The 47,097-nt window shown below is 71.3% G+C and carries 38 protein-coding genes; 21 read left to right on the top strand and 17 right to left on the bottom strand.

Features of this window, described 5'->3' with window-relative positions:
• The 7 genes from BG452_RS31890 to BG452_RS31860 form a co-directional block, all read left to right on the top strand.
• The coding region (locus tag BG452_RS31890; protein ID WP_223243016.1) for a hypothetical protein at window positions 1–2,218 on the top strand (2,218 nt) is incomplete at its 5' end.
• A gap of 128 nt (window positions 2,219–2,346) precedes the next feature.
• Window positions 2,347–2,772 carry a hypothetical protein gene (locus BG452_RS31885; RefSeq protein WP_188307836.1) on the top strand — a complete coding sequence of 142 codons (426 nt, stop codon included), beginning with the start codon at window positions 2,347–2,349 and terminating at the stop codon, window positions 2,770–2,772.
• On the top strand, window positions 2,769–3,593 hold the full coding sequence (locus BG452_RS31880; RefSeq protein WP_188307835.1) for a nucleotide exchange factor GrpE: 825 nt from the start codon (window positions 2,769–2,771) through the stop codon (window positions 3,591–3,593). Before BG452_RS31885 ends, BG452_RS31880 begins: the two co-directional genes overlap by 4 nt.
• Window positions 3,594–3,624: 31 nt before the next feature.
• Window positions 3,625–6,201 carry an Hsp70 family protein gene (locus BG452_RS31875; protein WP_188307834.1) on the top strand — a complete coding sequence of 859 codons (2,577 nt, stop codon included), beginning with the start codon at window positions 3,625–3,627 and terminating at the stop codon, window positions 6,199–6,201.
• Window positions 6,198–6,527, top strand: coding sequence for a hypothetical protein (locus tag BG452_RS31870; protein WP_188307833.1), 330 nt, complete (start codon window positions 6,198–6,200; stop codon window positions 6,525–6,527). The genes BG452_RS31875 and BG452_RS31870 overlap by 4 nt, the downstream gene beginning before the upstream one ends.
• Before the next feature lie 92 nt (window positions 6,528–6,619).
• On the top strand, window positions 6,620–6,859 hold the full coding sequence (locus BG452_RS31865) for a chaplin (RefSeq protein WP_188307832.1): 240 nt from the start codon (window positions 6,620–6,622) through the stop codon (window positions 6,857–6,859).
• 138 nt (window positions 6,860–6,997) lie between these two features.
• Entirely contained in the window at window positions 6,998–8,629 is a 1,632-nt protein-coding gene (locus BG452_RS31860) for an AMP-binding protein (protein WP_188307831.1), read from the top strand.
• Window positions 8,630–8,760: 131 nt separating this feature from the next.
• Here the strand turns inward: BG452_RS31860 and BG452_RS31855 are convergent, their stop codons facing one another.
• The gene (locus BG452_RS31855; protein WP_188307830.1) at window positions 8,761–10,743 is read right to left on the bottom strand and encodes an elongation factor G; all 1,983 of its coding nucleotides are present in this window, start codon (window positions 10,741–10,743) and stop codon (window positions 8,761–8,763) included.
• Between the two features lie 385 nt (window positions 10,744–11,128).
• Here BG452_RS31855 and BG452_RS31850 point away from each other — a divergent pair, with 385 nt between their 5' ends.
• Complete coding sequence (locus tag BG452_RS31850) at window positions 11,129–11,539, top strand: AMP-binding protein (RefSeq protein ID WP_188307829.1); 411 nt, start codon at window positions 11,129–11,131, stop codon at window positions 11,537–11,539.
• A gap of 118 nt (window positions 11,540–11,657) precedes the next feature.
• On the opposite strand, the gene BG452_RS31845 is transcribed toward BG452_RS31850, so the two are convergent.
• The 6 genes from BG452_RS31845 to BG452_RS31820 all read right to left on the bottom strand — a co-directional run bounded on the left by BG452_RS31845 (window position 11,658) and on the right by BG452_RS31820 (window position 19,462).
• The gene (locus tag BG452_RS31845) at window positions 11,658–13,367 is read right to left on the bottom strand and encodes a carbamoyltransferase N-terminal domain-containing protein (RefSeq protein ID WP_188307828.1); all 1,710 of its coding nucleotides are present in this window, start codon (window positions 13,365–13,367) and stop codon (window positions 11,658–11,660) included.
• Window positions 13,368–13,968: 601 nt separating this feature from the next.
• Window positions 13,969–15,225, bottom strand: a complete 1,257-nt coding sequence (locus BG452_RS31840; protein ID WP_188307827.1) for a hypothetical protein — start codon at window positions 15,223–15,225, stop codon at window positions 13,969–13,971.
• Window positions 15,222–16,466, bottom strand: coding sequence for an MFS transporter (locus tag BG452_RS31835; protein WP_188307826.1), 1,245 nt, complete (start codon window positions 16,464–16,466; stop codon window positions 15,222–15,224). The genes BG452_RS31840 and BG452_RS31835 overlap by 4 nt, the downstream gene beginning before the upstream one ends.
• A complete protein-coding gene (locus BG452_RS31830) occupies window positions 16,463–17,074 on the bottom strand; it encodes a YqcI/YcgG family protein (RefSeq protein WP_188307825.1) in 612 nt (203 codons plus the stop codon). Before BG452_RS31830 ends, BG452_RS31835 begins: the two co-directional genes overlap by 4 nt.
• A 67-nt stretch (window positions 17,075–17,141) precedes the next feature.
• The gene (locus tag BG452_RS31825; RefSeq protein WP_188307824.1) at window positions 17,142–18,386 is read right to left on the bottom strand and encodes an acetyl-CoA carboxylase biotin carboxylase subunit family protein; all 1,245 of its coding nucleotides are present in this window, start codon (window positions 18,384–18,386) and stop codon (window positions 17,142–17,144) included.
• On the bottom strand, window positions 18,383–19,462 hold the full coding sequence (locus BG452_RS31820) for an ATP-grasp domain-containing protein (RefSeq protein ID WP_223243014.1): 1,080 nt from the start codon (window positions 19,460–19,462) through the stop codon (window positions 18,383–18,385). The genes BG452_RS31825 and BG452_RS31820 overlap by 4 nt, the downstream gene beginning before the upstream one ends.
• Before the next feature lie 572 nt (window positions 19,463–20,034).
• On the opposite strand from BG452_RS31820, the gene BG452_RS31815 reads away from it, so the two are divergent.
• The 9 genes from BG452_RS31815 (at window position 20,035) to BG452_RS31775 (ending at window position 31,520) form a co-directional block, all read left to right on the top strand.
• Window positions 20,035–21,381, top strand: coding sequence for a phosphotransferase (locus BG452_RS31815; RefSeq protein ID WP_188307822.1), 1,347 nt, complete (start codon window positions 20,035–20,037; stop codon window positions 21,379–21,381).
• A gap of 42 nt (window positions 21,382–21,423) precedes the next feature.
• Window positions 21,424–21,903, top strand: coding sequence for an NUDIX domain-containing protein (locus BG452_RS31810; protein ID WP_223243013.1), 480 nt, complete (start codon window positions 21,424–21,426; stop codon window positions 21,901–21,903).
• Between the two features lie 56 nt (window positions 21,904–21,959).
• A complete protein-coding gene (locus BG452_RS31805; protein ID WP_188307820.1) occupies window positions 21,960–23,003 on the top strand; it encodes an alcohol dehydrogenase catalytic domain-containing protein in 1,044 nt (347 codons plus the stop codon).
• Between the two features lie 104 nt (window positions 23,004–23,107).
• On the top strand, window positions 23,108–24,826 hold the full coding sequence (locus BG452_RS31800; RefSeq protein WP_188307819.1) for a carbamoyltransferase: 1,719 nt from the start codon (window positions 23,108–23,110) through the stop codon (window positions 24,824–24,826).
• 143 nt (window positions 24,827–24,969) lie between these two features.
• Window positions 24,970–26,166: an aminotransferase class I/II-fold pyridoxal phosphate-dependent enzyme gene (locus BG452_RS31795; protein ID WP_188307818.1), complete on the top strand. Its 1,197-nt coding sequence runs from the start codon at window positions 24,970–24,972 to the stop codon at window positions 26,164–26,166.
• Window positions 26,167–26,198: 32 nt separating this feature from the next.
• Window positions 26,199–27,032 (top strand): hypothetical protein, encoded by an 834-nt coding sequence (locus tag BG452_RS31790; protein WP_188307817.1) that lies wholly within the window; start codon window positions 26,199–26,201, stop codon window positions 27,030–27,032.
• A gap of 88 nt (window positions 27,033–27,120) precedes the next feature.
• Window positions 27,121–28,164: an inosamine-phosphate amidinotransferase 1 gene (locus tag BG452_RS31785; RefSeq protein ID WP_188307816.1), complete on the top strand. Its 1,044-nt coding sequence runs from the start codon at window positions 27,121–27,123 to the stop codon at window positions 28,162–28,164.
• The gene (locus BG452_RS31780) at window positions 28,161–29,819 is read left to right on the top strand and encodes a thiamine pyrophosphate-binding protein (RefSeq protein ID WP_188307815.1); all 1,659 of its coding nucleotides are present in this window, start codon (window positions 28,161–28,163) and stop codon (window positions 29,817–29,819) included. Before BG452_RS31785 ends, BG452_RS31780 begins: the two co-directional genes overlap by 4 nt.
• A 108-nt stretch (window positions 29,820–29,927) precedes the next feature.
• Entirely contained in the window at window positions 29,928–31,520 is a 1,593-nt protein-coding gene (locus tag BG452_RS31775) for a purine-cytosine permease family protein (RefSeq protein WP_188307814.1), read from the top strand.
• A gap of 71 nt (window positions 31,521–31,591) precedes the next feature.
• Here the strand turns inward: BG452_RS31775 and BG452_RS31770 are convergent, their stop codons facing one another.
• The 4 genes from BG452_RS31770 to BG452_RS31755 all read right to left on the bottom strand — a co-directional run bounded on the left by BG452_RS31770 (window position 31,592) and on the right by BG452_RS31755 (window position 35,208).
• Window positions 31,592–32,374: a metallophosphoesterase gene (locus tag BG452_RS31770; protein ID WP_223243012.1), complete on the bottom strand. Its 783-nt coding sequence runs from the start codon at window positions 32,372–32,374 to the stop codon at window positions 31,592–31,594.
• Between the two features lie 408 nt (window positions 32,375–32,782).
• Complete coding sequence (locus BG452_RS31765) at window positions 32,783–33,184, bottom strand: YccF domain-containing protein (RefSeq protein WP_188307812.1); 402 nt, start codon at window positions 33,182–33,184, stop codon at window positions 32,783–32,785.
• Between the two features lie 160 nt (window positions 33,185–33,344).
• Window positions 33,345–33,953 (bottom strand): hypothetical protein, encoded by a 609-nt coding sequence (locus BG452_RS31760; protein ID WP_188307811.1) that lies wholly within the window; start codon window positions 33,951–33,953, stop codon window positions 33,345–33,347.
• Window positions 33,954–34,053: 100 nt separating this feature from the next.
• A complete protein-coding gene (locus BG452_RS31755; RefSeq protein WP_317621321.1) occupies window positions 34,054–35,208 on the bottom strand; it encodes a YncE family protein in 1,155 nt (384 codons plus the stop codon).
• 133 nt (window positions 35,209–35,341) lie between these two features.
• On the opposite strand from BG452_RS31755, the gene BG452_RS31750 reads away from it, so the two are divergent.
• Entirely contained in the window at window positions 35,342–36,229 is an 888-nt protein-coding gene (locus BG452_RS31750; RefSeq protein WP_188307810.1) for a LysR family transcriptional regulator, read from the top strand.
• A 66-nt stretch (window positions 36,230–36,295) separates the two neighbouring features.
• Here the strand turns inward: BG452_RS31750 and BG452_RS31745 are convergent, their stop codons facing one another.
• The 5 genes from BG452_RS31745 to BG452_RS31725 all read right to left on the bottom strand — a co-directional run bounded on the left by BG452_RS31745 (window position 36,296) and on the right by BG452_RS31725 (window position 41,190).
• On the bottom strand, window positions 36,296–37,978 hold the full coding sequence (locus tag BG452_RS31745; protein WP_188307809.1) for an alpha/beta hydrolase: 1,683 nt from the start codon (window positions 37,976–37,978) through the stop codon (window positions 36,296–36,298).
• Between the two features lie 3 nt (window positions 37,979–37,981).
• Window positions 37,982–38,389, bottom strand: coding sequence for a hypothetical protein (locus BG452_RS31740; protein WP_188307808.1), 408 nt, complete (start codon window positions 38,387–38,389; stop codon window positions 37,982–37,984).
• A 156-nt stretch (window positions 38,390–38,545) separates the two neighbouring features.
• Window positions 38,546–39,073, bottom strand: a complete 528-nt coding sequence (locus tag BG452_RS31735) for a hypothetical protein (RefSeq protein WP_188307807.1) — start codon at window positions 39,071–39,073, stop codon at window positions 38,546–38,548.
• The gene (locus BG452_RS31730) at window positions 39,070–40,782 is read right to left on the bottom strand and encodes an alpha/beta hydrolase (RefSeq protein WP_188307806.1); all 1,713 of its coding nucleotides are present in this window, start codon (window positions 40,780–40,782) and stop codon (window positions 39,070–39,072) included. The genes BG452_RS31735 and BG452_RS31730 overlap by 4 nt, the downstream gene beginning before the upstream one ends.
• A 3-nt stretch (window positions 40,783–40,785) precedes the next feature.
• The gene (locus BG452_RS31725; protein WP_188307805.1) at window positions 40,786–41,190 is read right to left on the bottom strand and encodes a hypothetical protein; all 405 of its coding nucleotides are present in this window, start codon (window positions 41,188–41,190) and stop codon (window positions 40,786–40,788) included.
• 363 nt (window positions 41,191–41,553) lie between these two features.
• Between BG452_RS31725 and BG452_RS31720 the strand changes: the two genes are divergently transcribed.
• The 3 genes from BG452_RS31720 (at window position 41,554) to BG452_RS31710 (ending at window position 45,984) form a co-directional block, all read left to right on the top strand.
• Window positions 41,554–42,000: a DUF6153 family protein gene (locus BG452_RS31720; RefSeq protein ID WP_188307804.1), complete on the top strand. Its 447-nt coding sequence runs from the start codon at window positions 41,554–41,556 to the stop codon at window positions 41,998–42,000.
• A gap of 110 nt (window positions 42,001–42,110) precedes the next feature.
• Window positions 42,111–43,757, top strand: coding sequence for a multicopper oxidase family protein (locus tag BG452_RS31715; protein WP_188307803.1), 1,647 nt, complete (start codon window positions 42,111–42,113; stop codon window positions 43,755–43,757).
• Window positions 43,758–44,049: 292 nt separating this feature from the next.
• A complete protein-coding gene (locus BG452_RS31710; protein ID WP_223243011.1) occupies window positions 44,050–45,984 on the top strand; it encodes an APC family permease in 1,935 nt (644 codons plus the stop codon).
• A gap of 86 nt (window positions 45,985–46,070) precedes the next feature.
• Here the strand turns inward: BG452_RS31710 and BG452_RS47850 are convergent, their stop codons facing one another.
• On the bottom strand, window positions 46,071–46,724 hold the full coding sequence (locus BG452_RS47850; protein ID WP_188307801.1) for a transglycosylase family protein: 654 nt from the start codon (window positions 46,722–46,724) through the stop codon (window positions 46,071–46,073).
• Between the last annotated feature and the right edge of the window lie 373 nt (window positions 46,725–47,097).

Below are 47,097 nucleotides of genomic sequence, written 5' to 3'. Positions count from 1 at the left end.
CCTGCACGCCCCCGCCGAGGCCGGCTCGCCGCGCTGCATACGCTGCGCCGGCCCCGCACTGCGCGCCGTCCTGGACTGCGCCCGCCGGGCCGGTACCCCCGAACAGGCCGAACCCGTCCTGGCGGCCTGGGCCGACGCACTCGGCGACGACGACGCCGCACCCGTACGGCTCGACCTCGCCCTGCTGCGCGCCGAACTCGGCCGCCTCGACGAGGCCTTGGCCGACCTGCCGGAGGACGCCGGCACCGTCCGGTCCGCCGTCCTGGTCCGCCGGGCCGGCGCCGCCCTCGCCGCCGATCAGCCCGGACGGGCGGCCGGCGACCTGCGCCAGGCCCTGGCCCTCGCCCCCGGCCACCCCCAGGCGGCCGCCGCGCTGGTGCTGCTCGGCGAGCACGAGGCCCACCAGCACACCGTCGAGGGCCGTCACGGCGAGGCCTACCGGGGCTACCGCGAGCTGCTGCTCAAGGACCCGGCCCACCCCCGGCTGCTGCACGCCGTCGGCCTGGCCGGCTACCGCTTCGCCTCCGCCTCTGCCTCCGCCTCCAGCGAGAGCGAGACGGCCGGCGGACCGGACGGCCCCGACGGTCCCGACGAGCAGGTCTGGGCCTGGACGCTCGGCTGCCTGGTCGCCGCCCTGCACGGCGAGGAGCTGTGGGCCGAGACCGCCCGGATCACCGGCCGCGAGGCCGACCCCCAGCGCACGGCCGCCGCCCGCGCCGCGGTCATCGACAGCCTGCGCGACGACCTGCGCGCCGTCGACCGCGCCGCCGGGCGCACCGGCGACGAGACCACCGCCTGGACGCTGCGCCTGGGCATGGAGGCCCAGGCCGCGGACGCCTTCGCCCAGGAGGACGTCCGGATCACCCTGCCCGGCCGCCCCGCGCGCCGCCTGGTGGTCGGCCCCACCCTGGACGGGCTGCTGCGCGCCGCGCCCGAGACCGCCGGCTGGGGCGAGGCCTACCAGCAGGCCGTCGGGGCCTGGCGGCGGGCCGCGGGCCCCGGCACGCCCGCGCTGGGCCGGGCCCTCAGCCTGTTCGGCGCGCTCGGGCCGCAGCAGTACCTGCACCTCCAGGGCCGGCAGGCGGCCGCCGTCGCTGCGCTGGACGCGGTCGCCGAGGGCGCGCGCGGCGCGGCCTGGCATTCGCTGCTCGGCGCGTCCCTGGTCAGCCAGGCCCGCGAGCACCACCGCAACCAGGACTGGCGCGAGGCGCTGGACTGCCTCGCCCGGGCCGGTGCCGTCCCCGGCGTGGTGCTGCCCGCCGACGTGGCCCGGATCGCCGCCGAGTCCGGTGTCCGGGCCGCCCGCGCCCTGCTGAAGAGCACCGTGGACGACCAGCAGGGCGCGGCCGAACTGCTGGAGAAGGCCTTCGAGTTGGCCCCGGACGACCCGGAGGTGCGGGGCGACCTCGGCGCGACCTACGCCCAGTGGGCCCGCAAGATCAACAACGAGGAGAAGGACTACCCGCGCGCCCTCGCGCTGCTGGCCAAGAGCCAGGAACTCGCCCCCGGCGACCCGACCGCCCGGCACTTCCTGCGGGCCGCCCTCGGCAACCGGGCCGGCCAGCTCAGCCGCGTCGACGCCTCCGAAGCGGAGCTGCTGGAAGCCGTCGAGATGTGGCAGCAGCTGATCGACCTCGACGACGACCCGGAGAACCGGCGGGGCCTGGCCTTCGTGCTGCGCCAGCTCGCCCGCTCGGCCGCCTTCGCCGACGACAGCAACACCGCCATCCGGCGGATGGCCTCGGCCCTGGACATCGACCCGGACTGGGAGGGCGACTACACCCGGGCCGGCACCGAGGCGACCCGCCGGATCTCGGTGATGCTCGCCAACCACGTCATCGACCACATGCAGGACGAACCGTTCCTCGCCCAGGCCGCCATGCTCCAGAAGGCCAAGTCCTACGACAACTCGCCCGACATCCGCCGGCTGATGGTCAGCGTCTGGCGCGGCGAGGCGATCGGCCTCTTCGAACGCCGCCGGTACCTGGAGGCGACCGGGCTGCTGAAGGAGGCGCTGGAGCTGGCCGCCTCGCCGGAGGACAAGGCCAAGATCCACAACGAACTCGGCATCGTCCTCAGCTCCCTCGCCGTCGCCCAGGCCAACGACGGCCGCTACTACGAAGCCCAGGGGGCGATCGCCATGGCCCTCCAGCACAACCCCGACGACCGCGAACTGCGCGCCCTGGCGACACGCATCAACAACCTCAACCGCCGCTGACCGGCAACCACCGGGCGGCCGTCGTCGTCGTAGCACGTGCGCGCGCCCGGCCGTCGTCCCGTCCCGATTCCGGTCCGTGAGCCGGTAGTTCCGATCCGCTTGAGCCGTGAGGAGAGAGACCGCCCGCCATGCCACTGCACGAACCGTCGCCGTACGAGGTCCTGGGCATCCCGCTCACGGCCGGGGTGCGCGAGATCAACCTCTCGGTCGGGAAGGCGCTGAAGGCGGGCCGCTACAGCCGCCAGCAGATCCAGGACGCCGCCGCCCTGCTGCGCAACCCGGACCGACGCCTGGAGGTCGACCTCCAACAGCCGCTGCCGCCCGAGCCGGTCGACCAGGCCGCCGGGCTGCTCGCCCCCGCGCTCGCCGAACCGCTGCTGGTGATCGAGCGCCCCGGCCTGCCGCCGGCCCCCGACCTGTTGGCCCTCCACCGGGCCGAGGCCGCCGCCGACTTCGCCGAACCCGCACCCGGCGGTGCCGACCCCGAACCGCCCGTCCCCACCCGCTACGCGGCCGACCTGTCCGTGCTGCCGCAGATCGAGGTCCCGGAATGACCGACGCACCGACCGCATCCCCGCTCACCGGCCACCAGCGGCTGGAGGTCCCGTCGGGCGTCGAGTCCGTCGACCTGGAGGCCAAGTTCACCCAACTGCTCTTCCGGGCATCACTGTTGGGCAACAAGCTGACAGAGCAGAAGCAGCAGGCCCGGGCCGCGCAGCGCGAACTGCTGGGCGTCCTGGTCGACGTGGACGACGCACTCGCCGCCCTCGGTCTGGACCGCGAGCTGGTCGCCCACGGTCGCGGCGCCGGGCTGGAGGCCACCCGGCGGCGGCTGCTCGGCCGGCTCGCCAAGGCCGGGGTGCGGCCGATGCGGCTGGACGGGCTGGCGGCGGACCCGGCGCTGACCGAGATCGTCGGCACCGAGGTACGGCCGGGGGTGGCTCCGGAGACGGTGCTGCAGACGGTGGTGACCGGGTTCTTCTGGGAGCAGGAGGTGCTGCGCCGGGCCCAGGTGGTGGTCGCCGCACCGGAGTCGGCGCTGCCGCCGGTCGAGGACCCGCGGCTCGGGGTGTACGGGTACGCGGAGCCCGCTGAAGCGGAGCCGCTCGCGGCGTCGGTCGGGGGGCCGGCCGCGGCGCCGGTCGAGGAGCCGGTCGAGGAGCCGGTCGGGGGGCCGGCACAGGCCGAGGAAGCCGAGGAAGCCGAGAAGCCCGAGGACCCCGCGGGGCCCGGGGAACCGGGGCACCCGGAGGCCCCCGCGACCGAGGCCGTCGCCGGCGAGGCCCCGGCCAGGCCGGTCCCGCCCCGGGCCCGTCGAGCGGCCAAGACGGCGGCGGCGGGCCGGCCGGCCAAGCGGGCCAAGCGCAAGAAGTAGCCAGGACCACGAGGGGCAAGAGGGGAACGACATGTACCGCACACTCGGCATCGACCTGGGCACCACCAACTCCGTGGTGGCCCACCTGCGCCGGGGCGCGCCGGAGATCATCTTCAACCGGCAGAACCAGGAGGCCACGCCCTCCGTGGTCGGCAGCGGCCGCAAGGGCGAGCTGCTGGTCGGCTCGACCGCGCGCAGCCGGATCGCCATCGACGGCGCCAACGTGATCCGCTCGGTCAAGCGCTTCATGGGCCGCAAGTTCAAGGACCCGCAGGTGCAGGCGGCACTCAAGGACATCGACTACAAGGTCACCGCGGGCACCGACGGCGACGTCAACGTCTGGTTCAACGGTCGCTCCTACACCCCGATCGAGATCTCCGCGATCATCCTGCACCGGCTCAAGGAGGACGCCGAGCAGCGCATCGGCGAGCCCTTCCACCGGGCCGTCATCACCGTCCCCGCGTACTTCGGCGAGCGGCAGGTCGCGGCCACCCAGGAGGCGGGCCGGATGGCCGGCCTGCACGTGCTGCGGATCATCAACGAGCCGACCGCCGCCTCGCTCGCGTACGGGCTCACCACCGAGGCCGGCGACGAGGGCCGCACCGTGCTGGTGTACGACCTCGGCGGCGGCACCTTCGACATCTCCATCCTGCTGCTGGTGCCCGGTTCGGTCTCGGTGCTCGGCATCGAGGGCGACAACCTGCTGGGCGGCGACGACTTCGACCGCGCGATCACCAGCGCCCTGCTGGAGGACATCCGCGAGGAGTACGGCTCCGACTACCAGCCCGACCTGCGGGACCGCCCGAAGATCGCCTCCACCGCCGAGACGGTCAAGATCGAGCTCTCCAATCAGCAGGCCTCCGAGGTCATCCTCCCCGGCCTGGGTGCCGGACAGCTGGTGCTGGAGACGGAGTTCGACCGGGCCCGCTTCGAGGAGCTGATCGAGGCCCAGATCGAGCGGACCATCGAGCTGACCCACAAGGCCATCATGCAGGCCAACCTGACCGTCGGGGACATCGACGAGGTGGTGCTGGTCGGCGGCTCGACCGCGATCCCGCTGGTGGAGCGGCGGCTCGGCGAGGTGTTCGGCACCCGCCGGATCAAGCGCGGTGTCAACCCGATGCAGTGCGTGGCGCTCGGCGCGGCCGTGCAGTCCGCCCTGGTCGGCGAGGTGGAGTGCCCCGAGTGCCGGGCCCCCGGGGACCTCTCGGCCTCCAACTGCGCCAACTGCGCGACCTCCCTGCTCGGCGGCGACCGGGTGTCCTGCCCGACCTGCCACGTCCCGGTGGACGCGGCGGCCGCCGACTGCACCAAGTGCGGCCAGTCCCTGGCCGGTTCAGGCGCCGGCGGGACGGGGACGACCATCCCCAGGCAGTCCCAGGCCACCACCGCGCTGCGCGGCGACAACTGCCCGCAGTGCGGCACCCCGGCCGCCCCCGGCGTCACCGCCTGCGAGTTGTGCGGCGAGGCGCTCAACTCCGCCGCCCCGGGCAACACCAGGGTGGCCTCCACCGCCGCCGAGGACGTCGGCCTGCGCTGCGCCTCCTGCTCGGTCGTCAACCCGCCCGGCAGTGAAGTCTGCGCCGGCTGCGGGGAGTTGATGCAGGTCACCAACCCCTTCGACATCACCCCGAAGAACCTCGGGATCGAGCTCAACGACGGCCGGCTGGCCGTCATCATCCCCAAGAACACCAGCTACCCGACCAGTTCACCGGTCAGCCGGGAGTTCGTGGTCTCCGGCAGCGGCCGCCAGCGGCTGGAGATCGCGGTCTACGAGGGCGAGCACGAGATCGCCCAGCAGAACGAGCTGATCGGCCACCTCACCCTGCGGCTGCCGGAGGGCCTCGGCGGCCGGACCGGCGTGGAGGTCGCCTTCGGCCTGGACCGGGACCGCACCATCACGCTGTCGGTCCGGATCCAGGGCGGCGGCGAGAAGACCGTCAAGCTGGAGCGGGTCACCCTCGACCCCGAGCTGAAGGTGCAGGTCGAGGAGCAGCAGCGGCAGATCGAGACCTTCACCGACCGCTGGGGCGGCGAGCTGACCGAGGCCGAGATGCGCGAGGCCCAGCGGCTGATGGACGCCCTGGACGACCTGGCGGCCGGCCAGACCCGCGGCCAGTCGGTGGACGAGGCGCTGGAGCGGGCGCAGCGCCAGCTCAAGGCCCAGCGCTGGGTGCGCGGCTCGGAGGCGTACCTGAGCCTGTTCATCCACTACTGCGAGAAGCACCTGGACCCGAGCGACCTCGACCGGCTGCGCTCGGTGGCCGCCGAGCTGCGGCTGCGCCGGGAGGCGGCCGACTGGGAGGGCGCGATGCGCGCGGCCCAGAAGGCGGACGAGCTGTGCGACGCGCTCGGCCACACCTTCCGGATGCTCACCATGTGCAACGTGTACGTCAGCCAGAACATGATCTCGCCGGCCCTGGCCCAGCGGATCATGGCGGAGCTGCGCGGGCTGGACGAGGCGGTGGAGGCGCCCAACATGGAGGCGGTCAACACCCACATGTCGAACCTTCTGGCCCTGTACGCGCAGGCGCAGCGGGAGCTGGGCAGCGAGCCGGCCGCCGAGTCGCTCGGCCCGGTCCGTCCGGAGGAGGCGGGTCCGCGATGACCACCGAGACGCTCCCCGAGGTGATCTGCCCGCTGTGCAAGGTGCCGGCGGACTGGCAGTCGCTGGGCTGCCCGTCCTGCCGGGAGGACCTGAGCGTGCTGTTCCGGCTGCGTTACGCCGCTCGGATCGACTACAACCGGGCGCTGGACGCCCTGGCCGCCGGGGACGGGCCGCTCGCGCTCGGACTGCTGCACCGCGCAGTGGCGGCCGAACCGGGGCTGGAACCGGCCCGGGAGCTGCTGGAATCACTGAGTGTGGCCGGATCCCCGGGGCCGGAGCGGAGCCCGGCGCCGGGGGAGTCGGAGGGCGACACGCCCTCCGAATGACCAATCCGGCCGCTCCCGGCCTGCCGTCGAGTTCGATCGGTGCGAGTGTGATCGTCACACGGAAGTTCGCCACCCTCACAAGGAGTGACGCAATGCGTATTCGCACCACCCTCGCCGCCACCGCGCTCGCCGCGGCGGCCGTGCTCGCCGGTGCCGGCACGGCCGCGGCCGGCAGTGCCACCGCCAACGGTGTCGCCTTCGGCTCGCCGGGTGTGCTCTCCGGCAACCAGATCCAGATCCCGATCAACCTCGAGGCCAATGTCTGCGGCAACTCGATCGGGATCATCTCCATCCTGAACCCGGCCTTCGGCAACACCTGCATCAACGCCTGACCCGCGCGCCGGGGCCGTCCGTCGATCCGACGGGCGGCCCCGGCGCCGTGTCGGTACCCCCGTTCGGGGGTGGCGGCGCGGGCCCGGGACCGCGAGCATGGATCCCTGTCCCGCACCGTCGCACCCAGGAGCCAGCCCGTGCCGACACCGCCCGCCCAGCGCAGCCACGCCTCCGGAACCGCGGACGTCCCACTGCTGGGCGACACCATCGGGGAGAACCTCGACCGCGCGGTGCGCGCCTTCCCCGACCGCGACGCCCTGGTCGACCGCCCCACCGCCCGCCGCTGGACGTACGCCCAGCTCGCCGCCGACGTCGACGCGCTGGCCCTCGGCCTGCTGGACCTCGGGATCGCCAAGGGCGACCGGGTCGGCATCTGGGCCCCCAACTGCGCGGAGTGGACGCTCACCCAGTACGCCACCGCCAAGCTCGGCGCGATCCTGGTCACCGTCAACCCGGCGTACCGTTCCCACGAGCTGGAGTACGTGCTGAACCAGGCCGGGATCCGGCTGCTGGTCGCCGCCGAGCGCTTCAAGACCTCGGACTACGCCGGGATGATCGAGGAAGTCCGGCCGCGCTGCGCGGAGTTGCAGCGCGTCCTGCTGCTCGGCAGCCCCGCCTGGGACGACGTCCTGGCGGTCGGCCGCGCCGCCGACCCCGCCCGGCTGGCCGCCCGGCAGCGGGAGTTGGCCCCGGACGACCCGATCAACATCCAGTACACCTCGGGCACCACCGGCTTCCCCAAGGGCGCGACCCTGTCACACCGCAACATCCTCAACAACGGGTACTTCGTCGGCGAGTTGCTCGACTACACCGAGCAGGACCGGATCTGCGTCCCGGTGCCCTTCTACCACTGCTTCGGCATGGTCATGGGCAATCTCGCGGCCACCTCGCACGGCGCCTGCGTGGTCATCCCCGCCCCGTCCTTCGAGCCCGGCGCCACCCTGGCCGCCGTCGCCGCCGAGCGCTGCACCTCGCTGTACGGCGTGCCGACCATGTTCATCGCCGAACTCGCCGACCCGGACTTCGCCCGCCACGACCTCGGCAGCCTGCGCACCGGCATCATGGCCGGCTCGCCCTGCCCGGCCGAGGTGATGAAGGAGGTCATCGAGCGGATGGGCATGTCCGAGGTCTCCATCTGCTACGGCATGACCGAGACCTCACCGGTCTCCACCCAGACCCGCACCGACGACCCGGTCGAGCGCCGGGTCTCCACCGTCGGCCGGGTCGGCCCCCACCTGGAGGTCAAGGTCGTCGACCCGGCCACCGGCCGTACCGTCCCGCGCGGCGAACCCGGCGAGCTGTGCACCCGTGGCTACTCCGTCATGCTCGGCTACTGGGCCGAGCCCGAGCGCACCGCCGAGGCCGTGGACGCGGCCGGCTGGATGCACACCGGCGACCTCGCGGTGATGGACGAGGAGGGCTACCTCGCCATCACCGGGCGGATCAAGGACATGGTGATCCGCGGCGGGGAGAACCTCTACCCGCGCGAGATCGAGGAGTTCCTCCACACCCACCCGGACGTCCTCGACGTGCAGGTGATCGGTGTCCCCGACGCCAAGTACGGGGAGGAGCTGATGGCCTGGATCCGGATGCGCGATGGCGCCGAGCCGCTCACGGCCGAGGCCGTGGCCGCGTACTGCGCCGGGCGGCTGGCCCACTTCAAGGTCCCGCGCTACGTGCACGTGGTCGAGGAGTTCCCGATGACGGTCACCGGCAAGATCCGCAAGGTCGAGATGCGCGAGCTGGCCGTCCGGATCCTCGGCCTCTGACCCGCTCGAACGCCGACGGCCCGCCCCGATCGGGGCGGGCCGTCCTGGTGCCGCGGTCAGTACGGACACCGCCGCCGTGACGGCCGAGGGCCCGACCACCGGAGCCGTGGTCGGGCCCTTGTGGCGTCCCGTCAGATCCGGCCGAACGCCCGCAGCATGTACTCCTTGCGGTCCGCCGGGTTGAGGTCGGTGCGGCGCCGGCTCGGCACCGGGCCGACGGCCGGCTGGAAGCTGTGGAACCGTGTCACCAGCACACCCTCGCCCTGGCTCAGCCCCGGCAGCCGCTGCTCGAACTCCTGCACGGTGCGGGCCGGAACGGTCCCCTCCACCAGGCAGCTGCTGCCCTGCCCCCGGGTCGTCTCCGGGGTCGCACCGCACTCCACCAGGTTCAGCAGGACGGTGCTGACACTCTCGGCCGGCACCTCCAGCTCGAACCGGTTGACCGGCTCGAAGACCTGCGTGCCCGCCTGCTTGAGCGCGTTCATCAGCACCAGCGGGGTGAGCTTGCGGAAGTCACCCGCCGCACTGACCGGGCTGGCGAACCCGGAGTGGGTCAGCGTCACCAGGATGTCCAGCACCTCCCAGCCGTTCAGCCCCTGCCGCAGGGTCGCCCGGGCGGCCTCCTCGACGGCCTTGTGGAAGGCGTGCGGCAGCGAGCCGAGCTCCACCGACCGGCGGAAGACGACCCCCGAGCCCGGCTCCCCGGGTTCGACCCGCAGGCCGATCGTGGCCCAGAAGAAGGTCTTGCTCCGGTAGTCGATCTCCTCCACCGACTCGCCGACCCCGATCGGGCGTTCGACGCAGATGATCCGAGTGCCCTCGAACACCACGTCCAGCTTGTAGTCGTCGGCGAGGGTCGCCGCGATGACCTCCTTCTGCACCTCGCCGTAGAGCGAGACGGAGATCTCCTGTTCCTCGTCGTCCTTGCGGACGTTGATGAACGGATCCTGATCGGCCAACTGCAACAGCGCGTCGTAGAGTTCGGGCATCGCACCGGGCCGGGCCGGCCGGACCACGGTCTCCAGGCTCGGCGGCGCGAACAGGTGCTCGCCGTCCAGCCCCTCGTGGGAGCCGAGCCGGTCGCCGATCCGGATGCCCTTGAGCCCCCAGACCTTGGCGATGTCACCCGCCCGGGCCTGCTCCTCCACCACCGCGGAGCCCCGGTCGAATACCTCGACCACGGTGGTCCGGCCGGGCAGTTCGACGACCGCGCCGTGCTGGTCGCTCCGAAAGACGGACACCTTCGACCGTGGCCCGAGCGTGCCCGTCCGCAGTCGCACGTAGGCGACCTTCTCGCCCGCCCAGCCGCGTTCGATCTTGAACACGGTGCCGTGGAGCGTGCCGTCGGCGCCGCCGTGATCGACCGGAAACAGCCTGGTGATCCCGTCGACGAGTGCGCCGATGCCGGCGTCGGCCACGGCCGAGCCGAAGAACACCGGGTAGACGTGGGCCTGGCGGGCCTGCCGGGCCAGTTCCTCGGTGTAGTCCCGAACGCTCAGGGACGCCTCGTCGTCGAGGTAGCGGACCAGGAAGTCGTCGCCGTGCTCGGCCAGGATGTCGGCCAGTTCGGAGGCGAACTCCGGATCGTCCGGCCCCATGGTCCGGGTGATCGCGCGTGCCTCGGGCGTGCCGAGCCCTTCGACCCTGGTCAGCGGCACGACGGTGGCCGAGAGCTCGGAGCGGATCTCGTCCAGCAGGTCGGCGTACCGGGCGCCCATGCGGTCGATCTTGTTGACGAAGAGGATCACCGGCATGCGCATCCTGACCAGCGTGCGCATCAGCAGCCGGGTCTGCGCCTGCACCCCTTCCACGGCCGAGACGACGAGCACCACGCCGTCGAGCACGCCGAGGGCCCGTTCCACCTCGGAGATGAAGTCCGGGTGGCCGGGAGTGTCGATGAGATTGACCTTCACGTCGCCGACGGTGAAGGACACCACCGCGGAACGGATGGTGATGCCGCGCTGGCGTTCGAGTTCGTGCGAGTCGGTCTGGGTGTCACCGCGGTCGACGCTGCCGACGCGGTCGATGACGCCGGCGGTGTGCAGCAGTCGCTCGGTCAGGCTGGTCTTACCGGCGTCGACATGCGCCAGGATTCCGATGTTCACGCTTGACAAGACGGAGTTCCCCTAGTTCTTCGGTCTTCGTACGGATAACCGGAGCAACGCGGATCTTTCGGGGCACGTCCTTCTCCTTGCGTGTCTGGCGGCGGCGAGTCCTGATGGTCCAACCGGCCTCACTCTAACAGAACTTGACGAATGACCGGCCGATCGGCGGGGGTCGATCGGCGGGGGGTGTTTCCCTCGGGACAATTCGGCTGGCCGATCTGGAAATGCGCAGGTGCCACCTGGGAAATGCGGCGCTGCCACCTTGTCCGGATTCCTCTTGAGGCCCCGCCGGAAGCCCGGATATTCCTGGGTTCGAGGAAATGTCCGGCCGACATCGGAGGCATGATGGAGTTCACCATTCCGGGCCCGCTGGAAGTCCTCACGGAGCTACTCGTTGGGGACCGCGGACGTCCCGCTGCTGGGCGACACCATCGGGGAGAACCCCGACCGGGCGGTGCGCGCCTTCCCCGAACGGGACGCCCTGGTCGACCGCCCCACCGCCCGCCGCCGGACGCCCGCCGAACTCGCCGCCGGCGTCGACGCGCCGGCCCTCGGCCTGCTGGACCTCGGGACCGCCAAGGGCGACCGGGTCGGCATCTGGGCCCCCGACCGCGCGGAGTGGACGCTCACCCGGTATGCCACCGCCAGGCTCGGCGCGATCCTGGTCACCGTCAACCCGGCGTACCGTTCCCACGAGCTGGAGGGCGCCGAGCCGCTCACGGCCGAGGCCGTGGCCGCGTACTGCGCGGGGCGGCCGGGCGCACTTTCGCCGCTCCGCTTCCGACTGACGGTGACGCGGTCCTGAACAGCGCAAACACTGATGGCCGGCGGGGCATCGTGCCCTCGCCGGCCATCGGGAGGTGGGGGACTATCGGGCTCCCCGGCCGGTGGGGATGATCTCGCGGCCGAGCGGCCGGTGCCGGTCAGATCTTGCTGTAGAGGATCCCGTCTGCCCACACGTGGTCGGTCCGGCCCCACTTCATGGCCGAGGCGGCGTCCGGGAAGAAGCTCCTGCCGTTCAGGTTGGCGCTGGTGTTGCACAGCACCGGGACGCCGCTGAGCGCGTGGTAGGCGCGCAGCAGGTCGGTGAGGACCGGGTCCTCGTCGACACTGACGGTCTGCAGGCGGGCGGTACCGTCCAGGTGGATGACCGCGGGGATGCGCTCGACCCAGTCCGGCCGGACGTCGTGGTCGAAGAGCATGTACGGGTCCGGGGTACCGGGGTTGAAGATCTCCTCGGCGTGCTCGACGAGGCAGATCGGGGCCACCGGCCGGTAGTACTCCCGGTCCTTGATCTCGTTCAGCACGTCCTTCGTCTTGGTGTCGGTGGCCGCGGCGATGATGCTGCGCGCGCCGAGCGCGCGCGGGCCGAGCTCCGCGTTCCCACGCAGGAAGACCAGCGGCTTGCCGGTCTCGTGCAGGATCTCGGCGACCTCCTCGACGGTGCACTCGCGCGAGGTCCACCCGGCCGGGGCAGTGGGGGTCGGGACGAGGGCCGGCCCGGTGCGGGCGTGCCACTGGACGGCGGAGACGCCATTCATGTGCGCGTACGCGGCGCAGGCGGTGCCGATGGCGGAGCCCGAGTCGTCGGGGAACGGTGGCACCCAGACGTCGTTGAAGAGCGGGTGGGCGCGCAGCGCGCTGTTCCACTTGATGTTCAGCGCGCAGCCGCCGGCGAAGGCGAGGTTCCAGGGGCCGTCACCCTTCCAGCGGCGGATCTTCTCGACGATCCGCTCGACGAGGAGGTCTTCCATGAACTGGTGCATGCTGGCGAGGACGTCCTCGTCGCAGACTCCGAGCGTGCCGATGCGCTCGGCGGCGTCGCTGAGGTACTTGTGCACATACCGGTGCGAGGGCTCGCCGTTGCTGCCGCAGCCGGTGACGGCGCGGCGGTACTCGGCGACGGCGTCGGTGGACGCCTCGAAGTTGTGGTGGAAGGCGTCGCGCAGCGCCTCCTGGATCGCGTCCTTGGGCTGGCCGAGCGCGATGTAGGCCATCAGCTTGCCGGCGACGGACAGGTCGTCGACGACCCTGGAGCGGTCCTCGTTCTTGCGCGCCCACGGGCCGTAATACTGGGCGGACATCGCGTAGGAGTGGCCGATCAGCGGGAAGACCTCGCCACCGTTCTCGACAGTGCCGCGGGCTGCGTCGACGAAGTACAGGCGGGGGAAGGTGCCGCCGTCCCAGACCAGGACGAAGGAGTCCTCGCCGCGGGCGGCGAAGGGGCTGGAGCAGTAAGCCGCCGCGAAGTGGCTCGACACGTGGACGAAGCTCTCGTACCGCACCGACTGGCCGCCGATGGGGATTTCGCCGGTACAGCCGGGGCGGACGAGGCTCGGCACGTCGTTGTTCTCGCGGTAGGGCGCCACGGTCAGGTCGAGCGGGCGGCCGTTGTCGAGCACGGAGATCCGGCCGGCCTCCCGGCCGTCCCAGCCGTCGAGCGCCCAGTAGTCGACGTCCGAGACCTTGAAGCCCTGACCCGCGAGCAGCTCGGGGACCAGGCTGAGGTCGGCGACCGGGCTGTAGCGGGGATTGTTGTTGAGCTTCTGGACCTCGATGTGGAACAGGAGTCTGTCATCCTCGAGGAGTGCGAGTCCGCCGCTGTGCGTCAGCTTGAGGCCTGCAGTGATCATGGTGGTTCTTCCTGTCGGATTCGGATCTTGGGCGGAGAAAGGGATCGGCCAGACCGGCGGTCGCGGCGGATGGGTTCGGCACGTGGCGCCGGACCGGCTGAATTGCGGAGAACTGGCCGCAGCGAAATTCATCTGCGGGAGGGCCACCGGCACGGACACGAAGATCGACCTCGGCCAGTGGCTACTGCTGCGACCGCCGTGCGGTGAGGGCGTGTCTTGTGGATCTTGTCGGACCAGGCTGCGGCGTTGGGGTGCGGGCATCGCAAGGCGGAGGTGGGGGCACCTCCCGGCCGGAGGCTGGGGGCGGAGCCACTGCGGTGGGTGCACCTCCCGGCCGCCAGGCTGGGGGCCATTGGCGACCGACGACAACGCGGCGAGGTGCGCTTGTGCCCTGGGGGTACCTCCCAGCCGAAGACTGGGGGAGCGTCGCGGACCCGGCAGTGATCCGCAAGACACGCCACTAGGCCAAGGGAGAGGTGCGGGCGCCGTGTCCCGCCGCCCGGGGGCGGCTCCGGGCGGGGGGCGGCCGGCCCAAGTCCCCGGAAGGCGGCGCGTCCGGTCAGCCGCGCATCAGGCCGCCCGCCCCTGAAGAAGCCCCGGCTCAGCCGGCAGCGACCTCCTTGAGGAAGGTGAGCTTGGAGCGGTACCCGCGGGAAGCCTCCACACCCCACCTGTCGAGCAGCCGCTGGGCCTCGTCCGCCAGCCTGTTCAGTTCGGGCTCGATGGTCGCCGCCTCGGCGCCGTGGCAGTCTCGGGTCTTGTGGTACTCGATCTCCAGCTGGCGCATCACCCGGCCGTTGGCCCGGACCTCGTCCATCTCCAGGCCGAAGAAGTGACCGGCCACGGCTGACTCGACGTTGACGTCGAACCTCGTCCGGACGAGGTGCGGGAGCCGGCGCAGTCGTACTCCGGGGAGGGCGGAGGTGAGGTAGTCGGCGAACTGCTCCGGACCGAGCCGGACCCCCTCGTCGAAGCGCTCGGTGCGGCGGAGGGCGTCCTCCTCGAAGAACTTGTACTTCACCACGAACGTGCCGTCAGGGTCCTTCATGAACGCCGCGTAGCCGTTCCGGCCGTCGGCGTCGTGGACCTCGAAGGTGTCCTGTTCGTAGGTCCAGCGCTGCAGTTCGTTGCCGAGGTCGGGGAGGAAGCCGGGCAGCTCCCGGGTCTGCACGGCATCGGCGAGACGACTGGCGATCTCCCACGGGGAGGTCTCCGTCCGGAGGGTGAGCTTCAGCTCGATCTCGACGTCGCTCTCGAACCGGGTGGTCTGGGCCACCTCGTCCGTGAACCTGTGCAGCAGGACGGGCTGCTCCGCGCAGGCCACCCGGACGGCAGCCACCGGTGACGCGCCGGCCGGGGTCTCCCCGGCCCAGATCCGGGAGAACAGCAATCCGGACTCCCGGATCCTGGAGCAGCTGTACACGTGAGTCCGGGTGCCCGTGCCGGATACCTGCTCGGTCACCAGGAAGACGGGCACCAGTCTCGGCCTGGCGTCGGCTCCCTCCGTGCCGACGGCACCGACCGCACCGAGCGCGCCGACACCACTGATCGCACCGACCGTACCGATCGCACCGACGGTCTCGAACCTCCGGGCGTCCGCGCGCAGGTCGAAGGGCAGATGGGTCCAGATCGGGTCCGCGGGCCCGCACGAGAGGCTCTCGGTCACGTCGCCGGACCGGCTCACCACGAGGACCCGGTCCGCGGTGACCTCCCGGTACCGGAGCCACTCCGTGGTGCCGCCCGAGCCGGTGAACGGGGCGAGGCGGACCGCGAGGAACGAGGGTGAGGTGGGCGACCCGACTCCGGGGAAGCTCGCGCCGATCTCGTCGAGCACCAGCCAGCTGGTCGTGTGGGTCATGAAGGGTTCCTCTCCGCGGGAAGACGAGCGGGTTCCGCCCGCCCGGTCCGGTAGGTGTGGCCCGCCCATACGGCGAGCGAGACCGCCGAGAGCAGCAGCCCCGGTACCCAGAACGTGAAGCCGTCGAATCGGGTCGCCCAGGCGTAGATCAGACCCGACAGGGGGATCGCGCCGGTGATGAACATGCGGATCGCGGCGTTGACCCGGCCCGCGATGTCGACTGGAATGGTGCCCTGGCGGTAGGTGATGGAGGCGACGTTGCTCACGCCGAGGCAGACCGTCACGGCGGCGTAGCCGATGACCGTGGCGGCCAGGACGGGCAGTGCCAGCACGCCGAGGAAGACCAGCAACGCCGCCTGGAACAGCAGGATTCGCCGCTCCACCGGCCAGTTCGGCAGGATGTGCGGCGACAGCCTGGCGCCGAGTGCCCCGAGCAGCAGTCCGGCCGCGAGGACCAGCGAGATCAGGCGGGCGTCGACCCCCTCCTCGCCGAACACCGTGACCAGGACGGTCTCCAGCTCCCCCACGGCCAGGTTGGACACCGCCAACGTCACGACCAGCCAGAGGATGTCCGGCTTCGCGACCCAGCGCAGTCCCATCAACAGGTCCTGACGGACGCCGGTCCGGACCCCGGTCGAGGGGATGCGGGGCAGCATCAACGCCACCAGGCCGGCCGCGGCGTAGAGGGCCGCGATGACCCAGGACGCGAACTCCGGCCCACGGGCCGTGATCGCGAATCCGCCGACGAGCAGCCCGCCCACCTTCGACAGCTCGATGGCCGAGGACAGCTTCGCCACGGCGACGGCCTGTTTCTCCGCCTCGACCAGCTTGGGGATCAGCACGAACTGGCCGGTGATCGTGACCGCCACCGAGCCGAAGCCGGAGAGCAGGAGCAGCACCCCCAGCGCCACCCGGTCCGTGAGCATCATTGCCACCAGCACCATGCAGATCGACTGGACCAGTTGCGCCCAGATGAAGACCGTCCGCTTGTCGAAGCGGTCGATGAGGGAGCCGAGCAGCGGGGAGGCGATGAACGGCAGCGCCCGCAGGGCGAAGGCCGCCAGGGCGATGGCCGGCGAGTCGGTCTCGGACAGCACGGCGAGCGGGACGACGACGCTCAGCTGCCAGTCCGCGATCTTGGACAGGATCGACGCCGCGATCACGATCCGGAGCGACCTCGCGGTTTCGCGGTCGGTCACCGTCGCGGGTGAACGATCATCCCGATCGTCCGTGGAACTCATGACTGTTCTCCTTCGGTCACGTCCATGGCCTCCGTTCCGTCACCGAGGAAGAACTGAAGCGCTTCCCGGCTGTCGGGGTCGCCGTAGCTGCCCAGGGCGGGATGCGCTTCGACGTCGTCGTAGCCGGCCAGGCGCTTGCGGATGCTCTCCCGCGCGCGGGGCGCGGCTCGTCCCTGCCGGTCGAAGGACTCCCTGGCCTGGGCGATGACGGTGAACCGGGATCCCACGTTCCGGCTGCGCCTGGCCTTGTGGCGGGGGGAGCTGAAGTTGAGGAACAGGCCCACGCCGCCGAGCCACAGCTCCCAGTCGGAGTCCTTCGGATCGGGGAACACCCGGTCCGGATGGTCGAGGGCGTTCTGCCGCATGACGGCGCGCACGATGCTCCGGGCCAGGGCGAGGTCGTCCTCAAGCGACGGTTCGCCGGGCTGGTCGACGAAGACGACACCGATCGCGTCCGGCAAGTCCTGGATGATTCCGGTCAGTTCGCGCAGGGACGCGACCACGGCGCTCTCGACATCGCCGTCGGAGCCGGGGATGGCTCCGAAGAACAGCTCCGACGTGCTGAACGGCAGCATGGAGAAGACGCACGGGAACTCATGGGTGTTCACAACTCCGCTGAACTCGCCTACTAGCTGCAGGAGTTGACTTCCTCCGGGCTCATTGGCGCGATGCAGCTCATCGATTCGGTGCAGCATGGCTACCTTCCGGCGCATTCGTCTGCGGGGCTCCGACCGCTCGGACCGCGTCGAGCACTGACGCGAGCCGACGGTCGAGCTCGGCCTCCGTGTCGGCGGTCAGGACGACCTTGTGGGCCACGTCCGCGGCGTGTCGTACCCGACCCGGGCTCTGCGGGGGCGTGTAGTGGTACGAGCGCACGCCCGGGACCCTGTTCCGGAGGTCCTCGGCGAACCGGTCCTCCCCGATGGCGGAGGGGTAGACCAGGATCAGGCCCGTCGCATGGGGCGGCTGCGCGATCGTCGCGGGCAGGGTCGGCTCGACTCCCGACTGCAGTTCGACTGCGGCTCGCACGACGTCGACACCGTACGCGGTGTGGAGCAGGCCGCTGATGCCGGCGCCGGGCGGCCGGGCGGCGGCCTCGCAGAAGACCAACTCGCCGCTGGGCCTGCGGAAGAACTCGACATGGGTGACCGCGGAGCCCGGTGCCAGGATCCCGAGTACGTGTTCGTTCTCGGCGAGAAGCGATTCGCGCACCGCTCCCTCGGTCAGGACGACACTGCCGCTGACACCACCCGGCTTGAAAGCGCCCGGAGGTGTGAGGTAGCGGGACACCGCGGTGAAGAGGATCCGCCCGTCCCGGACGACCGAGTCGCAGTGGTACATGGCCCCGGTGACGAACTCCTCGGCCTCGATCTGGTCGCCCCCGGCCTCCAGTTCCCGTGCCGCGGTGTTCGCGGCGGCAAGGTCGTCAACGATCCGCACCTGCTCGGCCCCGAGGCCCCAGCGGCTCTTGACCACGGTGCGGCCTTCCCACGGCACGGCGGTGAGCTCCTCGCCGGGCTCAAGCGCGCGGTAGCGCGGCAGCCCGGAGTACCCCGCGGCACGAAGGGTGTCCTTCATCAGCACCTTGTCCCGGAAGCGGAGCGTCGACCCCACGTCCGCTCCAGGGAGCCCGTAGTTCTCCCGGAGGGTGGCGGCCAGGAGCAGGTCCTTCTCGTGCAGGGCGACGATCCGTTGGATCCGGTGGGTCTCGACCAGCCAGCGGGCCGCGGCCTCCAGGCGGTCCGCGAAGTACGTGTCCACCACGGCGAGATGGGGGAAGGCCGAGGCGTCGTAGTCGGCCAGCCCGCCGCCGTAGGTGCGGGTGAGCAGGAAACGGTCCTCGGGCGCGGCGGGGAGATAGCCGCCCCGGTCACCGGTCGCCCAGGTGAGCACGTGGCGGTTGAGGATCAGGGTTCTCACTGGACGGTGTCCTCCGTCGTGACGATGGTGTCGGGCCCGAGTTCCGCGACAGCCCGCCGACAGGCCTCCGATGACGGGCCGGTGACGGTCGCCATGCCCACCCGGTCTCCGGAGCTGTGCAGTTCGCCCACTCGGCCGCCGACCACGACGTCGACTTCCCAGCGGGCCAGGTCCGCTCCGGGGAGCGTTGCCGGCCGGTCCGCGATCGCGGTGACACGGCCCGGGGGCGCGGTGAAGAAGACGTTGGCGGCCGCTGCCGCCGTACCCGTGCCGCGGGTCGGGCGCACGCCCAGCGGCCACCCGAGGCTGACGCGACGCCAGTCGATTCCCGTGGTGAGGGCCACCAGGTCGGCGATCCCGTCGCCACCCGGCCTGTTGTGGGTCTCGATGACCCGCACCGTTCCGTCGTGGACCTTGAGCTCGGTGTGGGCGGGGCCGTCCCGCAGTTCGAGCGCGTCGAGGAGTTCCCGGGTCGCCTGTTCGACCTGCACCCGCGCCGTGCCGTCCAGCGCCGCGGGAGGCATCAGGTGCGCGGTCTCGACGAATCCGCCGCCGGTGCTCTTCTCGGCGACGGCCACGATCTCGTGCACACCGTCCACGGAGAAGGACTCCACGCTGAACTCGGCCCCCGGCACGAAGGCCTCGAACAGGTACTGGTCCCGTGCCGGAAGCGCCTGCGCCTCCTCCGCCGACCGCACCAGCAGGATGCCGCTGCTCGCCGTCCCGGAGACCGGTTTCGCGATGACTCCGTACGCCGACGGAAAGAGTCGCTCAAGGGCCTTGTCGTCCCCGGGGCCGGCGAACGGCACACTGAGGTGGGGCGCGCGCTCCAGGAGGACGCGCCGCATCTTCGCCTTGTCCCGCATCGCCCTCACCACGGCGAGCGGTACGGCCGGGGTGCCCAGGATCCCGGACATCAGCGCGGCCGGTTCCAGACCGTCCTCGGTGACCGACACCACTGCGGCCGGCCGCCGCGGCTGAAGGACCTGCGCGGCGAACGAGCGCGCCGCCGACTCGTCCCGGTAGTCGAAGCTGAAGAGTTCATCGACATCGTCCCGGAGAATCTCGGGTCGCAAGGACCCGGGCCGCTGGACGAATACGACCTCAGAACTGAGTGACTGGGCGACGTGCGCGATGTTTCCGGACGCGCCGACAACGACAAGACTCACGGTTTCCCGCCCCCGAATGGCTGTCGCATATGAGTGATCAAGTCCTGGCCACTATGCACCACGGCGACCGACGCGTGTCAATCCGCTACTACCTGCCCCACGCACTCTCCAGGGGGGTTACCAGGCGCCATGTCGGATTTCTCCGCTATGCAGCGTTCGTCCCGGACTGAGCCGCACGGTCAACTGGTGTCCGATTCCCCATCCGTTCACCCGGGGGTCTGATCGACTCAATGTCCCCACCTTGAAATGCCTACTGACCTGCCAACTCTCCAAGTGGGCGGGGCGTTCTGACTGTCGATCAAGCGCGATGTGTGGCCGATAGACGTTGATCACTGTTCGCTCGGTTGATACCGTGCAGTCACGTGCTGTCGGCCGGGGCGACCTGCCGAGCGCACCGAGTCGGGCAGTCTGAACGCACCTGAGCCTCCAATGGGAGTGGCCGGGACGCGGCCCGGTGAATCCAAACGGGGGATTTCTTCATGACTGGCGAAGTCATTGGCATGTTGCGTTCTGATCTGGCTTCGGGGAAGTTCTCAGAACTACGGTCCCGATACCGGGACAAGACGGTTCTGGAGACATTCTCCAGCGGCCGTGGTAAATCCTTCGAGGGAATATCGGAGGCTGCGGAGAACTGGCCGGCCATCGTTCTCGGGGCAGGCCGGGAGACACACTTCTCCGTCACCGCCGAGGCCGGTGGATATGTCGTCGACGTCCAGCGTTCGGTGTCTCCGGGCGGTGGACCGGCACGACAGATCCACACCCTGCACGTGGTCGACGGCCTGATCGAGCACCATGTCGTCCATCCCGCCCGCCCCAGGGAGTCGGCCGTCCTCCCGGACGGTGCCGTCCGCTCCCTGCTCGCCGGTCCGATCAGCGAGTTCCAGCATGACGGGCTGTCCGGTGCGTCGCTGTTCCAGGCGTGGCTGGCCGACGGGGAGCCTGTGGTGGTCAAGTACGTCCGGCCGGACCGGGACTGGATGGCAAGGGCGACCCACGACCCCGGACGCGAGGCGATCCTCTTCGACGAAGGGGTGCTGGCTACCCTTCCACCACCGCTGTCCAGCCCCGTGATCGCGACGGAGCAGGTGCCGGACGGTCGGCTCGTCGTGATGCGGGACGTCAGCGAGAACTCCGGCCGGTTCCGGTCGGCCGATCCGGGAACGGCCGGCGAGACGGCACTCGCCGCCGCCCACGCCCTGCACAGCAAGTTCACCGGTGTCCGCGCGAGCGAGGCGCTGTGCTCCGTGGCGGACCGGCTGCGACTCTTCTCCCCGCTCCGTCCGCTCCTGGAGCTCAGGGGCACCGACACCCTCCCGAAGACGCTCACCCGCAGCTGGGAGACGTTCGCGGAGCTTGCCGACCCCTCCGTTTCGGCCGCCGTCCTGGAACTCGCCCTCGATCCCGCCGGGCTCCTCCAGGCCCTTGACCGAGCCGCGCCGAGCACGCTCCTGCACGGTGACTACCGCCCGGCCAACCTCGGCCTGGGCGAGCACGACGTCGTCGCGCTCGACTGGGGCCTGGCGTGCCACGGCCCGGCCGTGCTCGACTTCATCTGGTACCTGTCGAACGCGGCCTGGGACGGCGACGCCGAGCGGGAACGGCTGGAAACCGTGTGGACGCGACTCACCGGCGACGGCCCGTCCAGCCGGGCCATGGACCTCGCCGTCATCTTCCACGCCGTCATGGGCGAGGTGCCCTTCCTGGTGGCCGAGGCCCACCACCAGCCCCCCGGATTCCCCAGGCCGTCGGACGAGACCGCGGCTTGGTGGCTACGCCGGCTCCACCACGCCTTCGAGCGCGTGGGCGATCTGAGCCGGCCTCACTGAACGGACAGACGCACGTCGTCTGCCATGCGAGGAACGGATCCCATGAAGATTCAGCGCGGTGTCTACCTGATCATGGTCCGGGACCGGAAGGTCCTGGCGCTGCGGCGACTGGAGGACGAGGATCCGCTCTTCAAGGGCGTCCTCGACTACCCAGGCGGACGCATGCACGCGGGAGAGGAGCCCCTTGACGCGGCCCGGCGCGAAGGCCTGGAGGAGACCGGCCTCCAGGTGGAGCGGGTCGAGTTCCTCCGCGAGTGGGAGCACCTCTGGGACGACGGCTCCTCCTTCCACGTCACCACCTTCATCGGCTGGGATCCCGTCGGTGACGTGACGTTGAGCGACGAGCACTCGGAACACCACTGGCTCGCCCCTGCGGAGATCCTCGGCCAGGAGATCGCCGAGCACCAGCGCGAGTCGGAGGTCTTCCGCTCCTGGCTCGACGGCTTCGAGGAGGACACCCGGCTCGTCGAGCGCAGGATCGCCGCTGCCGCTGCCGCTGCCGCTGCCGCCGACGCCGACTGAGCGGCACCCCCACACCGAACCAACCATCAGCCAGCGCACGGAAATTGGGAGATCGCATGCTTGCGGCAGTCTTCAACGGAGTCGGCGACATCCGCGTGGAACAGGTCGCGGACCCCCGGATCGAGTCCCCGACCGACGCGGTCGTCCGGATCCGTGCGGCGGGGGTCTGCGGCTCCGACCTCTGGTACTACCGCGGGACCGACCCGCTCGACCCGGGCTCCCGGCTCGGGCACGAGTTCGTGGGAGTCGTCGAGGAGGTCGGCCCCGAGGTCACCCGGTTCCGTCCCGGCGATCGCGTGGTCGCACCGTTCAGCTACTCCGACGGCACCTGCCCCTCCTGCCGCGACGGCCTGCCGACCTCCTGCGCCCAGGGCGGGTTCTGGGGCGGCGACGCCGGCCCCGGCGGTGCCCAGGCCGAGGCGATCCGGGTCCCGTTCGCCGACGCCAACCTGGTGCGGGTGCCGAGCGCCGGCGACTCGGCGGCGGACCTGCTCCCGTACCTGGTGCTGGCCGACGTCCTGCCGACGGCCCTGCACGCGGTGACCGTCGGCGAGGTGGGCCCGCGCTCCACGGTGGCGATCGTCGGTGACGGCCCGGTGGCGCTGGCCACTGTCCTGTGCGCGCTGCGGCAGGGCGCGGAGCAGGTCATGGTCCTCGGCCACCATGCCGAACGCCTGGCGCTGGCCCAGAAGTTCGGTGCCACCGCCGTCGCGGTGTCGCCGGACGACCCGGAGGCGGTGACGGAACTGGTCCGTCGCGAGCTGGGCGACCGGTCGTCGACCGCCGTCGACTGCGTCGGCACCCAGTCCTCGGTGGACTCGGCGCTCGCGGCCGTACGGGACGGCGGGGTGTTCAGCTACGTCGGCCTGCCGATCACCGGAGCCCAGGTGACGCTGCTGGACGTGTTCGACCGGAACGTCTCCATCCGCGGCGGTGTCGCGCCCGCCCGCCGGTACATCCCGGAGCTGCTCCACGACCTGGCCGAAGGCCGGATCGACCCGTCCCCCCTGTTCGAGCGTCAATTGCCGCTGACCGAGGTCCAGGCGGCCTACTCCGCGATGGACCGGCGCCTGGCCGTCAAGGCGGCCGTCCTCCCGTAGGCCCGCACCATCAGGCCCCGCACCGCCGGGCCCCTTCCGCGTCCGCTGCGTCGCGACCCGACGTCCGACGCACGGCATCTGTCACATCAGACCAGGAGTGCACGTTGAACAACACCCCGGTGGTTCTCGGCATCAACAACGTCTACCACGAGTCCTCGGCGGTCATCGTCCGCGGCTCCGAGGTCCTCGCCTTCGCCGAGGAGGAGCGGTTCAACCGCAAGAAGCACGCCAAGCCGGCCGACATCGAGACCGTCGACGAGATCCCGGTGTCGGCGATCCGCGCGGTGCTCGAACGCTCCGGGATCACCGTCGACGAGATCGACCACGTCGCGGGCACCTTCGACCCCAGCCTGCGCCGGCCGCCCACCGACGAGCCGACCACCGCCGGCTCCTGGGGCCACCCGGACGGCGAGAAGCTCCTGATGGAGAAGCTGGCCGCCATCCCCGCCGCCGTGTCGGCACTGCTGGGGAAGGACATCAGCGACCGCTGGACCTGGGTGGCGCACGAGACGGCCCACGCGGCGAGCACCTACTACGCCTCGCCGTTCGAGGACGCCGCCATCCTCAGCATCGATGGTATCGGCGAGCACTCCACCGCCCTGCTGGCCCACGGACAGGGCCGCTTCGTCACCACGGTGGACACCATCACCTACCCGGACTCCCTCGGCTTCGTCTGGGAGAAGTTCGCCAAGTTCACCGGCCTCGACGACTACTCCGCGCCCAAGCTGATGGCGCTGGCCGCCTTCGCCCCGCCGGAGAAGTACCGCGAGGCCTTCGCGAAGCTGGTGTCCGTCGGCCCCGAGGGCTTCACCGTCGACGCCGACGCCTTCCGGTTCCGGGTCGAGGACTACGGCCCGCTGGAGGAGCTGTTCGGCCCGCGCCGGCAGGGCGGTCCCGGTACACCGTTCGACTACCGCTACGCCGAGGTCGCGGCCTCCCTCCAGGAGATGACCGAGCAGACCCTCTTCGCGCTCGCCGAGCGGCTGAAGCGGGAGACCGGCTCGGCCAACCTCTGCCTGGCCGGCGGTGTCGCGCTGAACTGCGTCGGCATGGGCAAGCTGCTCAACGAGGGCCCGTTCGACGGCGTGTTCGTCCAGCCGCTGGCCCACGACGGCGGCACCGCGCTGGGTGCGGCTCTGTGGGTGGCGAACCAGCACGGCGACTTCGACACCCGCTTCGTCATGGAGAACCCGTACTTCGGGTCCGCGGTCAGCACGGAGGCCGAGATCGAGGCCGCCATCGCCGCGGCTCCGGTGGTGGCGACCAAGCTGGAGAACGCCCCGGCGAAGGCCGCTGAACTCGTCGCGCAGGGCCTGGTCATCGGATGGTTCCAGGGCGCGGCCGAGGTCGGACCGCGCGCCCTCGGCAACCGCTCGCTCGTCGGCGACCCGCGGACGGCGGGCATCAAGGACCTGATCAACGTCCGGGTCAAGCACCGCGAGTACTTCCGGCCCTTCGCCCCCGCGGTGCTGGAGGAGGAGGCCGCCGAGTGGTTCGACTTCAAGCGCGAGTCGCTGTCGACCCGGTTCATGTCCTTCGCGCTCCCGGTCCGGGAGGAGAAGCGGTCCCAGGTGCCCGCGATCGTGCACGTCGACGGAACCGCCCGGATGCAGACCGTCTCGGCGGACGTCAACCCGCGCTACCACCAGCTGATCAGCGAGTTCCACAAGCTCACCGGCGTCCCCGTCGTGGTCAACACCTCGTTCAACACCTATGACGAGCCGATGGTCTACACCCCGGCCGACGCGATCCGCACGTTCCTCCGGACCGGTATGGACGCGCTGGTGCTGCACGACTACCTGATCGAGCGCAAGTCGGAGTAGCGCCTGCATGCCACGGGGTCGGGTGGGCCGGTCACACGACCGTCCGCCCGGCCCCGCGGCCGGCAGCGTCCACACCTTCCGCGGACCCGACCGGGCGCCGACGGACCATCGCGGGCGCCCCGCCCGCAGACGGGGAGAAAGCCGTGTCCCACTCAGCCACCGGCGCCGGCCTGGCGCCGCCCCCGCCCGACATCTACGTCGAGATCATGACCCTGGCGCGGCGCCTCAACGCCGTCAACCTGGCCCAGGGCTTTCCGGAGGACGACACCGAGGACCTCGTCGCGGCCATGGCGCCCGCTGTCCAGGCCGTCGCCACCCAGTACGAACCCCTGTCCGGACTGCCGCTGCTGCGCGCCGAGTTGGCCCTGCGGGCCGAGCGGCGCGGGCTCCGGTACGACCCGGAGGACGAGATCACCGTGACACTCGGCTGCACCGAGGCGGTGGCCGCCGCGTTGCTCGCGGTCGTCCCGGCCGGCTCCGAGATCGTCACGATCGAACCGTTCTACGACAACTACCCCGGTCTGGCCCAGCTGGTGGGGGCCACGCTGGTCCCGGTCCCGCTCGCGGGACTCGACGGCGTCGGCGAGCTCCGGCTCGACGTCGCCGCCCTGCGGGCCGCGATCACGCCCCGCACCCGGGTGATCCTGCTGAACACGCCCAACAACCCCGCCGGCCACATGATCACCGCCGACGAGGCGGAGGAGATCGCCCGCCTCGCCGTCGCGCACGACCTCGTCGTGGTCACCGACGAGGTCTACGAGGAGCACGCCTACGACCGGCCGCACATCCGGCTGGCCGGATACCCGGGGATGCGCGAACGGACCGTCATCTGTTCCTCGGCCTCCAAGCTCCTGTCGGTCGGCGGCTGGCGGATCGGCTGGGTGTACGCGCCGCGCGAACTCAGCGCACTCGTCCAGCACCACCACCGGCACCTCACCTTCACCGCGCCGACGCCGCTCCAGGCGGGCGTCGCCGCCGGCCTCCGGTGGGCCGACGAGACCGGCTACCACGACCGGCTGCGGGCGGAGTACCGCCGGCGCCGCGACATCCTGGCCGCGGGTCTGACCTCGCTCGGCCTCACGCCCCGGATCCCGCCCGGCGGGTTCTTCATCACCGCCGACGTGAGCCCGTGGGCCGCCGGCGCCCCCATCGAGGACCTGGCACGAAGTTTGGTCACCGAGACCGGGGTCGCCGCACTGCCGATGGGCGACTTCTTCCGTGACCCGGACGCCGCCGGCAACACCCTGAGATTCGCCTTCTGCAAGCCGCAGCCCGTGCTGGAGGAGGCCGTGCAGCGCCTCGGCGCCCGCTTCGGCAGCACGGCCTCCGCCCGACCCTGACGTTGAACCGGACCGACCGGAAGGAACCGGCCATGGCCGACACCGGCCTCTACATCGCAATGCTCGGCATCGACGGAACCGGCAAGACCACGATGACGAAGATGCTGTCCAGGGAACTCGAAGCCCACGGACACGACGTCAAGCGGCTCAGCTGGCGCAAGGAACTCGACGAGGCCGAGCGGCCCAACACCCGTGAGTCGCTCCGGCAGCTCTGGGTCGAATCCCTGCGGCTCGTGCACCTCGGCGTCGACGGCCCGGCGGCCCCCGGCTCGTACGACGAGTTCCACGCCCAGGGCTGGGAGAAGCGCTACGGCAGCGCGGCCCACACCACCAACGTCCCGGCCGGGCCGCTGGCGGCCGCATGGCTGGAGTGGGTCGGTCAGATCCTGCTCCGGCACGAGATCGTCGAGCCGCACCGCGCCCGCGGTGTCCATGTGATCGACGAGAGCTTCAGCCTCAAGATGGCGTTCAAGGAACTCGTCATCGCCGAGCGCCTGAGCACCGACCCCGCCCTCACCAAGGAGATCGAGCGGGCTCGGGAAACGCTGGTCGAGCTCTTCCGGGCCTGCGACCCCGACGTCGGCATCGTCGTCACCGGCCCGATCGACCAGGCGTTCCAGTGGCGCATGCGGCAGGAGGGCTCCCTGGGCAGCCTCGAGGACATGGGCGCCGCCACCGGCGACCGCGGACAGGACGGTTTCCTCGAACTCCAGTCAGCCTGCGACGCCTTCTTCCGCGAGTGCGCCGAGAAGTGGGGCTGGATCGTCCTGGAGATGGAGGACACCTCGGCCGAGGAGAACTTCGCGAAGCTCCGCGCCCAGCTCCTCGACCACCCCGCGGCCGGCCGTCTGCTGAAGACCACGTGACGGCACCGCCCGACCGCACCGCCCGACCGCCTCGGCCCGGCCCCGTCAGCCCGGCCGCCCGTCAGAGCCACCACCGAAGGAGAGCAGAATGAGCAGCCCGGTCAGCGCGCACAACGAGTGGGACCCGCTGGAGGAGGTCATCGTCGGATCGGCCGTCGGTGCCCGGATCCCCCGGGCCGAGCGCTCCATCCTCACCCTGGACTACCGCGACGGATTCACCGCCGAGACGCTCCCCTCCGGTCCGTACCCCGCGGACGTCGTCGAGAAGACGGAGGAGGAGCTCCAGGCGCTCTGCGACGCGCTCACCGGCCTCGGCGTCACCGTTCGCCGTCCGTCCGTCGCCGACCCGGAGGCGGTGCTGCGGACCGGCCTGTGGGAGACCGACGGCTACCTGGACCACGCGCCGCGCGACGTCGCCCTCGTCGTCGGTGACCTGGTGATCGACGCGCCCATGGTGGTGCGCGGCCGGGCCCTGAAGCAGGCCCTCTACAAGGACCTGTTCACCGAGTACTTCAACCGCGGCGCCCGCTGGATCTCCGCGCCCCGGCCCAAGCTGGCCGACGAGACCTACCTCCCCGAGCTGCCGGAGGGTCAGCGTCTGGCCAACCTGGAACCGCTCTTCGACGCGGCCAACGTGATCCGGCTCGGCACCGACCTGCTGTACCAGGTCTCCGACGGCGGCAACGAGTTGGGGGCCCGCTGGCTCCAGGAGGCCGTCGGCTCCGAGTACACCGTCCACCCCTGCCGCAACCTCTACACCTCCCTGCACATCGACACCACGATCGTGCCGCTCCGCCCCGGACTGGTGCTGCTGCACCCCGAGCGGGTGAACGAGGACAACCTGCCCCCGATCCTCTCCTCCTGGGACAAGATCTGGTGCCCCGAGCTGAACGACATCGGCTTCGCCGGCTCGTTCCCGGTCAACTCCCCGTGGATCGGCATGAACATCCTCAGCGTGCGCCCCGACCTGGTCATCGCCGACCACCGCCAGCCGGAGCTGATCAAGCTGCTGGAGGCCAAGGGCATCGACGTACTGCCCCTCTCCCTCAGCCACGCGCGGACCTTCGGCGGCGGCTTCCACTGCGCGACCCTGGACGTCCGTCGGACCGGCGCGCTGGAAACCTACCGGTGAAAGGCAGCCGCATCCTCCTCGACGTGCTCCACGACGAGGGCGTACGGCACGTGTTCGGCAATCCCGGGACCACGGAACTCCCCCTGATCGCCGAGCTGTCGCGCTCCACGGGCCCGGCCTACGTGCTGGGCCTCCAGGAGAGCGTCGTCGTCGCGATGGCCGACGGGTACGCGCAGGCGAGCGGGCGGCCCGCGATGGTGAACCTGCACGCCATGGCCGGCCTCGGCAACGCCATCGGCAACCTGACCAACGCCCGGGTGCAGGGCACACCGCTCGTCGTCACGGCGGGCCAGGCCGACCAGCGCCACCTCGTCTCCGACCCGCTGCTGGCCGGCGACCTCACCGGCCTGGCCGCTCCGGTCAGCAAGTGGACCCACGAGGTGCGCAGGGTCGAGGACCTGGACGTGGTCATGCGCCGCGCCTTCCGGGACGCCGCGTCGGCACCGACCGGGCCCGTCTTCGTCTCGCTGCCCGTCGACGTCCTGGAGGCGGACGCTCCCGACGACGGCGCGGCCGCGCGCCACGCCGTCTCCGAGCTTGACCGCGCGCCGCACGGGGCACCCGTCGCGCAGCTCGCCGAGCTGCTCCTGGAAACGGACCCCGGCCGGCTGGCGATCGTCGCGTCCGACGACGTGGCGACCGAGCAGGCGGTGGAGGAACTCGTCGGCGTAGCCGAGGCGTTGGGCGTCCGGGTGTACGGCTCGTCGCTGCACGCCAACACCGTGTTCCCGACCGGCCACCCGCTGTGGGCCGGCGGGTTCGGACTCAGCGCCGGCGACATCCGCGCCACCCTGGCCGGGTACGACCGCGTCCTGGTGCTCGGCGGGCGCGCGTTCATGGCGTACAACTACAGCCCCGGGCCGCTCGTCCCGCCCGAGGTGGAACTCCTCCAGATCGCGCTGGACCCGCACAGCCTCGGCCGGACCGCACCCGTCCGGCTCGGACTCGTGGGACACCTGCGCACCACCCTGGGAGATCTGCGGAAGGTCCTCGCGGAGCGCGGCGACCCGAACCGTGCCCGCGCCGCCATGACCGAGCTGGGCACGGTCCACCGGGCCGCCCTGGACGCCGCCGAGGCGCACGCGCTGGGCAGCTACTCCCAGGTGCCGACAGCGCCGGCAGCCGCGGTCCACGCCGTGTTCCGCGCCCTGCCGCCGGACATCGTCGTCGTCGACGAGTCGATGACCTGCGACGACTACGTACGGGCGTTCCACCGGGCCGATCGGCCCGGGCAGTACTACACCGCCCGGGGCAGCGGTCTCGGGTGGGGCATGCCGGCCGCCCTGGGGGTCTCCCTGGCACGCGGTCACGAGCCCGTGCTCTGTCTCGTGGGCGACGGATCCGCCATGTACAGCCCGCAGGCGCTGTGGACCGCGGCCCGGGAGCAACTCCCGGTCCTGTTCGTCGTGGTGAACAACAGCCAGTACCTGATGCTGAAGAACAGCCTGCACCACCGCTATCCGGAGTTCGGGAACGGTGACCGGTTCGTGGGAATGGACATCGACCACCCCGCGATCGACTTCGTCGCCCTGGCCCGCTCCATGGGCGTCCGCGCCGAGCGGGTCGAACGGGCCACCGACATCGCCGAGGCGGCGAGGGCCGCGTGGGACTCCGGCGGCCCCCGCGTCCTGGAGCTGCCCATCTCGGCCCCGTGAACCGATGACGGACGGCCGGCGGCCGCCGCGCTCAGTGCACCGCCTCAAGGCCGGCACTGACCGGCGGCCGCCGCCGGCCGAACAGCTCACTCCTCAGGAATGGACCCCATGAGCAGCGGAACCACGAGAGCGGACGCCGACTCCCCGTCGGCAGCGACCGCACCGCCACGATCCCGGGGCAACCGGGTCGAGGAACGCGGAATCGAATCAGTACCCGAAGCGGAGCGCCGCGGCCGGCCGCGCGAGCTCTTCCTGGTCTGGTTCTCCTCGAACATGTCCTACCTCCCCATCCTCCTCGGCGGCTCGCTCATGATGCTCGGTCTGAGCACGTGGCAGGCCGTCGCCGTCCTCCTCGCGGGCAACACGTTCTGGGCACTGGTCGGCCTCCTCGCGGTGAGCGGTCCGAGCACCGGCAGTCCGAGCGCGGTCATCATGCGGGTGCTCTTCGGAGTGCGCGGCAACCGGGTGATCGGCTGCGGGCTGGGCTGGCTCACCGCCGTCGGCTTCGAGGCGATCAACCTCTCGATCACCGTCCTGGCCGGGCAGGCCCTGCTCTCCGAAGCGGGAATCGGCGGCTCCGCCGTCTCCAGGGGCGTCATCCTGGTCCTGGTCTCGGTCGTCACCTTCACCATCAGCGTGTACGGCTACGACGCCATCCTCCGGATGAGCCGGGCGATCACCCTGCTGCTCACGCTCTCCCTGCTGGTCGCCGCGGTGTTCGTCGCCGTCCACGCCCATCCCGGAACGGACGGCAGTGCGGACGCCGCCCTCGGACCACTCGCCACCGCTCTGGTCGGGTTCACCGTCGTCTCCTCCGGACCGCTGTCCTGGCTCTCCGGGGCCGACTACGCCCGCTACCTCCCCCCGACGGCGTCACGGCGCTCGGTCGCGGGCTGGACCGCGGCGGGCGGATGGCTGGCCTCGGTGTTCCTGGGCCTCGTCGGGGTCCTCGCGGGAACCGCGGTCGACATGACCGATCCCATGACCTCGATGACCACGCTGATGCCGGCCTGGTTCCACCCGGTCTTCCTGGCCGCCGTCATCGTCGGCACGCTGGCGAACAACGTCCTGACCTCCTACTCGTCCGGCCTGCTGCTCCAAGGCGCCGGCGTCCGCATCAGGCGGGCCAGGGCGGTGCTGCTCGACGGAGTGCTCGGCGGGGGGATCGCCCTCTACGCGCTGGTCGCCGCGAGCTTCCTGACCGCGCTCAACAACATCCTCGCCCTGTCGGTCGTCTACATGGGCCCGATCATCGCCATCTACGCCCTGGACCTGGTGCTGCGCCGGAACCGGTACGGAGCGGGCGAGTTGGCCGACCTCCGACCGGGCGGCTCCCGCCCGACCGGGGTCGGTGCAGCAGGTGTCAGTGCGGCAGGCGTCATCGCCTTCCTCGCCGGCACGCTCGCCGCGCTGCTCTGCGTCAACACCACGCTGTGGACCGGCCCCGTCAGCAGGTGGCTGGGCGGCGCCGACCTCGCCGCGGTCGTCGGCCCACTGGTCGCGGCCCTCGGGTACGCCGCCCTGACGCGGACCGGGAACGCCCGCCTCGGCCGCACGGACCGTTCCTCCGACGCGCCTCGTGAACCCGGGGCGGCCGGGACGACCGGGAGCGCCGGTACGCCTCCGGTTCCGGTCGTGGACCTGCGACTGTCCGCCGGAGGCCTGGTGGTGATCCGCCGTACCCGACGATCCCGCGGTTGAGCCCGGATCCGCACCCTGAGCGGCACGGCCCGTCGGCCGTGCCGCTCAGGGTGCGGCCGCAGTCCGATACCTCAGACCAGACGGGTGACCAGGATGCGCCCTCCCTCGTACACTCCGCCGTCGATGGCGACGACCCGGTCACCGGCGTAGCGCAACGCGCTCCGCACGTCCTCGGGCGCCACGCCGAACGACACCGTGAGCGTGCTGTGCCCGTGCACGAGCACGTCGCCACCGAGCGTGCGCAGCATCACCGAGACGGGATCCTCGGCGGGCGCGGATCCGGCACCGCGGAACGCCCGCCGGTCACTCATCCGCTCGCAGAGCTCCAGCCAGGCGGCCGTGTCCGAGCAGTTCAGGGTTTCGGACACGGCCGCGTTGACGTCCGCAACGCTCGATCCGAACTCCAGGTACCGAACGGTGTCCGAGTGGATGAGCAGGTGGTCGTCGACGAGCGCGACCGCGGGCAGGCCGGCGATCCAGGCGGTGTGTTCCGGGGTGAGCCGGCGCAGCTCCTCCTCGCGGCCGCCGTAGCGCGCCCAACCGCCCCGGAAGCCCTCGGGTTCGCCCCACCCCGGGACGGGTGCGGAGCCGAACCGGTGAGCGGCGAGCAGTTGCACCTCGTGGTTGCCCAGCAGGGCCCCCACCTCCCCGTCGGCGGCCGCGGCTTCGGCTGCCAGCCTCCGGACGTCCTCGATGACGCCGACGCCGTCCGGACCGTAGTCGACGTAGTCGCCGAGCAGCCACAGCCGGGCGCATCCCCCGGACCACCGCCCCTGCCCGTCGACCAGCCCCGCGTCCCGGAGCACCTCCCGGAACTCGGCGCGATGACCATGGACATCCGAGGCAACGAACATGGGGCTATTCGAAGTTGACATGGACTTGTACGCTACCATCCGACTTGCCGGGCCGGTGTGCATGTTGACCGCCGATCGCAGCGGCCTGCGGCCCTCGCAGCGCTGCCATACCCCCGCGCTGAGTGGCCAACTATCTCAACTGTCAAGGTCACGGCCCGAGCTGGCGGATTCGATGTCAGTAGCACAGCGCCCAGGGCGAGCAGTGCCTCGTCGCGGTCGGCGAATACCGCGTGCACCGGGCGAGCTGGCGCAGCACCTTCTCGAACGGGATCGCGTTCGGATGCCCAGCACCACGCACTCTCGCCGCTCCGCTCCGCTTCCAGCTGACGCTGACGCGGGCCTGACCAGCGTAAACACTGATGGCCGACGAGGATCCTTCCTCTCGTCGGCCATCAGTGTTGCTGAAGCCTAGTAGGTGCCCCACTTGCGGTCGGTGGAGACGACCTCGCGGCCCAGTGGCATCAGCGAGATCGGGATCATCTTCAGGTTGGCCCAGCCGAACGGGATCCCGATGATCGACAGGAACAGCGGAATGCTGGTGATCAGGTGCGCGAGGGCCAGCCACCAGCCCGCGAAGACCAGCCAGATCACGTTCCCGACGCAGGACGCCGCCCCGGCGTCCGCCCGCTCGACGGTGGTCCGCCCGAACGGCCACAGTATGAAGCCGGCGATCCGGAACGAGGCGATGCCGAACGGGATGGTCACGATGAGTACGCAGCAGATGACTCCGGCGACGGCGTAGGCGATGGCCATCCAAATGCCACAGAAAATCAACCAGATGACGTTGAGAACGAAGTCGATGATCTTCATGGGGCGTACCTTCTCATGTCCGACGGGCTCGCAGCTACGACCGTGCCTTGCCCGTGGGTGGGCGTGTCCACTCCCTTAGGGGGCGTTCTTCCGGGAAGGTTCGGGGGTGCTGAGGACCAGGTGCGGGGTGGTCGCGTCGCGGCACGGTGGGGGCGGGGGATCAGTGGGCGTCGCGGCAGGGGCCGGTGGGGGTGCAGAGGGTGAGGGTGAGCGGCCTGCCGGTCGCGGGGATGCGGTAGTGGTACGCGGCGAAGGTGATGAGGTCGCCGGCCCCGAGGTCGATGGTGCGGTGGCGGACCGGGCTGACGAGGTGGTCGGTGTCGCCGTCGACCTCGATGTCGTCCACCCGGCCGCGGAAGGCCGTGAAGGCGTACGAGTCCACGCCCGCCGTGGTGTCGGCCGGCATCGGGGTGCGGGGGACCAGGTCCGCGATGGCGGCGAACCAGATGGTCGTGGGCGTCACGCCCGCCTGGTTGATGACGGCGTAACAGACGTCGACATTGTCGACCAGCCAGAACGCCATCGCCCGCTCCTGCCCGTCGGTGTCGAGCACCACCATGGTCGGCAGCGTCGGCTTCGGGCACTGCGGCGGCACGTTGAGCCCGCCCACCAGGTCGACGATCCACTGGGCGGACGCCGGAGCCGGCTCGGGCAGCGGCACCGGGTGCCGGCCGCCACTCAGGTCCACGACCGGGTCGCACCCGGTGGCCCCGCCCAGCGCCGCCAGCAGCACCGCCGTCGAACAGAACACCCCGAAGCCGCGTCTCATCGTGCCTCCCCCCGGACCGGACGGCCGAGCCCTCAGGATGCGGCCCGTTCCGGACGGCGGCAAGCCTCCGGGCGCGCCCGGCGCCCGGAGGCTCGTCGGGTCAGGCGGGGCGGGGGAGGTAGGCCAGGCCGTGGGCGCCGGGTTCGGCGCGCTTGGGGACGGTGAGCCGGGTGACGGGGGTGAGGGTGTCGAGGTCGATGACGTCGACGGTGGAGGAGACGGCGGAGGCGACATAGCCGAGGCGGCCGTCGGGGGAGGAGGTGATGGTCAGCGGGAAGGTACCCACCTCGACGGAGCCCAGGGGGCGGTGGGTGGCGGCGGAGAAGACGGTGAGGCGGCCGGGGCCCTGCCCGGCGAGCGCGGAGTCCGGGCTGGTGGTGGCGTGGATCTCGCCGGCCAGGAGGCGGCCGGAGGCGGTCAGGTGGACCGGGAGGACGGCGGAGCCGGTGGGCAGGACGTCGGTCACGGTGGCGGTGCGGGCGTCGATGACCCGGATGCCGGGCGTGGCGTCGGGGTCCTTGGCGAAGCCGAGGTAGGGCCCGCCGACGTACACCCGGGCGCCGTCGGCGGAGACGGCCAGACCCTCGCTGCCGGGCACGGCCACCTTCGCGGTCAGCGTGCCGCGGTCGAGGTCCACCACGGAGACGTACGGCGCCTCCTTGTTGGTGGCGTAACCGGTGCGCCCGTCCGGGGAGATGGCGAACCAGTGCGGGCCGGGGGCGTCGGTGTCGATCCGGCCGAGCGGGCGGCGGGTCGCGGTGTCGATGACCACCACGCCGCCGGGGCGGTTTGCCGAGGCCTCGACGCTGACGTAGAGCCGGCCGCGGACCGGGTCCAGTGCGAGACCGTGCGGGCCGTGCTCGGGGGCGAGGTCGATCACCTCGACGATCCGGCGGGTGTCGGCGTCGATGACGGTCACCTCGGTGCGGTGGCCGTCGTGGGCGTTGTAGTAGCCGGAGCGGTACGCGCTGGTGCACCAGAGCAGTCGCTGGGTCGGGTCGAAGAGCAGCTCGTGCGGCTGGGCCGTGACCTCGATGGTGTCCAGCAGGCTGTCGGTGGCGGCGTCGTAGAAGGAGACGGTCGGGCCGCTCTGGCTGACGACGGCGAGGACGTCGCCGGCGAGGTGGGCGCGGGGGTCGTTCAGCCCGTTCGGCGTGTTCAGCACGTTCGGGATGTTCGGCACGCTGGGCGTGTTGGGCGTGTTGGGCGTGTTGGGCGTGTTGGGCGTGTTGGGCACGTTCGGAACGTTCGGCACGGGAACTCCTGGTGCGGAGAAGTCGGGTGTCTCTCGGACGGTTCCACTGTCCCCGCCCGGCGGCGGCCGAACCATGCAAAGATCGGCAAGGGATCATTGCCCCAAGCGCAAAAATGCAGCTCAGGAGCCATGAATGGACCTCAACCTGCTGCGGGTGCTGGACGCCCTGCTCCAGGAGAACAGCGTGACCCGGGCCGCCGAGCGGCTCGGCACCTCACCGGCGGCGGTGAGCCGGACGCTGGCCCGGTTGCGCCGCGCGGTCGGCGATCCGCTGCTGGTACGGGCCGGGCAGGGGCTGGTGCCGACCCCGCGGGCGCTCGAACTGCGGGAGGAGGTGGCCGGGTTGCTGCGGAGCTGCGAGAACGTGCTGCGGCCCGGAGCGGGCTTCGAGCCGGTGCACCTGGAGCGGACCTTCACCGTGCAGTGCACCGACGCCGTACTGGTCCGGGTGGCCGGCCCGCTGGTCGGGCGGATCCGCGCCGAGGCGCCCGGCGTGGACGTGGTGTTCCTGCCGGAGTCCCTGGAGGGCGGACCGGCCCTGCGCCAGGGGCAGGTGGACGTCGAGGTCGGTGTGCTCGGGCCGTTGGATCCGGAGATCCGCTCCCGGCCGCTGGTCACGGTGCCGGTGGTGGGTGTGGCGCGGGCCGGCCACCCGCTGTTCGAAGGGCGGATCACCGCCCGGCGGTTCGCCGCCGCCGACCACATCGGCGTCTCCCGGCGCGGCAAGCGGCTCGGGCCGATCGACACCGCGCTGGCCGAGCGCGGGCTGCGCCGCCGGGTCGCGGTGGTGGTGCCCAGCCACACCGGCGCGATGCTGCTGGCCGGGGGCAGCGACCTGGTGACCCTCGGGGCGGCGGACTGGCTGCCGGGGACCTTCGCGGCGCTGGGCCTGCGGACCTTCCCGATCCCGCTCGAACTCCCGCAGCTGGAGCTGGGGATGGCCTGGCACCCGCGCAACTCGGCTGACCCCGGCCAGCGTTGGTTCCGTAGTCATCTGGCCGCCGCCGTACAGCAGCTGTAGGGGTCGCACCCGTCAGACCAGACCGGGTGCGGCCCCAAGTGGCCTGTGCTGCAGGCTGGTCGGGCGCTACTTGCCCGCGATGACCTGGCCCATGGCGGCCAGGGTGGGCGAGCCGTTGTTCCAGTAGTCGGAGTGCCCGGCGTTGGGGTCGACGGGCATGACGTTCGCGCCGAACTGGGGGGTGGTGGTCTGGCGTCCGTGGATCAGGTGGTGGTCGCCGTCGTCGAAGCCGAAGTCGGCCTTCGTGTTGTCCCAGAAGTTGTCCACGAACCCGCCGGGGTCGACGGCGCTGGCCATGCCGATCATGTCGGCGGGGCTCTGCGCCGCGTACACGTGGGACGGGTCGATGCGGAGGTCCTTCGCGGTGTCGACACCGGCGCCGGGGCTGGCGATCAGGACGACGTTGTCGACCGGCAGGCCGTGGTCCTTCATGGTGTAGCCCACCGTCGTGGTGCCGTAACTGTGGCCGAGGATGGTGTTGTTGCCGATGGTCCCGTTGTGGGTGGCGTGCAGCCCGTTCTCGAAGCTGACCAGCTTGCCCTCCGCGTCCTTCGCGTACTGGTCGTCCGCGGCCTCGGGAATGAGGTTCTGCGGGGCGTCGTAACCGATCCAGGCGATCGACGAGGTGGTCTTGCCGTTGCCGACGGCGTTGGCCGCGGCGACCATCGCGTCCGAGCGGCTGATGTCGCCGTCGACCTTGCCGAGCCGGGCGCCGGTGCCGGGGACGTACGTCGACACGTTGTCGGCGGTGTCCGGGTTGTTGATCGCGACGATGGCGTGGCCCTTGCCGTTGGTGTCGAAGCCCAGCAGGAACGCGGGCGGATGGGCGGCGTCGACCTGGGTGCCCAGCCGGGTGTCGATGGCGTTGATGCCGTTCATCTTCTCGACCAGGTCGTCGTGCTGCTGCTTCCACAACTTGTGCGCGGGACTGTCGTAGGCCCCGTACGGCGTTGCCACCGTCGAGTCGGGCTCGGGGCCGAGCACGTCCAGCTGGTGCTGGATGTCCTGCTTGCTGCGCGCCAGGTTGAGCCGGTTGGCCTGGTCGCGGCCGGTGGCGGGGATGCCGTCGAGGTTGCCGATCTGGTCCGGGTGGTTGAGGATCAGCCGGTGCTGCTGCTCGTCGGTGAGGCTGTTCCACCAGGCCTGGACGCTGTTCGGGTCGGTCCCGGCGGCCGGGATCTGGGAGAGCGCGTTCGCGGCGGCCGTGTCGTTCGTCGCGACGGTGGAGTCCAGGCCGGTGCCGTTGGTCGCGTTGGTGCTCAGGTGGGCGAGCCGGCCGCTGATCGTCCGGTCCGCGTGGTCGGCCTCGGTGAGGGCGGCCGTGATCCGGTCCCGGATGGCCTTGGCGTGTTCCGGGGCGCCGTGTCCGGCGAAGGTCAGCGAGTTGGGGTCGTTGTCCCAGGTGATGCCGCCGTCGGCGGCCACCGTGAGCCCCTGGCTCTTGGCGTCGTCGAGGGCGCTGAGCAGGTGCGCCTGGGCGGCGGCGAAGCCCTCGGAGCCGTCCTGGAGGGCCCGGCTGATGAGCCCGATCTCCTGCTGGGCGGCGTGGAGTTCGTCGTGCAGGCTCTGGATCCGGGTGGTGGCGTGGTCGGCGGCGGTGCCGCTCCACTGCGAGTTGTGCAGCCGGTCGACGACCTCGTGCTGCCAGTTCTCGACGTGCTGGCCGAAGGCGGTGGCCAGGGTGTCGAAGGCCGTCTTGGCGATGGCGAGGTTGCAGAAGTCGGCGTCGTGCAGCGTCTTGATGTCCATCGGCTACTCCGCCGCTCTCGCGCTGCGGGGCTTCACCGGGCCGGGGGTGACGACGGTGCCGAACGGGTCCGGCGCGGTCGAGGCCGGGACCGGGACGTCCGGGTGGATCATGTTGGTGTGGATGTCCTGCTCGACCTGGCGGTAGTAGGCCGCCGAGGTGCCGAGTTTGGTGCCGACGTCGCCCATGTCGCCGCCGAGCTTGTCCAGCAGGGTCTTCCAGTCGCTGCCGCAGGTGGTCAACGCGGCGGCGGTGAGCCAGCCTTGCAGGGAACCGGCGGCCTGGCCGCACGGGTCGGTGATCTTCGCCGTCTCGCCGGGTATCAGGCTGCCGATGTGCTGGGCGCTCTGGCCGCAGCCGTCCAACTCGCCCGGCTTCACCTGGAATTGCAGGTTCGAATCTGGATCTGCCATGCGTCCCCCGTCAGTTCCGGACCGGCGGCTGGGCCGGTCGGAGCGGTAACTGACGACGCATGCTAGCGGATCGTCAAGAACGGGCAACCGGTTTGACCTGGGCGTGTGCGAAGGGGCCGCACCTCGGTAGAGGTACGGCCCCGGAGGGGAGTTGGGCTACGTGGCAGGGGTGCCGGTCGGCCAGACGCAGGGGGAGCTGACCTTGAGGGTGAGGTCGTGGCTGGAGTCGGACGTTCCGTCCAGGATGGCGAGGAAGTTGTTCTGCGGGTTCTTCAGTTTGATCCAGTCGAGATGGGAGTTCGGGGGATCCTGAACCGGCTGGAATCCCTGCCCGGTCAGGAAGGTGCGGTAGTCGGTCACGGCCTGGGCCTTGATGTCTGATGAAACGTCACCGAAGTCGTAGCCTCGGCCGGTCTGCTTTCGGCCGTGCGGGCCGATGTCGTTGGCGTCGCATTCCTGGTCGAAGAACGCGGCCGGCGCCGACGTGGGCTGTACCGGAAGTTTGGCGAGGATGTCGGCGAGGTAGCCGTCGATCTGCGTCTTGGCCTGGTCCAGGGTGATGGTGGGCTTCGACCGCTCCTGGAGGGTGTTCGCCCCGCAGGCACTGAGGGCCAGTGCGGTGACCGTCAGTGTGGCGGCGGCGGTGGCCCGCCTGATCAGGGAGGTGTGTTCGGTGGTGCTCATTGCGTCGGCTTTCCGGCGATGACCTGCCCCATGGCGGTCAGGGTGGGCGAACCATTGTTCCAGTAGTCGGAGTGTCCCGCGTTGGGGTCGACGGGCATGACGTTAGCGCCGAACTGGGGGACGGTGGTCTGGCGGCCGTACATCAGGTGGTGGTCGCCGTCGCCGAAGAGGAAGTCGGTCTTGATGTTGTCCCAGAGGTTGTCCGTCATACCGCTGGGGTCGGTGGCGGCGGCCCAGCCGATCGCGTCGGCGGGGCTCTGCGCCGCGTACACGTGGGACGGGTCGATCCGCAGGTCCTTGGCGTTCTCGACACCGGCGCCGGGGCTGGCGATCAGCACGGCGTTGTCGACCGGGAGGCCGTGGTCGCGCATGGTGTAGCCCACGGTCGTGGTGCCGTAGCTGTGGGCCAGGATGGTGTTGTTGCCGATCTTCCCGTCGTGGGTGGCGTGCAGCCCGTTCTCGAAGCTGACCAGCTTGTCCTCCGCGGCCTTCGCGTAGGAGTCGTCCGCGGCCTCCGGGATGATGTTCTGCGGCGCGTCGTAGCCGACCCAGGTGATCGACGAGGTGGTGCTCTTGTCGCCCGCCTTCCGGTTGGCGTCGTTGGCCGAGGCGACCATCAGGTCCGAGCGGTTGATGTCGCTGTTGATACTTCCGAGCCGGGCGCCGGTGCCGGGGACGTACGTCGACACATTGTTGGCGGTGTCGGGGTTGTTGACCGCGATGATGGCGTGGCCGTGGCCGTTGGTGTCGAAGCCCAGCAGGTAGGTCGGCGGGTGGGCGTCGTCGACCGGGGCCTTCAGCCGGTTCTCGATGGCGGTGATGCCGGTCATCTTGTCCGTGAGGTCGTCGTGCTTTTGCTTCCACGTCGTGTAGTCGGGGTTCTCGACGGGCCCGCCGTTGGTGTCGGCGATGTCGAGGAACTGCTTCGGCTCGGGGCCGAGCCCGTCGAGCTGGTGCTGGATGTCCTGATGGGCGCGGGCCAGGTTGGTCTGGTTCGCCTGGTTCCGGTCGACGGCGGGGATGCCGTCCAGGTTGCCGATCTGGTCCGGGTGGTTGAGGATCATCCGCTGCTGCTGGTCGTCCGTGAGGCCGTTCCACCAGGCCTTGACGCTGTTCGGGTCGGTGCCGGCCGGGGGGATGGTCTGGAGCGCGTTGGCGGCGTCGGTGTCGGACTTCGCGGTGGCGGAGTCCAGACCGGTGCCGTTGCTCGCGTTGCCGGCCAGGTGGGTGAGCCGGGCGTTGATGGTCTGGTCGGCGTGGTCGGCCTCGTTGAGCGCGGCGGTGATCCGGGACTGGATCTGCTTGGCCTGGTTCTCGGCGTCGGTGCCCGCGAAGTTCGGGGAGTTGGGGTCCTTCTCCCAGGTGATCCCGCCGTCGGCGGCGACGTTCAGCTTGTGGGTCTTGGCGTCGTCCAGGGCGTTGATGAGGTGCGCCTGGGCGGCGGCGAAGCCGTCGTAGGCGTCCTGGAGGGCCCGGCTGACGAGGCCGATCTCCTGCTGGGCGGCCTTGAGTTCGTTCTCCAGGAACTGCATCCGGGCGTTGGCGTGGTCGGCGGCGGTGCCGGTCCACTGGGAGTTGTGCAGCCGGTCGACGACCTCGTGCTGCCAGTTCTCGACGTGCTGGCCGAAGGCGGTGGAGAGGGTGTCGAAGGCGCTCTTCGCGGTGGAGATGCCGATGATGTCGGCGTCGTGCAGGGTCTTGATGTCCATCGGTTACTCGGCCGCCTTCGCGCTGCGGGGCTTCACCGGGCCGGGGACGACGGCGGTGCCGAAGGGGTCCGGCTCGTCCGGGGCCGGCGGAGCGGCCGGGTTCCGCATGCCGTTGTGGGCGTTCTGCTCGGCCTGGCGGTAATAGGTGGCCGAGGTGCCGAGCTTGGTGCCGACGTCGCCCATGTCACCGCCGAGCCGGTCCAGCAGGGTCTTCCAGTTGGTGCCGCAGGCGGTGATCCCGCCGGCGGTGAGCCAGCCCTTGAGACCTCCGGCGGCCTGGTTGCACGGGTCGGTGATCTTCGTGGTCTCGCCGGGTATCAGGCCGCCGATGTGCTGGGCGCTCTGGCCGCAGCCGTCCAGTTCGGCCGGATTGACCTTGAACTGCAAACCCGCGTCAGGATCTGGCATCTTTCGTTTCCCCCGTCAGTTCCGGACCGGTTGCTGGGGCGGTCCGTGTGTTCGAAAACTGACGACGCATGCTAGCGGATCATTAACGCAGGTCAGCACACCGGCGGACCTGCACGACGCACAGGGGCCGCACCTCCGGGAAAGTGCGGCCCCGAACGGGAGTTCGGGCTACTTGGGTGGAGTGCCGTCAGACCAGACGCATGGGAGCTGACCCGGAGGGACAGGTCGTGGCTGGAGTCGGAGACCCCGTCCAGGGTGGCGAGGTAGGTGACTGACTTTGTACGAAGGGAGAGCGGCGGACGTTCGCAGTTGGGGATACCCTGTGGGGGTAAGCGGAGGGCGGAGACGGGCGGGAGGCGGACCATGGCGCAGCAGCGGCTGTACGGGTCGTCGCTGCCCGGGGTGCTGCGCCTGCTGCTCCTCGCCGCCCTGCTGCTCGGCATCGTGACGATGCACACGCTGGGGCACCCGGGTGGTGGGCACGGCGGGTCTGCCGGGCATGGGTCGCACGGCTCGCACGGCTCGTACGGCTCGCGGATGGTGGCAGCGGATCACCACGCGGCCGCCGTTCCGACGGCCCATGCGCCGCTGGCGGTCGAGCCCGCCGGCGGCGGCATGGATCCGATGACGGTCTGTCTCGCGGTGCTGGCCGGCTGGACCCTGGTGCTGCTGATCGCCGGCCCGCTGCTGCGCCGCCGTGGTGACGCCGCCGCAGAAGTGCGGGCCCGGCTGCTGCGGGCCGTGCGGGCGCTGCCGCCGCCCGGGGGTGGGCGGATCCTCCTCAGCAGACTGTCGGTGCTGCGTCAGTAGGCGTGCGCTCGCCGTTCCGTGCCCGCTCGTGCGCCTTCGCGCCCGCGCGCGGAACGGCCGACGCGCCGTCCTTTACGTCCACACCACCCCTGCACGAGGTGCACTCCGTCATGCGCACACCCACCCGTCGTACCGTCCTCGGCGCCGCGTTCGCCGCCGCCGGGACCGGCCTGCTCGCCGCCTGCTCCTCCGATTCGATGAACGGCGATTCGATGAACGGCATGGACCACTCGGCCGCCGTCCCCTCCGCCCCCTCCGCCCCCGCCGGCTTCGTCGCCCCGAACGGCCCCGAGGTCGCCGCCGCCCCCGCCGGCTTCGTCGCCCCGAACGGCCCCGAGGTCGCCGCCGCCGAGGCCGGGCGCAAGCCCGGGCCCGAGCGCAAGGTCGCGCTCACCGCCACCGAGACCACCCTCGACCTGGGCGGCCGCACCGTCCGCAGCTGGGCGTACGGCGACCGCCTGCCCGGCCAGGAGGTGCGCGCCACCGTCGGCGACACCCTCGCCCTCACCCTCGCCAACCACCTGCCGCAGCCCACCTCGCTGCACTGGCACGGCCTCGCCCTGCGCAACGACATGGACGGCGTGCCCGGCCTGACCCAGGAGGCGGTCCGGGCGGGCGCGTCCTTCGACTACCGCTTCGCCCTCTCCCGCCCCGGCACCTACTGGTTCCACCCGCACTCCGGCGTCCAGCAGGACCGCGGCCTGTACGCGCCGCTGATCGTGGAGGACCCGAAGGAGCCGCTGCGCTACGACCGGGAGTGGGTCGTCGTCCTGGACGACTGGGTGGACGGGGTCGACGGCAGCTCCCCGGACGCCGTGCTCGCCGAACTCGCCCGGGGCATGGGCGGGATGGGTCACTCCGGCCACACCATGCCAGGCATGTCCGGTATGTCTGGCATGCCTGACGCGTCGAGTGCGGGGGCGAGCGGCCCGTCCCGGATGCTGATGGGCGCCACCAGCCCGCTGCTCGGCGGCGACGCGGGTGACGTCGCCCACCCGTTCCACCTGGTCAACGGCCGCCTCCCGGGCGCCCCCGAGACCTTCACCGCCAAGCCCGGGGACCGGATCCGGATCCGGCTGATCAACGCGGGCGGCGACACCGCCTACCGGGTCGCCCTCGGCGGCCACGAGCTGACCGTCACCCACACCGACGGCTTCCCGGTCGAACCGGCCACCACCCAGGCGCTGTTGCTCGGCATGGGCGAGCGCTACGACGTGCTGGTCACCGCCCAGGACGGCGTCTTCCCGCTGACCGCCCTGGCCGAGGGCAAGAACGCCGGCGCGCTGGCCGTGCTGCGCACCGGCGGCGGCGCCGCGCCGGACGCCTCGACGCGCCCGGCCGAGCTGGACGGCCGGCTGCTGACCGCCGCCCGGCTGAAGGCCGACCGGAGCGTCCGGCTGCCCGCCAGGGCGCCGGACCGCACCGTCCTGCTGGAGCTGACCGGCGGCATGGCGAAGGCCGACTGGGCGTTCAACGGCCGGAAGTACGACCCGGCGCAGCGCCACCCGGTCGCGGCCGGGGAGCGGGTGCGGCTGGAGTTCCGCAACACCACCGCCATGTGGCACCCCGTCCACCTGCACGGGCACACCTTCGCGCTGGGCGCCGACGGCCCGCGCAAGGACACCGCGGTCGTGCTGCCGGGCACGACCCTGACGGTCGACTTCGACGCCGACAACCCGGGGCTGTGGATGGTGCACTGCCACAACGTCTACCACTCGGAGACCGGCATGATGACCGTTCTCGGTTACCAGGCGTAACCCGTCCAGGATCCGAGACGCCGGGGCGGTGGTCCGCCGCACCGCCCCGGCACCGGCCCCGCCGCACCGTGCCACCCGTCCCGACCTGCGCGGCCATGACGTTTTCTTAACGCGGGCCGATGACGCCTCCTTAACGCCGGTCGCATAGCCTGGCGCACTGCCGTCGCCCGACGGCGCTTTTACGGGGTCTTTAATCAAGAGGTGCAAGGTGGTTTCGTCGGGTTCGACGGAGGCGACGACGGAGGATCCGTCGTCGGCGCGAATACGGCTCCGCAGCTGGCTCCTGGAGGACATGTCCCCGGAGAAGGCCGCCAAGGACGCCGCCGCGAAGGCGCGGGAGGACAGCGCGGAGTCGGGGGACTCCGCCGCCGACGCCGATCACGCTGCGCACACGGGCCAGCCGTGGTGGCGCGTGATGTGCCTGACCGGTCTGGACTACTTCTCGACGCTCGGCTACCAGCCGGGCATCGCCGCCCTCGCGGCCGGCCTGCTGTCGCCGATCGCCACGATCGTGCTGGTGCTCGTCACGCTGCTGGGCGCGCTGCCGGTCTACCGGCGGGTCGCCCAGGAGAGCCCGCACGGTGAGGGCTCGATCGCGATGCTGGAGCGGCTGCTGTCGTTCTGGAAGGGCAAACTGTTCGTCCTCGCCCTGCTCGGCTTCGCGGCGACGGACTTCATCATCACGATCACCCTCTCGGCCGCCGACGCCAGCGCCCACCTGGTCGAGAACCCGCACCTGACCAGTGCCCTCGGCGGCAAGCAGATGGTGATCACGCTGATCCTGGTCGCCCTGCTCGGCGCCGTCTTCCTCAAGGGCTTCAGCGAGGCGATCGGCCTGGCCGTGGGGCTCGTCGCGGTCTACCTGACGCTCAACGTGGTGGTCGTCGCGGTCGGCATCTGGAAGATCATCCAGGCGCCGCACGTCGTCGCCGACTGGTCCAACGCGCTGACCACCCAGCACGGCAACGTCTTCGTGATGATCGGCGTCGCGCTGGTCGTCTTCCCGAAGCTCGCGCTCGGCATGTCCGGCTTCGAGACCGGCGTCGCCGTGATGCCGCACATCAAGGGCGACGCCGGCGACACCGAGACGAACCCGGTCGGCCGGATCCGCGGCACCCGCAAGCTGCTCACCACCGCCGCCGTGATCATGAGCACCTTCCTGATCGCCACCAGCTTCATCTGCACCCTGCTCATCCCGGCCAAGGAGTTCGAGAGCGGCGGCCAGGCCAACGGCCGCGCCCTCGCCTTCCTGGCGCACGAGTACCTGGGCGGCGCCTTCGGCAGCGTCTACGACCTGTCGACCATCGCCATCCTGTGGTTCGCCGGCGCCTCCGCCATGGCGGGCATGCTCAACCTGCTGCCCCGCTACCTGCCCCGCTACGGCATGGCCCCGCACTGGGCCCGCGCCGTGCGCCCGATGGTGATCGTCCTGACCATCGTCGGCTTCCTGATCACCTGGCTGTTCGACGCCAACGTCGACGCCCAGGGCGGCGCCTACGCCACCGGCGTACTGGTCCTGATCAGCTCGGCGGCCATCGCCGTCACCATCGCCGCCTACAAGAAGCGCCAGCGCGGCTGGACCGTCGCCTTCGGGGCCATCGCGGCGGTCTTCCTGTACACCACCGTGGTCAACACCATGGAGCGCCCGGACGGTGTCAAGATCGGTGCCTGCTTCATCGCCGGCATCATCCTGGTCTCGCTGCTCTCCCGGCTCAAGCGCGCCTTCGAGCTGCGCGTCACGGACGTGGTGCTGGACGAGACGGCCGAGCGGTTCATCCGCGACTACGCCCACCGCCCGCTGCGCCTGATCGCCAACGAGCCGACCAACCGGGACGTCGCCGAGTACCGCGACAAGATCCGGCAGATCCGTGCCGACAACGACATCCCGGGCGAGGACGACCTGGTCTTCGTCGAGGTGACCGTCCGGGACGCCTCGGACTTCGAGTCCGAGCTGACCGTGCGCGGCGAGGTGCTGCACGGCCGGTACCGGGTGCTCGCCCTGCAGAGCTCCAGCGTGCCCAACGCGATCGCCGCCCTGGCGCTCACCGTCCGGGACCGCACCGGGCAGCGGCCGCACCTGTACTTCGAGTGGACCGAGGGCCACCCCTTCGCCCAGTTCCTGCGGTTCATCCTGTTCGGGCAGGGCGAGGTCGCGCCGGTCACCCGCGAGGTGCTGCGCGAGGCGGAGCCGGACCGCACCAAGCGTCCGCGCGTCCACGTCGGCTGACCGCCGAACCGACGGCGACGGCCCGTCCGGTCCATGGGGACCGGGCGGGCCGTCGGCGTTCCCGCCGGAAGCGGCGGGGTGGGGACTCAGGAGGGCAGGCGCAGCACCAGGCCGGGCTGGATGAGGTCCGGGTCCTCGCCGATGGTGTCGCGGTTGAGCGCGTACAGCGCCGGCCAGCCGCCGGGGACGTTCAGGGTGGCGGCGAGCTGGTCCAGGGTGTCGTCCTCGCGGACGGTCCACCGATCGTCCTCCGCCGGGCCCGGGGCGGGCGGGGGCTGGACGGCGTCGCGCTCGTGGCGGCGGGTGGCCTCCTCGCCGCGGCTCTCCTGGTGCGGCCTGGAGCTCTGGTGGGTGTGGCCGCCGGCGGCCCGGGAGCCGCAGACCGGCCAGGGGGAGAGGCCGCGGCGGTCGGCCAGGTGCTGGGCGACGGCCATCTGCTCCTCCCGGCTGGCGAGGTCGGCGCGCGGGGCGTAGGCGAGGCCGCCGTTCTCCCGCCAGGTGGGCTGGTCGAACTGGAGGCCGCCGAAGTAGCCGTTGCCGCTGTTGACGTGCCAGTTGCCGCCGCTCTCGCAGTCCGCCACCCGGGCCCAGTCGAACCGGCCGCCGTCCGACCTCCCGCCGGGGTCGGTCCCGCGGTCGCCGCCCGGGGGTGCGGCGTGGGCCGCTGGGGCGGCGAGTGCGACGGCGAGGGCGCAGAGCGCGGTGGGGACGAGGCGGCGGAGGTGGGCGGTGGCAGGCATGGGCGGCTCTCAGGTCCGGGGACAGGGCGTGCACCGCCCGGAGGCGGCGCGTTCCAACCGACGCATGCCGGACGGGGCGCGTGGCCGCCGACACGACCGAGGAGTCACCCGCTCGGCCGCGCCGCACCACCCCGGCGGCTCGCGGCCATCCGGCCGTGCCCCCGTCCACCGCCGCCTCCTAGAGTGGCCGCAACGCCACTCGACGAAGGGGACGGACGGACGATGACGATCGATCAGGGAACCGCGCGGGCCGAGCTGGGTGTGATCGGTGGTTCGGGGTTGTACGCGTTGCTGGAGGAGGTGGTGGAGGTGCGGGTGGAGACGCCGTACGGGCCGCCGAGCGATGCGGTGTTCGTGGGGGAGGTGGCCGGGC

Source organism: Streptomyces sp. CBMA123 (assembly GCF_014596465.1).
Classification (GTDB): domain Bacteria; phylum Actinomycetota; class Actinomycetes; order Streptomycetales; family Streptomycetaceae; genus Kitasatospora.
The sequence above is the reverse complement of the archived record's forward strand: the minus strand, read 5'-3'. Positions and strand labels throughout refer to the sequence as shown.

Coding starts and splice junctions, on each gene's coding strand:
- BG452_RS31885 (WP_188307836.1), top strand. CDS start 2,347: ATGCCACTGCACGAACCGTCGCCGTACGAGGTCCTGGGCATCCCGCTC.
- BG452_RS31880 (WP_188307835.1), top strand. CDS start 2,769: ATGACCGACGCACCGACCGCATCCCCGCTCACCGGCCACCAGCGGCTG.
- BG452_RS31875 (WP_188307834.1), top strand. CDS start 3,625: ATGTACCGCACACTCGGCATCGACCTGGGCACCACCAACTCCGTGGTG.
- BG452_RS31870 (WP_188307833.1), top strand. CDS start 6,198: ATGACCACCGAGACGCTCCCCGAGGTGATCTGCCCGCTGTGCAAGGTG.
- BG452_RS31865 (WP_188307832.1), top strand. CDS start 6,620: ATGCGTATTCGCACCACCCTCGCCGCCACCGCGCTCGCCGCGGCGGCC.
- BG452_RS31845 (WP_188307828.1), bottom strand. CDS start 13,367: ATGATCACTGCAGGCCTCAAGCTGACGCACAGCGGCGGACTCGCACTC.
- BG452_RS31840 (WP_188307827.1), bottom strand. CDS start 15,225: ATGACCCACACGACCAGCTGGCTGGTGCTCGACGAGATCGGCGCGAGC.
- BG452_RS31835 (WP_188307826.1), bottom strand. CDS start 16,466: ATGAGTTCCACGGACGATCGGGATGATCGTTCACCCGCGACGGTGACC.
- BG452_RS31815 (WP_188307822.1), top strand. CDS start 20,035: ATGACTGGCGAAGTCATTGGCATGTTGCGTTCTGATCTGGCTTCGGGG.
- BG452_RS31810 (WP_223243013.1), top strand. CDS start 21,424: ATGAAGATTCAGCGCGGTGTCTACCTGATCATGGTCCGGGACCGGAAG.
- BG452_RS31805 (WP_188307820.1), top strand. CDS start 21,960: ATGCTTGCGGCAGTCTTCAACGGAGTCGGCGACATCCGCGTGGAACAG.
- BG452_RS31790 (WP_188307817.1), top strand. CDS start 26,199: ATGGCCGACACCGGCCTCTACATCGCAATGCTCGGCATCGACGGAACC.
- BG452_RS31785 (WP_188307816.1), top strand. CDS start 27,121: ATGAGCAGCCCGGTCAGCGCGCACAACGAGTGGGACCCGCTGGAGGAG.
- BG452_RS31775 (WP_188307814.1), top strand. CDS start 29,928: ATGAGCAGCGGAACCACGAGAGCGGACGCCGACTCCCCGTCGGCAGCG.
- BG452_RS31770 (WP_223243012.1), bottom strand. CDS start 32,374: ATGTTCGTTGCCTCGGATGTCCATGGTCATCGCGCCGAGTTCCGGGAG.
- BG452_RS31765 (WP_188307812.1), bottom strand. CDS start 33,184: ATGAAGATCATCGACTTCGTTCTCAACGTCATCTGGTTGATTTTCTGT.
- BG452_RS31760 (WP_188307811.1), bottom strand. CDS start 33,953: ATGAGACGCGGCTTCGGGGTGTTCTGTTCGACGGCGGTGCTGCTGGCG.
- BG452_RS31750 (WP_188307810.1), top strand. CDS start 35,342: ATGGACCTCAACCTGCTGCGGGTGCTGGACGCCCTGCTCCAGGAGAAC.
- BG452_RS31745 (WP_188307809.1), bottom strand. CDS start 37,978: ATGGACATCAAGACGCTGCACGACGCCGACTTCTGCAACCTCGCCATC.
- BG452_RS31740 (WP_188307808.1), bottom strand. CDS start 38,389: ATGGCAGATCCAGATTCGAACCTGCAATTCCAGGTGAAGCCGGGCGAG.
- BG452_RS31735 (WP_188307807.1), bottom strand. CDS start 39,073: ATGAGCACCACCGAACACACCTCCCTGATCAGGCGGGCCACCGCCGCC.
- BG452_RS31730 (WP_188307806.1), bottom strand. CDS start 40,782: ATGGACATCAAGACCCTGCACGACGCCGACATCATCGGCATCTCCACC.
- BG452_RS31725 (WP_188307805.1), bottom strand. CDS start 41,190: ATGCCAGATCCTGACGCGGGTTTGCAGTTCAAGGTCAATCCGGCCGAA.
- BG452_RS31720 (WP_188307804.1), top strand. CDS start 41,554: ATGGCGCAGCAGCGGCTGTACGGGTCGTCGCTGCCCGGGGTGCTGCGC.
- BG452_RS31715 (WP_188307803.1), top strand. CDS start 42,111: ATGCGCACACCCACCCGTCGTACCGTCCTCGGCGCCGCGTTCGCCGCC.
- BG452_RS31710 (WP_223243011.1), top strand. CDS start 44,050: ATGTCCCCGGAGAAGGCCGCCAAGGACGCCGCCGCGAAGGCGCGGGAG.
- BG452_RS47850 (WP_188307801.1), bottom strand. CDS start 46,724: ATGCCTGCCACCGCCCACCTCCGCCGCCTCGTCCCCACCGCGCTCTGC.